A 57,671-nucleotide genomic window follows, 5' to 3' on the forward strand; every position below is an offset into this window, starting at 1 on the left:
CAGCTCGCGATAGAGCGACAGCAGTTCCTGCAGACGCGCGCCGAGTACTTCGCCATCGTCCACGGCGTCGACCATGGCATCGTCGACGGCCTGGCGGCAGAGTTGGTCCAACTCACCGATGGCTGCCCAGTCCTGGCGAGCCAGGGCATCGCGCAAGGCGCTGCCGGTTGCTTCAAGACGCTGGACTGATGCATTCATTGGAATTCTCCTGCCACCCCGGACGGCATCACTGGGCGATGCCATCCCATCCGGTTTTCACGTTACGCAGCAGCCCTGCCACTTCGTCCACCAGCGCAGCGTCGCTTTTCAGGTTCGCTTCGAGCAGGCGGGACACCATGTACTCGTAGAGTGCATCGAGGTTGGCCGCGATATCGCCGCCCTGCTCGAAGTTCAGGCCATCACGCAGGCCGCCAATGATAGCGATTGCCTTGCCGATCAGCTCGCCTTTCTGCGCGAGCTGACCGCGCTCGATGGCACCGCGAGCCTGGGCCAGGCGGGTAAGGCCGCCTTCCATGAGCATCTGGATCAGCCGATGGGGGCTGGCATCCACGGCCTGGGCCTGGGTGTTCACGGATTGGTACTGCTTGAGGGCCGCCATCGGATTCATGGTGCTTTGCCTTGATGTCTGACTGGATACATTAGGTATCGGCCAGCCAACTCAAAGCTTTAGCCAGGAACTGCATCTATCTCGCGATTTTCATCCGGCCCGATGGCATCCCAGGCGGACTTGATCTCGCAGAGCAGAGCCTCGACTTCATCCAGGCGCCGGGGGGTATTGTCGAGGGCCACACCAGCAAGCCGGCGCGTCATGTAGTCATACAACACGTCCAGGTTCTCAGCGATTTCCCCGCCCGACTCCTTATCCAGACCGGCCTGCAATGCACCAATGATGCTAAGCGTGCTGCCCACCGCCAAACCACGAATCTCGGCATTACCTTCTCGCTGCGCCAGTCGTGCAAGCGACACGCGCTCAAGAGCCCCGCCAAGCAACATTTGCACAACCTGATAAGGCGAGACGTCTGGAGAAGCCTTGATCTGCTTGTAGGTATCGATCGGAGTGTTCATTAACTTTTCACCAAACCAGGGAGGCTCTTGAATGCTTGTTCCAGACGACTGCTGGTCTGGTTGAGCTGACCAACCAGACTGTCCATGGCGTTGAACTGAGCCAGCAGACGGGATTGCAGTTGCTCGACCCGACGACTGAGCGCTTCGCGCTGGTCATCCACTGAATTGATGGTGCCGTTCAGACCACTCAGGCGCTGCTCAAGTATCCCGCCGGTCCGGGCGTAGGGATCGAGCTTGGCATTGACGCGGTTCATCAAACCAGTCTCACCAGTGAAGAAGGAGGCAACGGACTCGAAGTTCTCATTGAGCGCCTTACCCAGCTTCGTGTCGTCGATCTTCAGGGTGCCGTCTTTCTGGGTGGTGATACCCAGATCAGCGAGGATGCGAATTTCCCCATCACCCGAGGCGTTGGCCAGCTCATTGCGTGCTGCCGATAGCAACGTACGCACACTGGCATCCCCCACCAGTGCCCCAGTAACCGGCGCCTTGTCCTCGCCCACCGCGGACACCGCAGTCAGCGACGAGGTCGTGGTAATCAGCTTGTTGTAGGCATCGACGAACTTCTTGATGTTGCTGGTGATGCTGGACTTGTCCTGATCCACGGTCAGAGTGATCGGTTTGCCAGCCTCGGTGGGGCCGACCAGATTGATCGTCACACCCTCGATGTAATCCGCGACACTGTTGGTTGCGTTTTCCATGGCCAGGCCGTCGATGCTGAATTTGGCGTTGGCCGCGACGGAGAGATGAACATTCGCCACAGGCGGGGTACCACTGTCCGGGTCGTACTGGGCGATGTTCAGCGCAGCCAGATCACCGGTCCCTGTCATGCCCAGGTTGGCATCGCTCCCAGTCTTGGTGGAGGACAGCAGGAGGCGAGAGGTCGCCGGGACTGTGGAAGAATCGGTGACGATATTGGCACTGACGCCCTGATCCTTGAGCTGGGTATTGATGGCGTCGCGGATGTCTTTGAGCGAGGCATTCGCTGCGATGTTGACCGGTGCGAGTTCAGTGTCGCCCAGCTTGACGGTCAGGGTTCCGCCGCTGGCGAAGGTGGCGGAGGAACCGCCGCTGATGGTTGCCGTCGCCACCTTGCTGGAGGTGGCCAGGCGCTCGACATCGACCTTGTAGGTACCTGCCAGGGCATCCTTGGTCGCCGAAGCGGTGACCAGCTTGGTGTCGGACGAGGTTGCGGTGCGCTTCTGGAAAAGCTCCGCCTTGTTCATGTCCTTGAGGATGGTCTGCAGGTCGGCAATAGCACTCTTGAGCTGCCCGACTCCGGTGATCTTCGCCGTGGTGGCCTTTTCCAGACGATTGAGCTGCGCTTCCTTGGGCCCCTTCTCTGCGGCGACCAGGCTCTCCACGATCGACGGGATATTCAGCCCGGAGTTCAAGCCGCTGATGGTTGTCGATGCCATTTCCCTCTACCTCGTCAGTTCATTGGCGTTTCGCCGTCACGGGCACATTGCAGTCAAGATTCGTGCCGCCTTGCCTGGAACGAACTCAGGCTTCCGCCTTGAACAGCAGGCTGCGTGCCTCTTCAAGACTTTCAGCCAGGCGCAATGCCTCCTCGGAGGGAATCTGGCGAATAACTTCACCGGAAGCGGTATCGCTCACAGTGACGACGACCCGCCCGGTGGAGTCATCCAACTTGAAGCTCAGGTTGCGGCTGATGCTCTGGGTGAAAGCTTCGATGGTCGAAACCGCCTTCTCCACCAATCCCGAGGACGCCGATTCCTCCTTCATCTCGCTCGTCGGATTCCCCCCCTCCATGCCTCGCACGCCCACTTCGACGCTTTTTGCCGAGTCGCCGCCGACCAACCGGAGCCCGGAGCCCGCAGGCGATCCGCTCACACTGATTACATCCATTTCTTCACCTCTCATGGCAAGACGGGGAGAAGCGCAAGCGCTTCCCCCCGTTGTGAGGCACTAACCGGCTCAGCGTTTAGCGGAGCAGGCTCAGCACAGCCTGCGGCAGCTGGTTTGCCTGGGCCAGGATCGCGGTGCCGGCCTGTTGCAGCACCTGGTTCTTGGTCATGGTGGCCGTTTCAGCGGCAAAGTCGGCGTCCTGGATACGGCTACGGGCGGCCGAAACGTTTTCGCCGATGTTCTGCAGGTTGGAGATGGTGTTCTCGAAGCGGTTCTGCACGGCACCGAGGGACGCCCGGTTCTTATCGATCGATGCGATAGCAGCATCGATCACCGAAATGGCATTCTGAGCCCCCAGAGCGGAACTGATATCCACATCGGACACCTTGTCCAGCGTCGAAACGTAAGGAGTTGCGGCAGCAGCCACCAGAGTAGCCGATTCAGCTCCGGTACCTGTGACCTGGAAAGCCCCGCTGGATTGCAACTGCACATTCCCTTGAACGCGCGCAGTATCAGCTGCAGTTCCGCCAGTAATCGCTACTGCACCGGCGTAGGTCTTTCCGTCGAAACTGACCGACCGAAGGTCAATGGCTTTGTCCGCACCACTGTTGTTGAAGCTGGTAATGACGATATCGTCGCCGGCCTCACTGGAAAGTTCGAGCTTGGCATTGTTGGCGGTCAGAGTCGCCGTAATACCTGTCTTCGAGCTTTGAGCGTTGATTGCGTTAGCTACAGCCGAGATGTCGTTGGCGTCGGTGACAATGGCGCTGATAGTAGCGCTGTTACCAGCCCCAGTATTACCGGTGAGAGTGAAGGAAACGTTGCCGACGCCAACGCCCGACATTTCAACCTGCGTCCGCGCATCAGCAGTAACGCCAGTGTCTTCGGCAAGAAGGTTGATCGCGTCTGCAGCGCCCTTAGCAGAGCCCGCACCAATGTTCGCAGTAGTTTTGGCTTGACCGTTGGCACCGGTGATAGTCAGGGTTGCGGCCGCACCACCGATCGCGGCAGCCAACGGGGTACCGGCAGCAGTGGACGCCAGGACTTTACCCGTCCCAGTACCCGCCAGATTGAACTTGTCTGCACCAACCTTCGCGGCCCCGGAACCGTTTACCGTAACGCCAATAGTTTCGTTGGCATTCGAACCAACCTGGAACTTCTTCGTGCCAAAGCTGCCATCCAGCAGCTTCTGACCACCGAACGTGGTGGTGTCGGCAATACGATTCAACTCGTCTTTCAGTTGCTTGACTTCATCATTGAGAGCCTGGCGCTCACTGGTCGAGTTGGAACCGTTGGCGGATTGCAGCGACAGGTCACGCATGCGCTGCAGGATATTAGTGGACTGCTGCAGGGCGCCTTCAGCCGTCTGCGCCAAAGAGATACCGTCGTTGGCGTTGCGCACAGCCACACCCAGGCCATTGATCTGGCTGCTGAGACGATTCGAAATCTGCAGGCCGGCAGCGTCGTCCTTGGCACTATTGATACGCAGACCGGTGGACAGACGCTGCATGGAGTTACTCAGCGCGTTGGACGAATTGTTCAAGTTGCGCTGGGTATTGAGGGACGCAATGTTGGTATTGACGGTCAAAGCCATGGTGGTGTCCTCCGAGGACTGCGTGTTTGCCTGAGCGTGCGACCTTGGGTGGGCAGTGCCCAGGCACCCTTAAAGTTCGCATTCGTAATTCGTATCGGCGGTGTCGGAGGAAGCTTTAGGGGTCGCGCTAAAAAAATTCTTGACCCAGAGCCACTTTGCCAACATCCACCTCCTAACAAGGCTTTCGGCGCAGTGCTGGGAAACTTGAGCGTCGCTCTCCCCCTGCCGTCAAAAACAGCAAAGCCCCACACTGAGCGGAGCCTTGTCTGATGCGTCGGCAGGATGTTTCAGCGACCGAATCATGCGCTTGCTGACGGCGTGGTCGCCCTACCCCAGCTTGTTGAACAGACTGAGTCCTGCGATTTTCACGTAGCTCTGCTGCGAGGCTTCGAGAATGACCGACTGGAACGACAACCGCGACAGCGCCTCGGCGTAGTCCAGCTCCCGCAGGTCGGCCTGGATGGACTGGTTCACCAGGCTCACGTCTTCGTTGTCGGTCAGGGTGGATTCGACCACGTTCAGGCGAGCGCCGATGTCGCCACGCACCGAGTCGACCACGGTCATACCGTTGTCCAGGTTGGTCAGGGCTTCGGCAATAGAGTCGCGGACAACATTGTTGCCAGCCGGTGTATCGGGAGCATTCTCAAGCGCCATGCGCAGGTTGGCGATGGTGTCGAGGATGCCCTGCTTCTGCTGGTTCGGCTGGGCAGTCACCTCGACGGTCTCACCACCTACGGGAACGCCGTCGAACTTGATGCTGACGCCTCGGAACACCACCTTATCGTCGGTAGTGGCATCCGTGTCGATGGCGCCGCTACCAAGCACCGGCGTGGTGGTGCCCTGCTCGAAGATCTCGTAGCTGTTGGCGTCGGGGTTGCCGAAGACGATCTGGACGCCGGCATCGGGGAAAGGCGGGGTGCCGGTAAAAGCCACTTCGTCCTGCACCAACGGCGCCGAAGGGCTCAGCGTGGAGCCTGCTGGGCTGTTGGTCACGGCGCTGTCCAGCCGCCCGGCGTTGATGACATTCTCGAAAATGCGTTTGCCGTTGTCACTGATAGGAACCTGCAGGGAGCTGGCGATCTGCAGCTTGCGCTGGCCTTCGTCGCCCTCGTAGCTGTAGCTCCCATCAGCATTGCGCACGAAAGGCTGGGTCTTGCCCTGGAATCCCGAGAAAATGTACTCGCCGCGCGCGTTACGGGTGTTCATCAGGCCAAGCAGTTCGTCTTCGCGCTCACGCAGCTCGGCAGCGATGGACTTGCGGTCTTCCGCGCTGAGGGCGCCGTTGCCGGCCTCGCCCGCCAGCTCGCGCACGCGCTGCAGAACGGTGTTGACCGAGTTCAGCGTCACCTCTTCCTGGGTCAGGCTGTTCTTGGCCGCGGTCAGGTTGGAGTTGTACTGATCGAGTACGCCTTGTTGCTGATCGAGCTGCAGGAGTCGCACCGAGGCCACCGGATCGTCCGCCGGCGTGAGGATGCGGTTGCCGGTGCTGATCTGTTCCTGGGTGCGGGTGACGTTCGAATAGTTCCGTTGCAGGCCCGACACGCCATTGTTGTATTGCTGGATGGTGGAAATGCGCATGGCGGGCTCCGTTAGCGGAAGGTGCTCATCAAGGTATCGAACAGGCTTCGGGCAACTTGAATCACTTGCGACGAAGCGTTGTAGTACTGCTCGAACTTGATCAGGTTGGCCGCCTCTTCATCCAGGCTCACAGCCGAGAGGGAGTCACGGTTGTCCGTGGCCTGCTTGAGGATCGCCGTGCTGGCTTCGCTGTCCACCCGCGCCTGGGCGGTCAGGGTGCCTACCCGCTCCACCAGGTCACCGTAGCTGTCGGAGAAGCTGGAGCCGCTGCCACCCGCCAGGGCGTCCACGCCGACGGCAGCCTTGGTCTGCAAATCCACCAGCTTGAGGGCGTTACGGTTGTCAGACACACCGTTGGTGCTCATGGCGAGACTGAAGGTGTCGCCGGTTTCCGCGCGACCACTGAAGCTCTGGGTGATCTGGTATTCCTGCGTCGTGGCCGGAGTACCGGTGGTGACCGACACGGTGTAGCTCAGCTGATTGGTCTGCCCCGGGGTCACGCTCAGGGTTCCCGACGGCGGCTGGCTGATGGTCACGCCAGGCGGCAGGCCGGAGAAGCTCAGGCTTCCCGGCGTACCAGCCGTGTAGTTCATGGTGATGGATGAGATCGCCGCCAGGTGTGCCTGGCTCATGGGGTTCAGCGTATTGGTGATGTTGGGCTGGCCGATGGTGCCGGTGCCCTTGTTCTGCACGTTCGCTTCCGAATGCAGGGGCGCGGCGAAGGCCAACTGGTCCGCCTGGTCCAGCACGGCGGCGATGTCCTTGGCGCCGGTACGCGTGGGCTGCAGGATGAACTTGTCACCGGTGGTGGGCGGCGGCACGCCGAGGGCGATCTGGAAGCCCTGGTCGCGGCCCGCGCTGTCCGTGATAGTCAGCGTGCCCGACGGGGTGCTGTCGCTGACGACCATCTGCTGGTTGTCGCTCAGGCGGCGCACTGTATAAGGCGGCGTCGCCGTGGCGTCGTACTCTATCTGGTAGTCGCTGGTGTTGAGCAGGCTGGTATTGGTGATGTTCAGCGCGGGCTGGGCATTGCTGTTGCCGGCGAACGCCTTGACCCGCAGTGCCGCCAGGGCCGGGTCGTTGTAGTTGCCGAACAGCGCCGCGCCGACTTTCCCCTTCAGGTCCAGTCCCTGGCCGAGCTGGGTGTTGACCTGGTCGCTGATGGACATGGCCAGGCGCCCCAAGGTGTTCAGACTGGCGTCCAGGGTCTCGTTGCGGTAGCGGATCAGGCCACCCAGTTCGCCACCGCTGAGCAGCGTAGTGACGCCCTGGCGGGAATCGCCGCTGACGAACTCCAGCTCGAAACGACTGGGGTCGCCCTTGCCCGGTACCGCTTCCAGGCGGTTGGCGGTGCTCCCCACCACCAGCGGCTGGCCGGTACCGACGAAGATACTCTGGGTGCCGTCGCTCTGCGGCACCACGCTGACGCCCACGTAGGTGGAAAGCTGACGGATCGCTTCCTCGCGCGAGTCCAGCAGGTCGTTGGGCACCTGGCCATTGGAAGAGGCGACGGCGATGGCGTCATTGAGGCTGGCGATGGAGCCGGCCAGGCGGTTCACCTGGTCCGCTACCGACGACATCTGCTTGTTCAGCGAGTCGTTCTGCGCGCTCAGTCGGTCGTAGACGGTGTTGAAGCGACGCGCCAGCCCCTCGGCCTCGGACAGCACCAGCTGCCGCGCCGGCATATTGGCAGGGTCCTCGGCGGCAGTCTGCATGGCCGCGAAGAAGCTCTTCAGCGACGGCGTGATGCCGGTGGTGGTGCCGGACAACAGCGAGTCCAACTGGTCGATCTGGCTCTTGTAGGCATCCACATCGCTGCTTAGCGAGGTGGTGTTGCGCAGCTGCGCAGTCAGGAACTCGCTGTAGCTGCGGCGGATATCCGTCAGGGTCACCCCGCTGCCGATATATCCCGAGCCGGAGAACTGCGGCAGTGTCGTGGACTGCGTCGCGCTCTGCCGGGTGAAGCCGGGCGTATTGACGTTGGAGATGTTGTGGCCGGTGACGGTGAGCTGCGTCTGGCTCACGCGCAGTCCCGACAGGCCAATGTTCAGTAAGTCAGCCATGACTCAAGCCTCATATCCTGGTGGTCGTGCTGTCGACTGCAGCAACGGCCTGGTAAACCTGCATGCCGCGGGCAATCTGGGAAATCTTGCGGGCGTACTGCGGATCGGTGGCGTAGCCGGCCTTCTGCAGCTCGCGGACGAACTGCTCGGAGTTGTCGGCGGAATTCAGCGCCTTGTCGTAGCGGTCGTTGTTCTCCAGGAAGCTCACGAAGTCGTGGAAGCTCTGCTCGAAGGAGTTGTAGGAGCGGAACGATGCCGCCTCCTTCACCGCCTTGCCGCCCTTGTACTCGGTGGTCATCACCCGCGCGGAATCGCCGTCCCAGCTTTTGTGGGCCTTGATGCCGAACAGGTTGTGACTGCTGGTGCCATCGCCTTCGCGGATGATCGACTTGCCCCAGCCGGTTTCCAGCGCTGCCTGGGCCACCAGGTAACGGGGGTCGACGCCGATTCGCTCGGCGGCCTTCTCGGCCATCGGCAGCAAGGTGTCGATGAACTCGTTGCGCGAAGCGAAGACGCGCTTGCCGGCACCCTTGGCGCTTTCCGCCGCCTCGGCACCGACCAGCTCGCGCTCAGGCGCGGCGTAGGTCTGTGCCGGGGTCCAGTCACTGCCAGCGAGCGACGTACCGGCAAGCTGCTCGGGCGACGGCACGATGCCCGCCGCCTGGCGCTCGCTCAGCTTGCCGGGGAGTGCCAGGCGGCGCTGATTGAGCAGCTTGGAGTCGTCACGTTCCGCAAAGCCCGAGGTTTCGGCGTTCGCCACCTGCTTGCTGCCCTGCGCCGGCCAGTTGGCCTGAACGCCGGACTGCACCTGGGCGAAGGGATTGGGGCCCGTGGACTTGTTGGTCTTGGACAGCTGCCGGGTGAGCACATCGGCCAGGCCGACGCCGCCCTGCTTGGACAAGGTCACGGCCAGCTGCTGGTCGTGCATGTCCTGGTAGGTCTTGGTCTCGTTGCTGTTCAGGTAGTTGCCTTCGGCGAAGGCTTCACCTGCCTGGCGCATGGACTTCATCATTTCGTTGAGGAACAGCGACTCGAACTCCTGGGCGACCTTGCGGATGTTGCCCTCGCTGTCGCGATCCTTGCCGGCCTTGAACTGGCTGAGCCGGTTCAGGTCGGTGTAGGCGCCGCTGTCCACCTTGGAACCGGAGGCGAGCCCTGTGGAGAGTTTCGAGTTCATCGCCTTTCCCTTAAATCACAATCAGGTCGGCCTGCAGGGCACCGGCCTGCTTCAGCGCTTCCAGGATGGCCATCAGGTCGGACGGCGCAGCGCCGACCTGGTTAACTGCACGCACGATTTCGTCGAGGGTGGTGCCGGGGCCGAACTTGAACATCGGCTTGGCTTCCTCCTCGGCATTCACTCGGGAGCGCGGCACTACCGCGGTCTCGCCGCCGGAGAAGGCTTCCGGCTGGCTGACGATGGGGTCCTCGGTAATGGTCACGGTGAGGCTGCCGTGGGTCACGGCGGCTGGCTGCACCTTCACGTTCTGGCCGATGACGATGGTGCCGGTACGCGAGTTGATGATGACCTTGGCCACGGCCTGGCCCGCTTCGATCTCCAGGTTCTCGATCACCGACAGGTAGTCCACGCGCTGGCCCGGGTCCAGCGGCGCGCTGACCCGTACCGAGCCGCCATCCACGGCCTGGGCGACGCCCGGACCAAGGAGTTCGTTGAGCTTGTCGACGATGTTCTTCGCCGTGGTGAAATCCGGGCGGTTGAGGTTCAGGGTGAGGAAGTTGCCCTGCTCGAAGCCGCTCGGCACCGGGCGTTCCACAGTGGCGCCGGAGGGAATGCGCCCGGAGGACGGAACGTTGACGGTGATCTTGGAACCGTCGCTGCCCTCGGCGTCGAAGCCGCCCACCACCAGGTTGCCCTGGGCGATGGCGTAGACGTTGCCGTCGATACCTTTGAGCGGCGACATCAGCAGGCTGCCGCCGCGCAGGCTCTTGGCGTTGCCGATGGAGGAGACGGTCACATCGATGGTCTGGCCCGGCTTGGCGAAGGGCGGCAGGTCGGCGTGGATGGACACCGCCGCGACGTTCTTCAGCTGCACGTTACCGACGTTGGCCGGCACCTTGATGCCGAACTGCGCCAGCATGTTGTTGAAGGTCTGCAGGGTGAACGGCGTCTGGGTGGTCTGGTCACCCGAGCCGTTCAGGCCGACCACCAGGCCGTAGCCGATCAGTTGGTTGGTCCGTACGCCCTGGATGCTCGCCAGGTCCTTCAGGCGCTCAGCCTGGGCAAGGCCCGCAGCGAGCAGCAGGCAGAGGGCGGTGATCAGTCGCTTCATGGTCGGCCTCATCAGAACGGGAACAGCGGGCTCATGAAGAACCGGTCGAACCAGCCCGGCTGGCTGGCGTCGGCGAAGGCGCCGGTGCCGGAATAGGTGATGCGTGCATCGGCTACACGAGTGGACGGCACGGTGTTATCGGTGCCGATGTCATCGGCGCGGACCATACCGGCAATGCGCACCAGCTCATCGCCGGTGTTCAGGGTCAGCCACTTCTCGCCGCGGACGGCGAGGATGCCGTTGGGCAGCACTTCGGACACGGTGACGGTGACGGAACCGGACAGGCTGTTGCTCTGCCCCGCCTTGGAATCACCCTTGGTATCGCGGTTGGCGTTGTATTCCGCATCCAGGGACAGGCGCGCGGCATCCAGCGGATTGAGGCCGCCATTGGGGTTGTTCACCGAGACGCCACCGCCGAACAGCGAAGTCAGGCCGATGTTGGCGTTGCTGTCCTTCTGGATCTGCGAGTTGGCGTTCTTGCTGGCCTGGGTACGCTCGTTGAGGGTGATGGTGATGATGTCACCCACGCGATAGGCCTTGCGGTCGTCGTAGAGGTTGGTCTCGAAACCGGCCTGGTAGATCGCGCCGTTGCTCTGTGCGGCAGGCAGCGGAGTGCGCGGCAGCACGGGCGCGTAGTAGGGATCGTTCGGTCGCGGCGCAGGTTGCACACAGCCCTGGATCAGGGTGATGCCGAGCAGCGGGAGAAGAATGATCAGCCGGTTCATGACAACTACCTCAGGGCGTTACAGGTTCTGCGTGACGAAAGCGAGCATCTGGTCGGCGGTGGAGATGACCTTGGAGTTCATCTCGTAGGCACGCTGGGTGGTGATCATGTTCACCAGTTCCTCGACCACGCTGACGTTGGAGTTCTCCAGGGTGTTCTGCTGCACCACGCCCAAACCGGTCAGGCCCGGAGTGCCAACCTGCGGCGCGCCACTGGCGGCAGTCTCCAGATAGAGGTTGTTGCCGATGGATTGAAGGCCGCCGTAGTTGACGAAGTCGGCGGTCTGGATATTGCCGATGATCTGAGCAGCGGGGTTGCCGGTGGTGGTCACGGAGACGGTGCCGTCCTCGCCCACGGTGAAGGTCTGCACTTCGGCGGGCAGGACGATGGCCGGCTCCAGAGCGAAGCCCTGGGAGGTGACGATCTGGCCGTCGGAGTTCAGGTGGAAGCTGCCGTCACGGGTATAGGCGACGGTGCCATCGGGCATCAGCACCTGGAAGAAGCCGCGACCGTTGATGGCCATGTCCAGCGGCTGCTCGGTGGTTTGCAGGCTGCCCTGGGTGAAGATCTTCTGGGTGCCGGCGATGCGCACACCGGTACCCAGCTGCAGGCCGGTGGGCAGTTCGCTGTCCTGGCTGGTCTGGCCACCCGGTTGACGACGGATCTGGTACAGCAGGTCCTCGAACTCGGCGCGGTCGCGCTTGAAGCCCGTGGTCGAAACGTTCGCCAGGTTGTTGGAAATGGTGGTCAGGTTCATGTCCTGGGCGGACAGGCCGGTCTTGCTGACCCAGAGTGCCGGAAGCATTTTCTTCTCCTCGGGCGCCGGAAACATGGCGCCGCGTACTGGTGATTAGCTGAACTGCAAGACCCGCGCCATTGCCGAAGAATTGTCTTCGGCGGTACGCATCATCTTCACGGAAAGCTCGAACTGGCGGGACAGCGACAGGATCGCGGTCATCTCTTCCACGGCGTTGACGTTGCTCGCCTCGATGAAGCCGGAGGTCACGCGGACATTGGCGTCGGCCTGCACCGGCTGCAGCGGGTCCTTGACACGGATCAGGCCGTCGGCGCCCTTCTCCAGCTGCTTGGGATCGGGGTTGACCAGCTTGATGCGGTCCACCTCAGCCACCACGTTGGGCGCCTCGCCCAGGGCACGGATGCTGATGGTGCCGTCCTGGCCGATCTCGACTTTCTGCTCCGGCGGAATGGCAATGGGACCGGCATTGCCCATGACCGGCAAACCATTGCCGGTGCGGAGCTGGCCAAGGGCATCGATCTGCAGGCTGGCGGTACGCACATAGGCTTCGCTGCCGTCAGGCGCCTGCACCGCAACCCAACCCTCCCCTTCCACGGCGACATCCAGGTCACGGCCGGTTTCCTGGAGTGCGCCGGGGGTGAAATCGGTACCCGGCCGCTCGGTCATGGCATAGACCCGCGACGGGAAGCTGTCACCGAACACAGGCATGGATCGCGCCTGCTCGAAATCACGGCGGAAACCGGAAGTCGAAATGTTCGCCAGGTTGTTGGCATGAGCACGCTGAGCCAGGCTGTTCTGGCTGGCTCCGCTCATTGCGACATAAAGCATCTTGTCCATGAATCTCTCCGAGTGGGCGTTGCCGCCCTTGGCGCTTTGCATGCCATGCAGCAAGCGTCGTGCCAACGCAGAAGATTATTCGCAAGACATTGAAATAAAATGACTTTCCAGAAAAGAAAAAGGCCCTTTGCAGGGCCTTGTCAAAGCGCTGGCGGCGAGGGGATGCCGCCAGCGGCAAGGGGATTTGCCGCTCGGAGTCCGTAGGACTCCATGGCAAGGATGAGCGCGCGAGCTAGAGCCAGGCTAGGCGAAAGTGGCCTGAGGAAGCGGACTGGGCTCGCACTCGAGTTTACGGCTGTAAATGAGCATTCCTCGGGTCACTTTCAACAACGCATGGCCGACGCGCAGCCGCTCATCAACGGAGGTTGATGATGGTTTGGGTTACGGCATCCTCAGTCTGGATGGTCTTGGCGTTCGCCTGATAGTTGCGCTGGGCGACGATCAGGTTCACCAACTGGTCCGACAGCTCGACGTTGGAGTCTTCGAGGGCGCCAGCCTGGAGAGCACCCAGGGTGCCGGAACGTGGCGTACCGACGATGGGCTCACCGGACTCGAACGATTGCACCCAGCCGGTCTTGCCGACCGGGGTCAGACCCTGGACGTTGGCGAAGCTGGCGAGGATCACTTGGCCCTGCACTTTGGACTGGCCATTGGTGTAGCGCGCGAAGATCACACCGGTGTCGTCGATTTCCAGACCTGCCAGTTGGCCGGTGGTGTAGCCGTCCTGGCTGATGCTGTTCACCGCGAAGGCGCTGGAGTACTGGGTGGAGCCGCGGATATCGACGCGGATGCCGCCGGCGTCAGCGGTGGCGCCGTTGGCCGACCAGTTGGCGGGCGTGCCGCCATCGGATACGGCGGGTACCCAATCATCCAGGTTCATCAGCCCGGTGGCCGGGTCGTAATTCAGCTCGCCACCCGCCGCCATGCCAGCGGTGTTCAGGCTGCCGTCGGCATTGAACAACAGGTTGGTGGTGTGCGGGTCGGTGCTGGTCGGGTTGGACGGATTGCGGCCATCCACCAGCACAGCCATGGTCCAGTTGTTGGTCACCGGCGGTGTCGCGGCCGGGTCCGAGTTGTTGATGAAGTACTGGGTCATGACGTGGGCATTGCCCTGGGAGTCATAGATGTTGACCGAGGTGGACGAGGTGTAGGTCGTCGGATCGCTCGGGTCGAACGGGGTGTTGGTCGGCGCCTTGGTGGTGGAGTTCAGGTTGAACTTCTGGGCGACCTCGGTGGTGGCCCTGGGTGCCTGGTTGGACGTCTGGACCTGCAGGTCGCTGACCACGCCATTCTGCACATTGCCGTTACCGTCGATGCCGTAGCCCTGCAGGCGGTAACCGAAGTTGTTGACGATGTAGCCGCTGCGGTCGGTCCCGAAGTAGCCGGCGCGGGTGTAGCTGACCTCGCCGTTGTTACTGGTCTGGAAGAAACCGTTGCCGTTGATGGCCAGGTCCAGGGCGTTCTGCGTGTAGTTGATGTTGCCCTGGTTGAACAGCTGGGACACGTCGCCCAGCAGCACGCCGCTGCCCTGGGGGTTCTTGCCGGTACCCAGCACAGAAGCGGCATAGACGTCGGCGAACTCCGCCCGGGACTGCTTGAAGCCCGCGGTGCCGGCGTTGGCAATGTTGTTACCGGTGACGTTGAGGTCGCTGGTCGCTGCACGCAGGCCGCTGAGACCGATGTTGAACGCCATTTCTATCTCCTTTGCCGGTGCTTCCCGGCGCTCTGAACCGGGAAATTACTGACCGATGACCTGGACCTTGGAGAGCCCGACGCTACCGATGCCCGCGAGGTTGAGCATCAGTTCGCCGCCGTTCTGGCCGAGGGTGACGCTGTCGACGTTGGCCGGCAGCATGGTGTAGAGGGCCTTGGTCTCACCGCCGTACTGGGCCTGTGCTTCGAACTTGTAGGTGCCAGGCGGCATGACCTTGCCGCTCGAGTCCTTGCCGTCCCACATGAAGCTCACGCTGCCGGCAGGCTGCTCGCCAAGGGTGACGCGGTTAACCAGGGTGCCGGCGCTGTCGTAGACGTTGACCCAGACGTTGCTGCTGGAAATGGGCAGATTGGCGCTGGCCTTGAAGGTTTCACTGGTGTCCACCACGGCCTTCTCGCTCGGCACGATCACCTTGCGACCCACCAAGGACGAGGCTTGCAACGCCTGGGAGGACTGGTAGCCAGACAGCAGCGAACCCATGCTGGAGTTGAGCTTCTCGATGCCTTCCACTTGGCTGAACTGCGCCAGCTGGGCAATGAACTCGCCGTTCTCCTGGGGAGACAGCGGGTCCTGGTTGTTCAACTGGGCGACCAGCAGCTCCAGGAACTCGTTCTTGCCGAGGTCCTTGCTCTTGGCTTCGTTCTTGATGGCGTACTGGTCGAGAAAGGACTGGCCATCGGTGGACGCTACGTTGCTGACACTCATGCTGTTCCCTCGCGCGCTATCACTGACCCAGGGTCAGCACTTTCTGCATCATCTGTTTGGCGGTGTTCATCATTTCCACGTTGGTCTGGAAGGACCGGCTGGCGGAAATCATGTCGGCCATCTCTTCGACCACGTTCACATTGGGGTAGTAGACGTAGCCATCCGCGTTGGCCGCCGGGTGACTCGGCTCGTAGCGCGGGGTCAGGGTGCTCTGGTCCTCGATCACGCCTAGTACCTGCACGCCGGCACCGGACTGGTCCTGGTCGGCGAACAGCGAACCACGGTCGCCGTTGCCCAGGCTGTCCTGCATCACGGTGGCGAACACCGGGTGGCGGGCGCGGTAGGTCTGGTCGAGGCTGGAGGACACCGTTTCGGCGTTGGCGATGTTGCTGGAGATGGTGTTCAGCCGAGTGTTCTGGGCACTCATGCCGGTGCCGGCAATGTTGAAGATGCTGGACAGTGACATGGCTTGGCTCTCCATTATTCGCCGCGCAGGGCGTTAATCAGCCCTTTGAACTTGCTGTTGAGTAAGGTGAAGCTGGCCTGGAACTGCATGGCGTTCTCGGTGTAGTTCGACTGCTCCAGCTGGGCGTCGACGGTGTTCTGGTCTACGGCCGCCTGGAACGGAATGCGGTACTTCAGCGAGGCGTCAGCCATGTCGAAACCTTCGGCGACCATGTGGCGTTCGTTGGTTCGGGCGGCCTGGAAGCTGCCGTGGGCGGCCTTCTCCGACTGCTGGGCCAGCACGCTGGCGAAGTCCAGGTCACGAGCCTTGTAGTTCGGGGTATCGGCGTTGGCGATGTTGTTGGCCAGCACCTCGCCACGCTGGGCGCGGAAGCTGAGGGCTTGCTGATGGATGCCGAGGGCCTTTTCGAAGCTGATGCTCATGTCCGGAACCTTTGCCAGTGGCAATCTGGTTTTGCTTATCTGACATTCAGCAAAGGTCGTGCCAAAACTATTTTTCCTTTAATTTCAATAGTTTGACGAAATCTAGAGCGGCAAAAAGCGGCAACAGACAGGGGCCGGGCGGCAAAGCGGCAAGGGCTATTTGCCGCCGGTTGCCGCTTTGGCGGGGCATCCGGCGATAGACAGGTAGGAGCGAGCTTGCTCGCGAATGATCGCGCTCGGGACTTTCGCGAGCAGAGCTCGCTCCTACAAAAGGAGTTGATCGGAAAATAAGAAGGCCGCCCTTGGGCGGCCTTCCTGCACTCATCGAGCCAGTGGGTACAACCTGTCGTCGAACTGGTCCAGCCGTGGGAACTCCAGCGGCACATCCTGACTCAGCCCCTGCAACCGGTCCTGATAGGCACGCAGGAAATCCTGGCGGGCGTCATTGCTGATGTAGGGCACGTGCCACGCCACAAAGGGCGGCAGGACCTCCAGGCCGACATAGGCCAAAGTGCCACGCAGCAGTGGCCGCAGCATGTCCTCCAGCGGACCGTGGATGGCGCCGTCGCCAAACATATGCTCGCGACCACCCAGGGTCAGGGTCACCAGCGCCTTCTTGCCGGCCAGGCCGCCCTGGTCGTAGAAGCGCTTGCCGCCGTAGCAAATACCGGATACCAGCACGCGGTCGATCCAGCCCTTGAGCATGGCCGGCACCGAGAACCAGTAGAGCGGGAAATTGAGGATCAGCAGATCGGCCCAGAGCAGCTTGTCGAGCTCGCGCTGGATGTCCGGCGCAATCTTGCCGGCCTTCACGCCTTCACGCTGTTCCAGGGCGTAGACCAGGTAATCCGGGTTCTGCCGCTCGCTGAAATCGGCGGCGCTGGCGACCGGGTTCCACTCCAGTGCGTGGAGGTCGGACTGGCGGACTTCATGCCCCTGCCCTTGCAGGGTTTCCACTGCGAGATCGCGCAAGGCGCTGCAGAACGACTGCGACTCGGGGTGGGCATGGACGATCAGAATCTTCATGGGTGTTCCTTATGGCACTGTCCGTAGGTTGGTGCAGAGCGCAGCGAAGCCCAACGATGAGGGATTCGCCGCGCAACGCAAACCTTCATTCATGCGATTTCTAGTTGATCAATCAGTTCGGCTGCACAGCGGGCAATGCGGCGGCAGGCCTCTTGCAGCGGCTCACTGCCCAGCACCAGCCCCAGGCGGATATGGCCAGCCGCGCTGGGGCCGAACGCTTCGCCCGCCAATACCGACACGCCATGGTTGTCCAGCAGCCGGTCGGCGAAGTCCTGGGCGGACAACCCCGTCGGACGGATATCCACCATCACGAACATGCCGCCGTCCGGTTTCAGCGCACGCAAGCCGGGACAGTCTTCCAGGCTCGCGCAGACCAGGTCGCGCCGCTGCCGATAGGCCTCGCGCATGGCTTCCAGCTCAGGCAGGCGAGCATCCAGTGCGACGCAGGCGGCGTCCTGAACGAAGTCGGGCGAGCCGTAGAGCATGCACAGGGCGAGGTTCTCCAGGTGCCCGGACAACTCCTTCGAGCCTACGACCCAGCCCACCCGCCAACCGGTCATGGCGTGGGACTTGGACAGGCTGTTGATGGTGGCGGTGCGTTCTGCCATCCCCGGCAGGCTGGCCGGACTGATGTGCTCGCCTTCGAAGAGCAGTTCGCTGTAGACCTCGTCGGAGATCATCCAGAGATCATGGGCAATGCAGAGTTCAGCCAGCGCTTGCCAGGTGCTGCGCGGAAGGCTGGCACCGGATGGGTTGTGCGGGCTGTTCAAGGCCAGGGCACGGGTGCGCGGAGTGATCGCGGCAGCCACATCTTCCGCCTGGATGCGGAAACCGTTCTCCGAACGTACCGGCACCGGGATCACTTTCGCACCGCAGGCGCCGAACACGGCTTCGTAGGTGACGTACATGGGCTCGGCGACGATGACCTCGTCGCCCGGATTGAGCAGGCACTGCACAACGCAGAACAACGCGCACTGCGCACCGGCCAATACCACCACTTCGTCCGGGCCGACGCTCTGCCCACTGCGCTGGTTGTGCCAGGCGGCGATGCGCTGGCGCAGGGTGGCCTTGCCGCGCACGTCGGAGTAGTGCGTGTTGCCGTTGAGCAGGCTGTCGATGGCCGCCTGGATGATGGGCTGCGGCGTGTCGAAATCGGGGTCGCCTACCGACAGCAGGAGAATGTCGTCACCGCGGGCCTGGCGTTCCAGCGCACGGTAGTGAATGTTCCAGGCAGCCGCGCCGTCGCCGGCGATACGTTGGGTGAGGTCGGAAAAGCGCATGGATATCTCCTCGGCCTGCGCTCAATGAGCGCAGGCGTGTTTCAGTTCGATCAGGGTGACGCCGGGGTGGCCGAAGCCTGCGCGCAGGTCGCCTTCCAGTTCGTCGAGGCTGCGGGGCTGCTTCACGGCGCAATGGAAGGCGCGGGCCAGGCCGGCAAAGTCCGGGTTGCGCGGCAGCACACCCACCGGTTCGATATCCAGTGCCAGCATGTCGTCGCGGATCTGGCCCAGGGCGTCGTTGTTCCACAGCAGCACCACCAATGGGCTGTCGAGCTCCTCCGTGGCGGTCGCCAGTTCCTGCGCGGTGTAGAGGAAACCACCATCCCCCACCAGCACCAGGCCGGGCCGTTCCGGTGCGCCGAACTTGGCACCGATGCCGGCCGGCAGGCCGTAGCCGAGGGTGCCGTAGCCGGTGGGGTGCAACCAGCTGCGCGGTGCCCGGCTGGCGAATGCGTAGTTGCCGGTGTAGGCCAGCTGGGTCATGTCGGTGCTGATGAACGCATCGGCCGGCAGCGTGGCGGCAATGCGGTCGAGAATCGCCTGGTGAATGGTCTGCAGCGGCGCATGGCCATTGCGGATGTCCCCACGCAGCCGCGCAACGCGGGCGGCAGCCGCCTCCCCTGCCCTGCCCGTTTCCGGCAGGCGCTGAAGCAGCGCCTCCAGGGTCTGGCGGGCATCGCCCTTGAGCGCGACGGCACAGGGATAGAAATCGTTGAACTTGCGTGGATCGATATCGACACGGATCAGCTCGCCGGACAGCGGCAGACGTTCGCGCCAGAAATCGGTATCGGCCATCTCGGTGCCGACCGCCAGGACCAGATCGGCCTCGGCGATCATCTCCCAGCCCGGTGCAACGCAAAGGCTGGCACCAGCATTGAGCGGGGCCTCCGGCGGCAACAGTCCCTTGCCGGCCACGCTGGTAAATACCGGAGCGGCCAGGCGCTCGCTGAGTGCCTGCACGGCACTGGCCGCTTCCAGCGCACCACCACCGGCGATGATCATCGGCCGCTTGGCCGAGGCCAGACGCTGGACGGCTGCCTCCAGTGACCCGACATCCGGAAGACCACGACCGGGGCGGCGTACCACCTCGGCAGTCCAGTCCCGCGCGACTGGGGCGGCCAGCACGTCGAGCGGAACCGAGATATGCACCGGACGCGGACGCTCGCCATCGAACACGGCATAGGCGCGCGCCACCAGCTCGGGCAGGTCTTCCGGGGTCAGGGCTACAGCCGAGAAGGCCGTGATGGGCGCGGTGATGGCGCGCTGGTCCTGGGTCTCGTGCAGGCAGCCCCAGCCCTTGCCCAGGCTGGAGGTGTGGTTGACGCTGGAAATCACCAGCATCGGAATCGAATCAGCATAGGCCTGGCCAATAGGAGTGGCGGCGTTGGTTACGCCCGGGCCGGTGATGATGAAGGCCACACCCGGCTTGCCGCTGACTCGTGCATAGCCGTCAGCCATGAAACCTGCGCCTTGCTCGTGGCGGGTCAGCACATGCCGGATGCCACTGCCGGGGAGGCCGCGATACAACTCCAGGGTGTGCACGCCGGGGATGCCGAATACGGTGTCCACGCCGTAGTTGGCCAGAAGGCGAACCAGGGCCTGGCCGCCGGTAAGAGTGTTCTGTTGCATGAAGTGTCTCCTCGAATCGATGCCAAGCCCTGTAGGAGCGAGCTTGCTCGCGAATCGCCAGCAAGCTGGCTCCTACAGGAGAGATGTCATTCCGCGATACGAATCAGCGCATCCACCGCCACGGCACCGTCGGCACCGACCAGCAGTGGGTTCACGTCCAGCTCCAGCAAGCGCCCGGCGTTCTCGCAGGCATAGTCGGCCACCGCGCGAATGGCGGCGACCAGCGCGTCCAGGTCCGCCGCAGGGCGGCCACGGAAGCCGGTGAGCAACGGCGCGCTGCGCAGGCTCAGCAGGGCATCGCGAATCGCGACATCGTTGGTGGGCAGCAGCAGGCTGCGGCTGTCCTTCAGCAACTCGACGAGAATGCCGCCGGCGCCGATTACCAGGGCCAGGCCAAATCCTTCCTCTCGCTTTACCCCCACGATCAACTCCGCGAGTGGCGGTGTGGCCATGCGCTCCAGCAGTACCTGGTCGAACGCTACGCCGGGTGCGTAGCCGGCAATGCGTTGCCGCATTTCGCCCAGGGCGCGTTGCAGGGCGTCGGCATCACGCAGATTGAGAGCCACGGCGCCGGCTTCGGTCTTGTGTGGCAGGTCTGCGCTGACGGCTTTCAGCACCAGCGGGTAGCCAAGCTGGTCGGCATCCTCCACGGCCCGTTCCGGCGTACTGAGCAGCGCTTGCGGAACCGGCAGGCCAAAGGTTCGCAGGGCCTGTTTGGATTGCCATTCATCCAGCAACTCACCACCGGCCAGAGGCGATGGACTCAGGGGCACCAGGGCCGACTCGCCCCGGGCCAGCAGTGCTTCACGGCGTTGCTTGTAGGCGGCGATCCGGCCCCACGCGGCCAGGCCGTCCTCCACGCCTTGCAAGGCAGCGACGCCACGGGCGTGCAGGTACTCGCGGGCGGACTCCGGCAGCAGTTCCGGGAAGGCCGAGGCAATGAAACCGGTCTTGCCGTGACGCTCCAGGGCTTCGCAATACAGCTCCAGCAGCAGATCGCACTGGGGCCGCTCGCCGGTCTCCTCGCCTGGATAGTCCAGCACCAGCAACGCGGCATCAGCAGCACTGCTCATCGCACTGTCGAGCATGCGTGCCAGGGCTTCAGCATCGCCCCAGATGGCGGTGGTGAAATCCAGCGGGTTGGCGATATTGGCGTAACCCGGCAGGACCTGCGCCAGCTCGTGGCGTTGGCCGTCGTCAAGCTTCGGCAGTTGCAGGCCGTTGGCTTCGGCGTAGTCGGCGATCAGACCCGCATCGCCGCCGGAGCAGGCCAGGGCGATCAGGCCGGGGCCGGTTGGCAACTTGCCGCAGGCCGCTGCCTTGAGAGTCTCCATGAAACTCACCGGGCCACTGACGCGGATCACTCCGAGACGCTCGAAGAGGCTGTCGTACAGCGCATCGGAGCCAGCCAGGGAGCTGGTGTGGCTGAGGGCCAACTCGGCGCCGATCTGGGACACACCCGTCTTCAGCGCGATGATCGGGATGCCCTTCTCCAGCGCCTTGTGCGCCGCACGGGCGAAGCCAGGTACGTTCTTCAGACCTTCCAGGTGCAGGCCGATGGCGGTGACGCGGGGTTCGTCCAGCAGCACATCCATCAGTTCGGCCACGCCCAGTTGCGCCTGGTTGCCCACCGAGGCCATGTAGGCGATCGGCAGGGAGCGGTCGCTCATGGACAGGTTGTAGGCGAAGTTGCCGCTCTGGGTGAGCACGGCCACGCCCTTCTCAACCAGTTGGCCACCGTGGGCCACCGGCCAGAGGGCGGCGCCGTGGAGGTAGTCCAGTAGGCCGTAGCAGTTGGGTCCGAGCAGCGCCATGTCACCGGCCGCTGCCAGCAATTGCGCCTGCAGGGCCTGGCCTTCGGCTCCGGTTTCAGCGAAGCCGGAGGCGTAGCAAATGGCCCCGCCGGCCCCCTTGGTGGCCAGGGCTGCGACGCTGTCCAGCGTCTGTTCACGGTTGGTGGCAATGAACACCGCATCCGGCCCACACGGCAGGTCGGCGACGCCGGCCACGCAGGGCACGCCTTCCAGTTCAGCGTGCTGCGGATTGACCAGCCACATCTGACCGGCGAAGCCACCTTCGGCGCAGCGCTTGAGGGCGCGGGCCATGCTGCGGCCGCCGATGAAGGCCAGGTGCCGTGGCGCCAGCAGGCGCTTGAGGTTGTCTCGATTCATGTCGGATCTCGGAATAGGTTTTGCCAGGATTTCCCTCACGCCTAGCCCCTCTCCCCAAGGGAGAGGGGAACAAAGGCGTCAGCGCAGCAGCGGCCGCAGCAGTTCGCGGGAAATGATGTGGCGCTGGATTTCCGAAGTGCCTTCCCAGATGCGCTCGATCCGCGCGTTGCGCCAGATACGTTCCACCGGGCCTTCGTCCATCAACCCCATGCCGCCGAAGATCTGCACCGTCTCGTCGGCCACCTTGCCCAGCACTTCACTGGCGAAGAGTTTGGCCATGCCGGCTTCGCCGTCGGTCATGCTGCCCTGGTCCATCTTCCAGGCGGTGTGCAGGGTCATCAGCTCGGCCGCGCGAATCTGCGTGGCCATGTCAGCGAGCTTGAAAGAGATGCCCTGGTAGGTGCCGATGGGCTGGCCGAATTGCTTGCGATCGGCGGCCCATTGCAGCGACAGGTCGAGTGCACGCTGCGCCTGGCCGACGCAGTTGGCGGCGACCATCACACGGCCGGCGGTGAGCCAGGCGTTGGCCACTTCCCAGCCCTTGTCCACTTCCCCAAGGACCTTGGAGGCTGGCACGCGGCAGTCATCGAAGAAGATTTCGTAGGTGTGATAGCCCTTGTTGCTGACACAGCGGGGGCCACGGCGCACGGTCATGCCGGCGGTGCCCTTGTCGACCAGGAAGGCGGTGACGGCATTGCGCTTCTTGCCGTTGTGCTCGTAGGTGTCGGTGACGGCGAAGACGATGGCGAAGTCCGCATGGCCGGCATGGCTGATGAAGTGCTTGGCACCGTTCAGGACGAAATCATCGCCATCGCGCACCGCGCGGGTCTTGATGGAGTTGGCGTCGGAACCGGCACCCGGTTCGGTCAGGGCGAAACAGTCGATCTTCTCGCCCTGGATGCTGGGCAGCAGGTACTGCTCGATCTGCTCGCCCTTGCAGGCCATGAGGATTTTCGAGGGCCGCGCGACGAAAACGTGCAGCGCCCAGGACACCTTGGACAGCTCACGCTCGACCAACGCCTGGGACAGGTAGTCGAGGCCGCCGCCGCCGACTTCCTCGGGCATGTTGAAGGCGTAGAAGCCGGCCGCGATGGCCTTGCCGCGAATCTGCGCGGCCAGCTCCGGGGACACGGCGTCGGCGCGGTCCACTTCCTCCTCATAGGGCAGCAGTTCCTTCTCGACAAAGCTCTTCACCGCCTCGACGAGCATTTCCTGTTCCTGGGTCAGTTTGAAATCCATGGGAGTCACCTGCCCGCGCTTAGCGGCCTTTGAATTGAGGGGAACGTTTCTCGGCCACGGCGCGTAGCGCTTCGGCGGCGTCTTCGCTACGGCCACAGAGCAACCCGGCGGCCTGTTCGGCTTCCAGTTGCTGGGCGAGGCTGCGGCTGGCGCCATCGCGGATCAGCGCCTTGGCCTGGGCAAAGGCGAAGGTAGGACCAACAGCCAGGCGCGCAGCCAACTCACCTGCAACGGCCTGCAGTTGCTCATCCGCGCAGACTTCACCCACCAATCCAGTCGAGAGGGCCTGCTCGGCACCCCAGAGTTCATCGAGGAACAACAGGCGTTTGGCCTGCTCGCCACCGATCAGGCGCGGCAAGTGCCAACTGGCCCCTGCGTCCGGCGAATAGGCCATGCCGGTGTAGCCGGCCTTGAAACGCGCCGAGGCTCCGGCAATGCGGAAATCGCAGCACAGCGCCAGGTCCATTCCCGCGCCGACAGCCGTGCCATTGATGACGGCGATGGTGGGTTTGGCCAAGCCATGCAGCCGCGACATCAGGGCATGGGCCGCTTCGGTCCAGCCATAGGTTTCCAGGTCGCCCCGGGCTTCGGCTTCGGCCCATTCGGCGAGGTCCGCACCGGCGCAGAAGCTGCGACCTTCGCCGGTCAGCAGCACAACGCGCACGGCCGGATCGGCCTCATGGGCCGCTAGCAGTTCGAGCAGGGCGTTCAGGGTGGGAATATCCAGCGCATTGCGCTGTTGGGGGCGGTTCAGGGTGATCCGGGCGACACCGGCTTCGACCTGGCTGAGCAAGGTGGTCATCGCAACCCTCGTCTTGTTGTGATTGGTGATGAGGAATTAAGGGCGATCCTAAACGAGTGTTCAGGAAGGCGGCAATCCTGCCCAAATGGGGTATGTAACGCCTAATCCTGAGCGTAACTATTTGTTTTAAATCGAATTAATTTGAGTTCGCGCGGAGAGGGAGTGACGGCTGTTACATCTTTGAACAACTCGGAACCGACGATCCTTTTCAGCATGCTGGGCAGGAAGTTCGAGCGGAGAATTGGCCGCCCTCACCCCAACCCCGCTCTGCGCCCCGGCCAGATCGCTTCGCGATCTGGCGCTCATCGGCACCGAAAGCAGTGCTTTCGAAAGCGTGCCTCTTCGCCCCAGTGGGAGAGGGGGCTGTCCGTGCAGAGCGGGGGCTTTTTTGCTCTTCCTGTAGGGGCGAATTCATTCGCCAATCAGGCCGCAGGCCTGACCCAGACGTTCGCGCTGGTGTTACACCGCGGGAGCGACCATCACCTGGCGCTGACGCTTGAACTGCAGGAAGAAGTAGGCGGCGTAGCAGATACCGACGAAGCCGAAGCCCCAGTAGAGCGACGGGCGCTGCGTCGAGTCCAGTGCCAGGAAGACGAACAGCGAGCTGCACAGCAGGATGCAAGCCAGCGGCAGGAAGGGGTACAGCGGCGCTGCGTACTTGAGGTCCTGGACGGTACCGCCGGCCTTGTAGTGCTCACGACGGAAGCGGTACTGGGCCAGGGCGATGACGATCCAGGTCACGGTACCGGCCATGCCGCTGATGGCCATCAGCACCATGAACAGGGTATCGGCGGCCACCACGCTGGTCAGCAGCGACAGCAGCGCGAAGCACAGGGTGATACTCAGGGCACGCAGCGGTACACCGCGCTTGCTGAGTGTTGCCAGGCTGCGCGGTGCCATCCCGGTCTTGGACATGGCCCAGAGAATGCGAGTGGAAGCATAGAGACCCGAGTTGCCCACCGAGAGGATGGCGGTAAGGATGACGAAGTTCATCAGGTCGGCAGCGAAAGGAATGCCCACCATGTCAAACACCTGGACGAAGGGGCTTTCCATCAGGCCGGCTTGCTGCCACGGCACGATGGCCGACAGCACGACGATGGCCAGCACGTAGAAGATCAGCACGCGGAACACCACATTGCGCACCGCGCGCGGGATGCTCTTTTCCGGCTGATCGGTCTCACCGGCAGCCACGCCCATGATTTCGCAACCCTGGAAGGCATAGACCACCGCCATCATCACGGCGAACACCGCGGAAAGGCCGTTGGGGAACAGGCTGTCGCCGATCAGGTTGGAGAACATCGGGGCCGGTTCGCCGCTGGCCAGCGGCAGGCCGCCGAAGATTGCCAGGACGCCGACGATGATGAAGCCGAGGATGGCCGCCACCTTGATTCCGGAGAACCAGTACTCCGCCTCGCCGAAGGCGCGAGTGGCCAAGGCGTTGAGGGAGAACAGCACCACCACGAAGAGTGCCGACCAGTACCAGATGGGCACCTCGGGGAACCAGCGCGTCATCAGCATGCCGGCGGCAGTGAACTCCAGGCCAACCGTGGTAGCCCAGCTCATCCAGTACACCCAGCCGATCATGAAGCCGGTGCCCGGACCGATATAACGGGTGGCGTGGGCCTGGAAGGAGCCGGATACCGGCATCTGCACCGAGAGCTCGCCCAGGCAGACCATCACCAGGTACATCAGCACGCCGGCTACCAGATAGGCCAGCACGGCGCCGGCCGGGCCGCCCTGGTTGATGGTGACGCCCGAGCCCATGAACAGGCCGGTGCCGATCACGCCACCCAGGGACAGCATGAAGATATGGCGGCTTTTAAGCGCGCGAGTGAGCTGGATACGGTCTTCAGACATGACGCACCTCCGAATGGAGGTGGCGGGACAGGTGGGCTTTGCGGGTCATTATTCTTGTCTCCAATAGGCCACGAGGACCGCGTTGGACGCGGTTCGGACCGATTATTGGAAGGACTTGTAAGACCCCGTTGTACGTGGGGATCGAAGTTGTAAAAAGTCGTAAGGAATTTGTTCGATTCTTACGAAGCGCCTTGCAGCTGTGCGTCCAGCACCTCCGTCGAACGCACCAACAGCTCTTCCAGACTCGGCTTCAGCGCCTGTAGGGCGTTGGCATCACCGGCCAGCGCCAGGGTTTCCAGCTCTCGCAAACACACGGCCAGCGCCCGTAGGCCAAGGGATTCGCTGCTGCCCGCAAGGCGGTGGGAGAGGTGCCCGACTTCGGCGCAGTCCTGGGCGGCCAGGGCTTCCAGCAGGCCAGCGCGCTGCTCGTCGAGCATGCGCCGCAACATGACCAGCAGCCCCTGGACCTTCTGCTCGCCGAGCAGGCCACGATGGGTGTCCAGCAATTGCCGGTCCAGCAATTCCTCCGCGCCATCGCCATCCTGCGTCGCCCCCTGCCCGGCCAGCGCCCGGCGCAGGTCATCGAGTTTCAGCGGCTTGGCCAGCGCGCCTTGCATGCCGGCATCCAGACAACTGCGCACCAGTGCCGGCTGCAGGCTGGCGGTGAAGGCAAGGATGCGGCTACTGCGGTTGGCACCTTGCTCGTCGGCACGGATCAGCCGGCACAGGTCGGTGCCGGACATGCCGGGAAGGTGCAAGTCGAGCAGGATCAGGTCGAAGCGCCTCTGCCGGCACAACTGCAGCGCCGGTTCGGCGTCTTCGGCCAGGGTGACCTGGTGGCCGTCACGCTCCAGCAACCCGGATACCACTTCGCGATTGAGTGCGACGTCCTCCACCACCAGCACATCCAGTGGTTCCAGCTGCGGAACGACATTCTGGGCGATAGGCTGGTTTCGCGCGGCTGTCAGCTCCAGCTCGAACCAGAAGCAGCTACCCTCGCCTTCCACGCTCTCGACACCGATCCGCCCGCCCACCAGCTCCACCAGACGCTTGCTGATGGCCAGCCCCAGGCCGGTTCCGCCGTAGCGCTGGGCCACAGCTTCGCTGGCCTGGGTAAAGCGCTCGAAGATCTTCGCCTGCATCTCTGGGGCGATGCCGATCCCGTCGTCGGTAACGCTGATGCGCAGGCGTTGCCCCGTCTCCCGAGCCTCCAGCAATTGGACCTCGACGAGGATTTCCCCCTCTTCGGTGAACTTCACCGCGTTGGCCAGCAGATTGCTCAACACCTGACGCAGGAATTGCTCGGCACCGTGGCAACGGCTGTGCACCCCGGAGTCGATGTGTATACGCAGGATGGTGCCGTTGGCGCTGGCCCGCGGTTCCAGCAAGGTCAGCACCTGATCCAGCAGCGCCGGCAGGGAGAAGTCGACCAGTTCGGGCCGGCCCTCCCCTTCCTCCAGGCGGGCGAAATAGAGCACCTCGTTGAGGATCGCCAGCAATCCCTCAGCGGCCTTGTGCAGGGCATCCAGGCGCTTGCTGTCGCGCTCGTCCAGCGAAGCGCCGCGCAATAATTCCGCCATGCCGAGGATGCCATTGAGCGGCGTGCGGATTTCGTGACTCATGGTGGCGAGGAAACGCGACTTGGCCAGGTTGGCGGCCTCGGCGTCTTCCTTGGCTCGCTGCAGGCTGGCGGTGCGTCGCTCCACCATCCCTTGCAAAGCCGCGCGGTCTTCCTCGCGGCGCTGGATGTCGTCGACGAAAGCCCGACGCATGTCGTCGAGGGCCTGGGCCACGGTGTCGATCTCATCGGTGCCACGTCCGACACGGCGATCGAGATGCAGCGCCTCGTGCCAGTCACCGGCGCCGATGCGCCGGGCGAAGTCGGCCATCACCTGCAAATGGCGGGTGACCAGATGATGGAATAGCCACGACAGCGTCACCGCGAGACCGCACAGGAACACCCCCATCCACAGCAGGCTGGTGAGTCCCGTAGCGTAAAGACGCTGGTAGACGGCGCCCAGATCGATGGCGACTTCCAGCTCGCCAAGCTGACGCGGCTCGCCAGTGGGCGGCTGGTAGGACAGCGGAAAATGTTCGCGTCGCAGCGGGCCGGCGGGATCGTCGGCGCCTTCCTGCAACTCGAAATCGGTGCTGGTCAGGCGCACCAGGGCGATATCCGGAAAGTCCGCCAAGCCACGCATCTGCATCTTCAGCTGTTCCTGGTTGAGGTCCCAGAGGCTGCGTTCGAAGCTGGCCAGGTAGCCGACGCGGATCAGTTCCAGACGCGCCTCGATGTCGCGCATCTCGCGGCGGTATTCCAGGTGCAACTGCACGGCGCTGGCCACGAGGGTGAAGCACAGGCTGAACAAGAGGATGAACAACAGCAATCGGCGCAGCAGGCCGCTCGCGGGTTTCGGCGCGGTCATCGGCGCGTCTCCGGCTGAGTGATCATGTCGCGGTAGGTGGCTTCGCTCTCCGCCAGCCAGCGCTGGATCTCACCGCCATCGACCAGGCGTTGCAGTTCCAGGTCGATCTCTGCCATGCGTGCCGCGAGGGGTGAATGTCGTGACACCGCCAAGCGCAGGTGATCCACCGCCAGGGTCAACGGCAAGGCCCGAATATCGCTGCCACCGGGCAAGTGCTCGATGTAGAGCAACCCGGTGCGTCGCTCATAGGGGATGAAATCGATTCGGCCGCGAATCAGCTTGCCGAAGTTCTGCTGGCTATCGGAGACCCATTCGATATTGCCGGCTCGGGCGACGGTACGGTCGAAGGTTTCGCCGTAGCTTTCACCGAACAACAAGCCGCCGCGGTAGTTCGCGAGATCCTCCAGGCGGTCCACCTGGAGCGGGTGCTTGCGGTTGTAGAAGACCGCCACCTCTTCGCGCAGCACAGGCACCTCGGCGAACGCCAGGTCGGCCAGGCGCTCGGGCGTTCGATAGGCCAGCACCACGTCTACCCGCCCTTGCGCGGCATCCATCAGGCAGCGTTTCCAGTTGCCCAGCACCACCACGTCCACGTCCAGGCCAAGTCGGGCGAACACCGCCTTGACCACCCTAGGCGCCAGGCCACGTACCTGCTTGCCGTCGCTCCAGGAGATCGGCGGATAGACCGGATAGTCGCAGTAGCGCACCACGGGCTCGGCCTGGACGGTGCTGCACAAGAGGATCAGCGCCAGCAGAACGACACGTGCCATGGATTCAGGCGGCGCTGGCCGTGGCGGTGAACAGGTAACCCGCGCCGTGAATGGTGATGATCAGTTGAGGCTCGGCAGGATCATCGCGCAGCTTTCGCCGCAGCCGCCCTACCAGCACGTCGATGGAACGATCGTTGGGCAGCCATTCGCGGTTGCGGATCTGGTCCATCAACTGGTCGCGGCTGAGGGTATGCCCGGCATTGCGCAGGAAGACGCTGAGCAACTGGAACTCACCATGGGTGAGCAGGGTTTCGCTGCCGTCCTGGTCGATCAGGCGACGGCGGTCGTTGTCCAGCATCCAGCCGGCGAAACGCTTGAGCTGGGTGGACGGGGCGGCGGCGGCCGGCTGCTGGGCATGACGTACCCGACGCACCAGGTTCTTGGCGCGGGAAACCAGTTCGCGGGGGTTCAGCGGCTTGACCACATAGTCGTCGGCGCCGCATTCGAGGCCAACGATGCGATCAACTTCGTCGTTGCGGCCGGTGATGAGGATGATGCCGACCTCGGAGCGCACGCGCAGTTCGCGGGTCAGGGTCAGGCCGTCCTTACCCGGCAGGCGGATGTCGAGCATCACCAGGTCGACCGGGCTTTCCGCCAGCGAGGCTTCGGCCTGTTCGGCGGTGCTGGCGCATCGTACCTGGTAGCCCTCCTGGGCGAGGTAGGACTGGAGCAGTTCACGGATCAGCGGATCGTCGTCGACGATCAGCACACTGGGAGCCATTGCAAATGCCCTCCGCCGCCGCTGCTTGGCGGGGCGATCTTATTGTTGGAGTGGCTGGAGGTTATCGCCCGCTGAACGATCGATCAACAGGCGCCGACGGGACGCAGGAAGCGCTGCATGCCGCCAGCCTGGAGACCGTCCACCCAGGCCTCGCAGATCTGCGCACCTTGTGCCGGCGTGAAGGTCTGCGGGTTCAATCCGGACTCCAGCCAAAGCCCATCGAGCAAGGCGCTGAGGCTGATCGCCGCAAGCTCGGCATCGAAACCCTGCCAGCCTTCCTCGAGCGCCAGTTCGGTGAGCACCTTGGCCAGGATGGCCCGGTACTCGCCGTAGGACTGATCGTGCGCCAGGTTGATGGCCTGGGCGGTCTTCACCGCTCCCCAGAAGGCCAGCCAGGCTTCGAGCAGCTGGGGGTCCAGCAGTTCTGCGCTGAAGGACGCCTGGAAAAATGCCGACAGTCGCGGCCGTGGGCTGGCCGGGGCATCGTCGATGGCGTCGCGCAGGAGCTTCATCACCCGCCCGGTGACGGCCAAATAGGCCTCGGCGACCAGTTCGTCCTTGCTCGCGTAGTGATGGTTGATCAACCCCACCGACACGCCAGCCTCGGCGCAGATCTTGCGGATGGAGGCGCCCTGGAAACCATGGCGCTTGAGGCAGATGAGGGTCGCTTCGATCAGGTGCGCCTTGCGCAACTCGGGGTCCAGGCGGGAGTAGCGCACATCCTGGGTTGTCATGCCGAAAGCTCCTTTGATGGTCTGGCGATTCGTAGAGCCTGTTCATGCTCTCGCGATGCGCAGCAGATCATGGACAGGTTCTGAACGACTGTACAGGAGGACGCCGCCCCCACCTACCCGTTCGGGTTATGGCCGCTATCGCCCAAGGGGCACAAAGTAGGTAGCGAGGCGATTCGATAACAACAATAGAGGTGAACCGATATGCACAAGACCCTGGTCGCAGCACTCGGCACGACGCTCATCCTGTTGCCGGCCCTGAGCCCGGCGGACGACAGCAACACCCTGCGCCTGTACAACTGGTCGGACTACATGGGCGAGCACACCCTCGCCGAGTTCGAAAAGGCCACCGGGATCAAGGTGGTCTACGACACCTTCGACTCCTATGAGACCGTTCAGGGCAAGTTGCTGCCCGGCCGCTCCGGCTACGACCTGGTGGTGCTCAACGCCGCCCTGGTGCCGCCACTGCTCAAGGCGGGGGTTTTCCAGCCGCTGGACAAGAGCCGCCTGCCCAGCTGGGGCAACCTCGACCCGCAGGTCCTGGCCAGCCTGGAACACTTCGATCCGGGCGTGACCTATTCGGCGCCCTACACCTGGGGCAGCAACGGCATCACCTACAACGTCGACATGATCAAGGCGCGCATGCCTGATGCGCCGATCGGCTCCCTGGCGATGGTCTTCGACCCCGAAATCGTGTCGCGCTTCGCCGACTGCGGCGTGACCCTGATCGACTCCCCCACTGATGTGCTCCCGCTGGCTCTGGCGTACCTGGGGCGTGACCCGAACAGCGCGGAGCCCGAGGACCTCAAGGCCGCCCAGGACCTGCTGATGAAGGTGCGCCCCTACATCCGCAAATTCGACTCCATGAGCTACCTCAACGGTCTGGCCAACGGCGACCAGTGCATCGCCATGACCTGGTCCGGCGATTACGCCACCGCCCAGGCACGTGCCACGGAAGCTGGAGCCAAGGTGAAGCTGGACTACTTCATTCCCAAGGAAGGCTCGCTGATCTGGTTCGATGACTTCTACATCCCCAAGGACGCGCCCCATGTGGAGAACGCGCACAAGTTCATCGAATACATGCTGCAACCCAAGGTGATCGCCGAGGTCACCGACTACATCCGCTACGCCAACAGCAACAAGGCTGCCACGCCGCTGGTAGCGGACGAGGTGCGCAACGACCCGGCGATCTACCCCGACGACACGACGCGTGCCCGGCTCTTCACCCAGAAAACCCAGCCGCAGAAGGCCATGCGCCTGATCACCCGCACCTGGAATGCGGTCAAGACCGGCAAATGACTTGAACTGCCCTGTACGGAAAGGTAACGACCATGAACACCCCAAACACCGACTTCTTCGCCCAGTTCGACGATGAGCGCCTGGTGGCCGCCGACAAGGCGCATTACATGCACGGTTACCACGTCTTCGACGACCACCGGGAAAATGGCGCGTTGAACATCGCGGCCGGCAGTGGTGCCTATATCTACGACACCGCTGGCAATCGCTACCTGGACGCCGTGGGCGGCATGTGGTGCACCAACATCGGCCTCGGCCGCGAGGAAATGGCCGAGGCCATCGCCGACCAGGTCCGCCAACTGGCCTACTCCAACCCGTTCTGCGACATGGCCAACGTCAAGGCCATCGAGCTGTGCGAAAAGCTGGCGGAACTGGCACCGGGCGACCTGAACCACGTGTTCCTCACCACCGGTGGCTCCACCGCCGTGGATACCGCCTACCGCCTGGTGCAGTACTACCAGAACTGCCGCGGCAAGCCGGAGAAGAAACACGTCATCACCCGCATCAATGCCTACCACGGCTCCACCTTCCTCACCATGTCCCTGGGCGGCAAGGCGGCGGATCGTCCGGCGGAGTTCGACTTCCTCAAGGACCGCATCCACCACATCTCCTGCCCCAACCCCTACCGGGCGCCGGCGGGCATGGATGAGGCGCAGTTCCTGGAGTTCCTGGTCAACGAGTTCGAGGACAAGATCCTCACCCTGGGTGCGGACCGGGTGGGCGCATTCTTCGCCGAGCCGATCATGGGTTCGGGTGGCGTGATCATCCCGCCGGCCGGCTACCACAAGCGCATGTGGGAGGTCTGCCAGCGCCATGACGTGCTCTACATCTCCGACGAAGTGGTGACGTCCTTCGGCCGCCTGGGCGCCTTCTTCGCCTCGGAAGAGGTATTCGGCGTGGTACCGGACATCATCACCACTGCCAAGGGCCTGACGTCCGGCTACCTGCCGCTGGGCGCCTGCATCTTCTCCGACCGCATCTGGAACGTGATCGGTGAGCCGGGCAAGGGTCGCTGCTTCAGTCATGGCTTCACCTACAGCGGGCACCCAGTGAGCTGCGTCAGCGCGCTGAAGAACATCGAGATCATCCAGCGCGAGAACCTGCTGACCCACGTGGACGACGTAGGGGCTTACCTGGAGGAACGCTTGCATACGCTCGCGGACCTGCCACTGGTGGGAAGCGTGCGCTGCAAGAAGTTGATGGCCTGCGTCGAATTCGTCGCCGACAAGGCCAGCAAGACCCTGTTCCCCGATGAGCTGAACATCGGCGAACAGATTCACCTGAGGGCGCAGAAACGCGGTCTGCTGGTGCGCCCCATCGTGCACCTCAACGTGATGTCGCCGCCGCTGACCATTACCCGCGCCCAGGTGGACGAGATCGTCGGCACCTTGCGCGAGGCCATCCTGGAAACCGCTGCCGACCTCGCGCGAAGTGGCGACTATGCCGGCAGTTGAGGGAGTCTGGCCGCTACCTGGCGACGCCAGTAGACTGCCGGACATGACCGAGACCGCTTCTGACAAAACCACGCCCGCCACCCTGCATGCCTGGCATGCAGGGCTGGCTCGCGCCATGGCCAGCGTTGCGGAAGCTTCATTCTGCGAGCGCCTGATCGATGCGCTGCGAAGCCTGGTACCCATCGAATCGGTGCTGCTGGGCCTGGAGTGCAAAGGACTGGCGCCGCGACCGCTCTACCAGTGCGGCATCCCCACCGAATACCGCGAGGCGTTGATCGAGCGCTACTACGCTCGCGGCTACCTGCTGGACCCCTTCTGCCTGGCGATGGAAAACGGCTTGGCCGAAGGCTTCTACCACCTCTCGGAAATCGCCCCGGACGACTTTTTCAGCAGCGAGTACTACCGCACCAACTACCTCAAGTGCGGCTCGGTGGAAGACGCCCATTTCATCGTCGACCTGGGTGGCCAACGCAAGGTTTCCCTCTGCGTGTACCAGGGCCGCAGTGGGGCACGCTTCAGCCAGGAAGAACTTGCGCTGCTACGGACGGCGCACCCGCTGGTGCGCGAACTGATGCGCCAGTTCGACGAGCGCGGCGGGCTGGTGCGCTGCCTCGATGGCCATGGACCTGCCCCCATGCACACGGCACCGGCGGCGGCGCTGAACCAGCAGATACGCGAGGCCTTCATGAACTTCGGCAGCGACCGCCTGACCGAACGCGAACGGGAAATCGCCCACCTGCTGCTGCGCGGTCACTCGGCCAAGTCCAGCGCCAAGGTGCTGGAAATCTCCCCGGAGACCGTGCGCATGCACCGCAAGAATCTCTATACCAAGCTGGAAATCAGCTCCCAGGCCGAACTGTTCGCCCTGTTCATCGACTGGCTGACAGCCTGACGCGCGGCCTTTTCGGTCAAACGGCAGTGGGCAGGTCGCATCCTTTGACTAGGCTTGCTTGTCTCTTCCTCTAACCGGAGACGCGCCATGCCCATCGAGAAAGCCCTGTATACCGCCCATGCCGAAGCCTACGGTGGTCGTGAAGGCCGTGCCGTGTCCTCGGACGGCGTGCTGGATGTGAAGCTGACGACTCCCAAGGAATTGGGCGGCCCTGGCGGCGACGGCACCAACCCCGAGCAGCTTTTCGCGGCGGGTTATTCGGCGTGCTTCCTTGGCGCCATCAAGTTCGTCGCCGGCAAGGAAAAGATCACGCTGAGCGAGGACACCTCCATAGAAGGCTCCGTGGGTATCGGCACCCTGCCGACAGGTTTCGGCATCGAAGTCGAACTGAAGATTTCCCTGCCCGGGCTGGACAAGCAGGTTGCCAAGGAGCTGGTGGACAAGGCGCATATCGTCTGCCCTTACTCCAACGCCACGCGCGGCAATATCAACGTGAAACTGACCCTGGTGTAGGAGCGAGGGGGACGCCTCGTTCTTGCTCGCGAATTACGGTTCGCCAGCAAGCTGGCTCCTACATGAGTGACTGAAAAAGGGAGGCCATTGGCCTCCCTCTTTCATTTCACCTTGTAGATGATCCCCGGACTGCATTGGACCATCTGGTAGAGGTCAGGCAGGCCGTTCAGCGCCTCGGACGCGCCGAGGAACAGGTAGCCGCCCGGTTTCAGGGTGGCGTGGATGCGGGTGAGGATGTCCTTCTTCACTTCGGCGGAGAAGTAGATCAGCACGTTGCGGCAGAAAACGATGTCGAACTTGCCGAGCGCGGCATAACTGTCCAGCAGGTTCAGCGGGCGAAACTCCACGCGGCTGCGGATGGCCGGCTTGACCGCCCAGCGCCCCGGCCCTTTTGGGTCGAAATAACGTACCAGACGGTCCTGCGAGAGGCCTCGTCCCATGGCCAGGCTATCGTACTCGCCAGAGCGACAGGCCGTGAGCATCGAGCTGGACAGGTCCGTGGCGACGATGCGCGCGCCGGCCTTGAGCTGGCCGAGGTTGATCTTCTCGTACTCGTCGAGCGTCATGGAAATGGAGAAAGGCTCCTGTCCCGACGAGCTGGCCGCCGACCAGATGCGCAGCGGCAGGTTCGGGTTGGCCTTGATCAGCTCGGGCAGGACCCGGTTTTTCAGCACTTCGAAGGGATAGGTATCCCGAAACCACAGGGTTTCGTTGGTGGTCATGGCATCGATGACCTGCTCGCGCAGGCCACCACGGGAAAAACCCTGGATGCGCTGGGTGAGCTCACCCAGCGTCTTGATGCCGTTCTGCTCCATCAGCTTGTTCAGCCGACTGGAGACCAGATACTGCTTGTTGCTGCCCAGCAGGATGCCGCAGGTCTTTTCCAGGAACACCCGGAACTGCTCGAACTCCACATTGCCTGAAGACACTAAGGGCGCCTCACCGATCTGTTTCCGTGTCAGGGGGCCGAATCAGCCCCCGTCCGTTACCTTGATGCGTTCCACGACTCGCGCGGCCAGGTCATCCGGCTTGAACTTGGCGAGGAAGTCATCCGCCCCGACCTTCTTCACCATCGCCTGGTTGAACACACCCGAGAGCGAAGTATGCAGGAGGATATGCAACTTCTGCATGCGCGGATCGTTGCGGATCTCCGCCGTCAGGGTATAGCCGTCCATCTCCGGCATCTCGATGTCGGAAACGATCATCAGCAGTTCCTGTTCCGGCGCCTTGCCCTCCTCCACCAGCTCGCGCAGGTAGTTGTAGGCCTGGCGGCCGTCGTTCAACGCCTTGACCTCGACGCCGACGGTTTCCAGGCAGCGGATCACCTGTTTGCGCGCGACGGAGGAATCGTCGACGATCAGGACCCGCTTGCTGACGGCCTTGCTCTGGGTGTCGATGTCGATCACGCCTTCGGACACCACCTCGGAGGTAGGCGCCACTTCAGCGAGGATCTTCTCGACGTCGATGATCTCCACCAACTGCTTGTCGACCCGGGTGACCGCCGTCAGGTAATGGTCACGACCGGTGCCCTTGGGTGGCGGATGGATCTCCTCCCAGTTCATGTTGACGATGCGTTCCACCGAGCGCACCAGGAAACCCTGCACCTTGGTGTTGTATTCCGTGATGATGACGAAGCTGTTCTTCAGGTCATCCAGGCCTCTGCGCCCGGTCGCCATGGACAGGTCGAGAATCGGAATGGTACCCCCACGGATATTGGCGACCCCGCGTACGACCGGACTGGACTTGGGCATCAGGGTGAGACGGGGGCACTGCAGCACCTCCTTCACCTTGAACACGTTGATCCCGTACAGCTGCGGCCCGTCGAGACGGAACAGCAGCAGCTCCAGGCGGTTCTGCCCGACCAGTTGAGTACGCTGGTTAACCGAATCCAAAACACCGGCCATGACCAGACTCCTATTACAAGTCGATGCGCGCCCGCTTCAGCCTAGCAGGCGGCACGAGCCTTGCCTCTAAGTTTGCATGAACACCATGATGACGCTTTTCCGACGCCTGATGGCAAAACGCCGCAATATGCTTGCGGCTGTTTTACCCGCTTTGTGCTGCCTCGGCTACAGTCCGGCGTCGAGTGCGACTGTGACGTCGCCTGAGGTGCTTATCGGCACGGCCGAAGGCTTTCTTGAGTTCACCGTCGAAGAATATCTGCAGCGCGGCAGTATCCAGGGTCGCAGTGAAATCCAGGTCAACCGGCTCGATCCCCGCCTGCGACTGGCTGAATGCGACAGGGATTTGACGGCCAAGCTGGAAAGCCCTGCCCAGCCGCTGGGACGCGTCACGGTGCGAGTCAGTTGTGAAGGCAGCTCGCCCTGGACGGTGTTCGTTCCCGCCCAGGTGAAGCTCTATCGCGAAGTGGTGGTGGTTACGCGGGCATTGCGTCGTGGCGTTCCAATCACTCATCAGGATGTGGCCCTGGCCGAACGTGACGTCGGCACCTTGAACCAGGGTTTTCTGAGCGATCCGGGGCAGATCATCGGCCAGAAGACCACACGCTCGCTGGTTTCCGACCAGGTGCTGGCGCCCTTGCACCTGGAACAGGCCGAGGTGGTGAGCAAGGGCGACCAGGTCGTGATCAGCGCCGTGGGCTCGGCGATCAATGTACGCATGCCGGGCGAAGCCATGAGCAAGGGCGCGCCGGGTGAGCAGATACGGGTACGCAACCTGAGTTCCGGCCGCGTGATCAAGGCCCGTGTAAAGGGACCCGGCCAGGTTCAGGTGGATATGTAGGCATGATTGCGCTGGCGCCGGACGGGGCTGATTTCCTAAACTCAGCCGGTACGAAAGAATTTTCTAAAGTTATCCCGGACAGGGCCGATAAAACGGTAAGCGTCCAAATAGCGTCCGAGGTTCAGCATCATGGTTATCGACTTCAACCGGCTCAATAACGGCCCCACGCCCGCCAGCTCGGGGCGTACCGGCAGCACCCAGGCCGGCAAGAGCGAAACCGTCACCAGCGGCCAGACTGCTGCGACCCAGAACACCGGCGAGCAGGCTCCGGCTGCCAAAAGCGGCGAATCCGTGCAGCTGAGCAGCGAAGCTCAAGTGCTGCAGAAAGCCGGCGAACAACTGCGCGACCTGCCCGTTGTGGACAAGGAGCGCGTGGAAAAGCTCAAGCAGGCCATTGCCGACGGCTCTTATCAAGTCGACAGCAAGCGCGTGGCCAGCAAGCTGCTGAACTTCGAATCCCAGCGCTAGTCCACGGGCGGCGCTGGGGAACTTGGACGCTAAGGCCCCAGAGCGCGTATGCACGACACCAACCTGCTTCAGCTGTTCTCCGACGATATCGGCCACGCCAAGCGTTTGCTTGAGCTGATGGACGAAGAATTCCAGGTTCTGGGTGAGCGCGACCTCGTCCGCCTCGAGAAGCTCCTCGCCGACAAGCAGCCCCTCCTTGCCCAACTCGACCAGCATGGCCGCCAGCGCAGCCAGTTGCTGGCCAGCCTGCAACTGAGCGCCGATCGCGCCGGCTTGCAGCAACTCGCCGAGCGCTCCCCCATGGGCCAGGAACTGCTTGATCGCAGTGACGAACTGGCTGAGCTGCTGGAGCGCTGCAGGACGACCAACGAGCGTAATGGCCGACTGATCCGCGCCAACCGGGCGACGATCGGCAATATGCTCGGCATCCTCCGTGGCGGTGACACGCCCAGCCTCTATGACAGCCGCGGTGCGGCCGCTAGAATCGGCCAGCAGCGCCCGCTCAGCCAGGCCTGACAAGCCATTACAAGAAAGGCACAAAGACATAGAGGCACGATGCCACTATTCTTTGTGTAACCCGCGTTTGTGTTCGGAGAGACCTGGACCGTGTCCAACCCATTCCACGAAGTCAACGGCCCTCAACCCCCCAAGGTGCTCAAGGCACCCGTAGAGATCCTGGCCAACCTTCGTCTGTTGCAGCAGCATCACGATCCGCTGATCGTCACCTTCCACGACCGGAACCAGCGCTTCCAGAGCTACCTGATTGAAGTGGACCGCGACCGTGGCCTGATCGCCCTCGACGAATTGATCCCGAATGACGGCGAACGCTTTCTGAAGAATGGCGAAACCTTCCGTGTCGAAGGCTTCCACGACGGCGTGCGAATCGCCTGGGAGGCCCAGCAAGCAGCCACGATCGGCGAGTTCGAGGGAGGTCGCTGCTATTGGTGCCCGCTGCCTGACGAGGTGATCTACCACCAGCGCCGCAATGCCTTTCGTGCCCCCCTCAAGCAGAGCCAGTTAGTCCCCATCGAACTGGACGGTGACAAGCTGTCGTCGGCGATCAAGGGCGTGATGCTGGATATCTCGGCCACCGGCTGCAAGCTGCGCTTCGAAGGAGACCTCAGCGGTCGCCTGCAAGCCGGACAGGTCTATGAGCGCTTCAGCGCCAGGATGCCCATCGGCCCCATTACCACTCCCGTGGAACTGCGCCATCTGCATTTCGACGAGAAGCTCGGCATGAGCTTCGCCGGCATCCGCTTCCACAACATGAGCGGGCTGGTGCAGCGCAACGTCGAACGCTTCGTCTACCAACTGCAACGTGAAGCGCGTCGCTTCGAGAAGGACGAACTCTTCTAGCAGTCGATTCGGAACGCACAATCGCCGGTCGCTGTTTTCCACGTCCGGCCCTTTCTGCCTCAGACGACCCCGAGCTTGAATCCCAGCCGCCCCAGGCGCGGCAAATGCTCGGGACTGTCCATCACCCAGAGCGACGGCAGCAGCCCGTGCTGCCAATCCAGTTGTTGCAGTCGCTCACAGGTCAAGGCCAGCACCCGATCACTGCCCCAGGGCATGGCTTCGAAAAGGCGTGGATCGACACGTCGCAGACCGAGCAGGCCATAGCGGCCATCTTCCGTCGGCCCCAGAACCGCCTGATGCTCGTGCAGCGCCTCGCAGGCGGCGGACAGGTAATCGGCGTCCAGCATCGGACAATGCTGGCCGATGAGTACCACTGCATCGTTTTCGGAAAGTCCCAGGGCAGCGATACGCCGCATTCGCTCCCCCAAGTCTCCCACTGGCTGGCCGACGACCATCCAGTCGTTGTCCTCGGCCAGGGCTTCAAGGGCCTCGTCCGGCCCATCCTCGATCCAGAAGATCCGCTCACTGAAGCCCAGTGGAGGCAGGTTGAGTACGCGTGCCACCAATTGCCGATGCAACCGGCTGACCCCCTCCTCGCCCAACTCCGGAACCAGGCGGGGGTGGTGCTTGCCGGCCCGCGGAGCGCTGGCCAGCAGATGCAGGGATATGCTCAACGACATCACCAGATCCTCCTTGAAGTCCCAAGACAGGCTTGGGCTTGAAGCTCGGGTAGGCGCACTCGTCGATAATTGGGCAAAAGGGATGTGGCGTTGGGCCACTACTTATCGGGCTGCGGTTGCTCCGGCATTTCCTCGGGTGACGGCTCGGGCGGCGGAGCCTCGCCGTTCTGCATCTGGTCGTGCACCGCCTTTTCATCGACGCGTGGATCGAGGGCCGCCACCAGGGGAGAACTGGTCATGTTGTCTGGCGTCGGCACATGGTGCAGCGGCGCCTCGTCGACCCGGTGCAACCCCGTAACCGCATCCGGTCGAACCCGAAGGACCAACACCGTGGCGCAGAAGCACACGAACGCGTAGAGCATGTTCGGCCCCAACAGCTTCATCAGGGCGCCGGTCAACAGCGGACCGATGCTCGCCCCCACACCGAAGGTGATCAGCAGCATGGCGGTCAGCGACACCCTTCGCTCGGCTTCGATATGGTCATTGGAAAAAGCCACTGCGAGTGGGTAGAGGCTGAACTGCAGCAGGCAGACCAGGAAGCCGACCGGGAACAGCACCTCCAGCGGCGCGGCGGGCATGATCGCCAGGGGCAAGGCCGACACCGCGAGCAAGGCCGCCGTGCTGCGAATCAGCACCGCGCGATCATGGCGGTCCGACAGCCAGCCCAACGGCCACTGCACGAGGAGCCCAGCCAGGATGCAGCTCCCCATGAACAGGCCCACCTGGTTGATCGGCAGACCCTGGGCGGTGGCATAGAGCGGCGCCAGACCGTAGAAGGAACCGATCACCAGACCGGAAACCAGCACGGTGGTCATGGACTGCGGCACACGTTTGATGAAGAAACGCGGTTCCAGCGGTGCCGGATGCAAGGGCGCCGGGTGCAACTTGCGGGTCAGCGCGACCGGCACCAGGCACAGCGCAAAACACATGGCCACGAGCATCAACAGCTCCGGTCCGAGGCCCGGGTGCAGGACCAGCACCAGCTGACCAAGCACCAGGCCCAGGTAGGAGGCGACCATGTAACCGGCGAACACCTGTCCGCGCTGGCTGGCGTCGGCCTGCTCGGTGAGCCAGCTCTCGATCACCATGTACTGGCACATCATCCCGAGCCCCACCAGCATCCGCATGAACAGCCAGGCCGGCAGGAAGTCGATCAGGCCATGCCCGAGCACGGCCGCCGTCACCACGCCGGCACAGGCCACGTAGGCGCGGATATGCCCGACCCGGGCAATCAGCCGGTGCCCCAGCTTGCCACCAAGGATCAGGCCGAAATAGTTGGCCGCCATCAGGGCGCCGACCCAGAGCCCATCCACCTTGTCCGCAGCGAGGCGAAGGCCGAGGTAGGTACTGAGCAGGCCGGAGCCGATCAGCATGAGCAGGGTGGCGAAATACAGTGCGCGAAACGACTTCCAGATCCGATGCATCGACGCTCCAGGCGGCTTCTTGTACAGGGAGGGCCGCCCGAAAAGGCGGCCCTGGGGCGATCAGACCTGAGCAGCGAGGACGCGCCGTTCCCAAGGAGTGATCTCATCGAAGAAGCTGCAGAGCTCCATCGTCTTCGTAGCAATGTAGCCTTCGATGAACTCATTGCCGAACAGTTCACGTGCCAGATCGCTGCGTTTCAGACGTTCGATAGCGGCGTGCAGGGTACAGGGCAACAACAACTCGTCCGGAGCCTCGAATTCACCCTGGATGGGAGCGCTCGGTTGCAGCTGTCGTTCCATCCCGTAAAGGCCGGCCGCCAGGCTGGCGGCGATGGCCAGATAGGGATTCGCATCGGCGCCGGGCAGACGGTTCTCCACCCTCCTCGCCACAGGCGCGCTGGCCGGAATGCGCAGGCCCGCTGCCCGGTTGTCATGGGACCAGCAGGCGTTGTTGGGCGAGGCATAGGGGTGGCAGAGGCGCTGGTAGGAGTTCACGTTGGGCGCGAACAGCGCGGTGAAATCTCCCATGGCCGCCTGCTGCCCGCCGATGAAATGGGCAAAGGCCGGGGTCGCTTCTCCATTGGCGTCAGTGAAGATGTTCTGCTCGCCGTCGAGCGTCACCACGCTCTGATGGATATGCATCGAACTACCCGGCGTGTGCGGCAACGGCTTGGCCATGCACACCACCTGGATACCGTGCCTGAGCGCGACTTCCTTGAGCAGGTGCTTGAACAGGAAAGTCTGGTCTGCCAGGAGCAGCGGATCGCCATGCAGGAAATTGATTTCGAACTGGCTGACGCCCATTTCGTGCATGAAGGTGTCGCGAGGCATGCCGAAGGCTTCCATGCCGCGATACACCTCTTCGAAGAACGGCCGCAATCCGTTGTTGGACGACACACTGAAAGCCGAGCAGCCATCCTCGCGACGACCATCCAGGCCTATCGGCGGCAGGAAGGCCTGGGTCGGATCGGGGTTGGGAGCAAAGACGAAGAACTCCAGCTCGGTCGCCACCACGGGCTTCCAGCCGTAGGTCGCATAACGCTCCACCATCTTTCGCAGCAGACCCCGGGTCGACAGCCCGGACGGGCGGCCGTCCAATTCCTGGGCGTCGCAGATGGCCAGGGCGCGCGAACGCTCGCTCCAGGGCAGGCAATGCACCTGGCTCGGCTCGGCGACCAAGGCCAGGTCACCATCGTCGCTGCCATAGAAGCGGGCAGGCGGATAGCCACCCATGATGCATTGCAGCAACACGCCTCGCGCCAGTTGCAGACGCCGCCCCGAGAGGAAGCCCTCCCCCGTCATCACCTTGCCGCGCATCACGCCATTCAGGTCGGGAGTGACGCACTCGATTTCTTCAACCCCGGCCAGGCGCTCGGCGAGCGGGCTGCGGACTTTGGTAGTCATGATTGTTGTCCTTGTGCACTACGGCCGCTCTGGATGGCGGCTTGTACAAAATACGCACCGGCTGTTTGAAATATCAAGCGCCGCAACAATCACATTTAAGTCGTAAGACTCTGCAATTTTGATCGCATTACAGATTTGTATCAGAAGAGGAGGCACGAGCTACGCGTAGGAAAATTTCTTGCTGCTTATGCTCTCTTCCTTGAAAGGACAGAATACAACTTGGTACTCCGTCCTTTCCTCATGAGATCAGGGCTCGACTCGACGCTGCAGATGTATCCAGTCGACAATTTCCCCTTCCGGGCTATAACCGCTTACAGTCTCCCGTAGCAGTTGACGTACCCTAGCGTAATCATCCTGCTGAACGGCTTCGAGCACGGAAGCCAGCACAGTTTTGAGCGAATCCCAGCTTAAATGATCCTCGTTGGCCCTCATAATCATCGAATGATTGGTCGGACTAACGTTATCGCCTATCAGCAACTCCTCATACAGCTTCTCGCCAGGACGCAAGCCGCTGAACTCAATGCCGATATCACCATGGGGATTCTTCTCCGATCGCACACTTAAGCCCGAAAGGTGGATCATCTTCTCCGCCAGCTCAAGAATTTTCACCGGCTCGCCCATATCCAGCACGAACACGTCGCCCCCCTGCCCCATCGAACCAGCTTGAATCACTAACTGGGCGGCCTCGGGAATGGTCATGAAGTAACGGGTGATATTGGGATGAGTCACCGTGACTGGCCCACCACGACGAATTTGTGCATAGAACCTTGGAATCACTGAGCCAGAGGAGCCCAGCACGTTCCCAAAACGTACCATGGTGAATCGAGTCTTGTTCACATGATGGACTCCGTCCTTATCAGCGAACAAAACCGGTCCCGACTCTCGGCTCAATGCCTGCAAGATCATCTCCGCCAGTCGCTTCGTGCTGCCCATCACGTTGGTCGGTCGCACAGCCTTGTCAGTGGAGATCAACACGAAGTGCTCGACACCGGCCCTCACTGCAGCCTGGGCGGTGTACAAAGTACCCATCACATTATTCAGAACTCCCTCGGCAATATTGTGCTCCACCATCGGCACATGCTTGTAAGCAGCCGCATGGTAGACGGTGTCCACTTGCCAAGTGCGCATGATGTCAAGCAGCCGCTCGGGATTGCGGATAGAGCCGAGGATTGGCACCAGCCGTAGGGGCAACGACTCACGCTCGATCCTTTGCTCGAGTTCGGAATGAATGCTGTATAGATTGAACTCGCTGTGCTCGAACAGCAGTAGTGTCGTGGGCTCATTCGCCATGATCTGGCGGCACAACTCAGAACCGATCGAACCTCCAGCACCGGTCACCATGACGGTCTGACCACGAATGCAACGCTCGAACAACTCCTGTTGAGGCGGAACCGCATCACGGCCGAGCAAATCGGTGATATCTACTTCTTGGATATCATCGACCTTCACACGCCCACTGGCGAGGTCCATAAACCCCGGCACACTGCGCACATGCAGAGGGAACTGTTCAAGGAGTTCCAGTACCTCGCGCCGACGGCCACGAGATGCCGAGGGTATTGCGAGCAATATCTCCTGCGCCCCGGTTTCCTCAATCATCTGAGGAATATGCTTGGGCTTGAACACCCGCAGTCCTGCGATCACCCGATTGGCAATGCCACTGTCATCGTCTATGAATGCAACTGGACGCATCGCGCGCCCAATACGCAAGGCTCCAACCAACTGGTTACCAGCAGCCCCTGCGCCATAGATCGCCACCTTGGGCAATCCATCGTCACGATTCATAAACGGTATCGCGTGGCTGGCTGAGAACCAATCACCCATAAAGTACTGGCGCATCCCCAAGCGCAACCCACCGATTATCACCAAGCTCAGCCACCAGTAGTTGAACACCAGCGAGCGAGGTACAACGACTGCTGCATCGCGGTACCAATATACAGCCAGGGAGAGGAGCAGGGCCGACAGCGTGACAGCCTTGGCAATAGCTAGCAGCGCATCGTTACCAAAGTAACGCATTACCGCCCGGTACATACCGAACCGCACAAATAGTGGGATGGCAATCAGAGGGGCGGCCACGAAGAGCCACAGATACCCTCCCCATGGCTCAATCAGGTTGTCGGTACCCAAGCGCACGATGAATGCCAGCCAGAGCGCCAGCCACAGGAGCACTACGTCGACGAGAATTTGCAGCAACCGCTTGCGACGCCGCGGAAGCCCCAACAGGGCAGTACGTAAGCTACTCATTCACCAAATTCCAGTCATCGCAATGGTTCCCCTGTCGGCGTAGGCGCACGCTAAATCACTTCGTCGCAATAGCTACGACCGTATCGAGAATGATCTTCAGGTCTCCCAGTAAGGAATGGGAGCGGACGTAGTCAAGATAATACTGCTGCTTGATGGGCAGCACTTTTTCTACATAAGTGCGCTCCGGATCGGCCGAAGTCGCCAGCATCTCATTCTCGTTCCTGAATTCTATCGACGCGCGGTCGGTGATGCCCGGCCGAACCGATAGAACCTCCGCGCGCACCGCCTTGGGGTACTGATCCATGTATCGAGGCACCTCCGGCCGCGGCCCCACGAGACTCATGTCCCCCACAAAGACATCGAGCAGCTGCGCCAGTTCATCCAGTTTTGTCTTGCGCAGGAAAGCACCGGCCCCGGTCACCCTTCGATCGCTGCCGACGGTCAACTGAAGCCCCTTGGCTTCAGCATTAACCGCCATGGTGCGAAACTTGTGAATTCGAAAGATCTTGCCGTAACGTCCGACACGTTCCTGGCGGAAGAAGACTTCGCCTGGAGAATCAATCTTTATCCATATTGCGATCAGAAGGAATATAGGAAAAAGAAAAACCAGAGCAAGTGCACTCACCAGTAGATCAAATAAACGCTTAAGCATGACGTGTTATCACTTCAGGGACTCTTTCACAGCACAGACGACCCTGTCGATATCGGCATCGGTCATCCGGGTGTAGAGCGGCAGCGTGGCAGTACGTTCGTAGATCCTTTGGCTGACCGGGAACATCTCCGGAGTGAGGCCATAGGTGTCACGCCAGTAAGGCTGCTGATGCAGAGGAACGTAATGAACGCTCATCCCCACCCCCTGGGCGAACATTCGCTCGATGAACTCGGCCCGATCGACCGCTACATCATCGGCCAGCTGAACAACGTAGAGGTGCCAGGAATGCGTGTCATTGCCTGCAGCCTTTGGCGGTAGAATCAGCGGCAGCGACGCCAGGGCGTCATTGTAGCGGTCGGCTATGTATTGCCGCTTCTGCTGGAAAGCGTGGGCCTTCTTCAGCTGATGGATGCCGATGGAAGCGGCAATGTCGGTCAGGTTGTACTTGAAGCCCGGCGCGACAATCTCGTAATACCAACTAGGAACCTTGGCGGTAAACCGGTCGAAGGCATCCCTGTTAATACCATGCAGACGCATGATTCTGGCGCGCTTGGCGATTTCCGCATTGCGGGTTACCACCATGCCGCCTTCACCGGTGGTAATGGTCTTGTTGGCATAGAAGCTGAAGACCGTAACATCGCTTTCCAGGCTACCGATCAGCCTGCCATCGCAGGTGGTCGGGAGCGCATGGGCGGCATCCTCGACAATCTTCAGGCCATGCCGCTTGGCAATGTCGATGATCTTGTCCATATCCGCGCTGCGGCCAGCGAAATGCACCGGGATGATGGCCTTGGTGCGAGTCGTGATGACCTGCTCGATGGCATCTACGTCGATGCATAGCGTATCGGCGTCCACGTCGACGAAAACCGGATCGGCACCCAGGTAGCGAATGACTTCGGCCGTAGCGGTGAAGGTGTGGGTCGTGGTGATGACCTCATCGCCTGGGCCGATGCCCAATGCCTCTAGCGCCAGGTGCAGGCCGGCAGTTGCGGAGTTGACGGAAATGGCTTCCACGCCACCTCCGAGCCACTCTTCAAAATCGCGTTCGAACTGCTTGACCTTTGGGCCACTGGTCACCCAACCAGAACGAAGCGAAGAGACAACTTCTGCAATCTCTTCCTCGCCAATTTCGGGAAGAGCGAACGGCAGAAACGGAACACTCGAGCTGCTCATTATTCTTTACACACCTTGCTGTTAATCGATTAGGTGGAATTCAATCTTTAAGGCGACGCAAGTCGTAGGCGTAGTGGTTCATAAGCCGGCCGCCTGCTCGCTCTTCTGACATTGATAGAGTGAATCCAAGATCCCGATAAAATCCGTTGACCGCATCATTGCCGTTCGCATCGGTGCTGAGTTCGACTATGTCGGCCGACTTTTCCCTAGCGCTGCCAAGGAATGCGTTGACCAGAGCTTTTCCATTGCCTCGACGCCCCTGAGCAGGCGAAATTCCGATAGATGCCAGTTCAACCCGGAGCAAGTCATCTTGACTACTATCAGTGGATCGCTGCGAGACCAGTTTCATGTTTTCCAGTACACGCTTCCACAGCTTAGGGCGAATCGACAGATGCAGCGCCGCTGAAATCATCATGCGTTTCTTGCGCGAGCCCAAGAGGGCATAGAACTTGTCCGGCTGGGCGAAGCCTGCGACGAACCCTAAAGGTTTTCCTTCATCGTCCTCGGCCACTAGAAACAAGCTCTCCGCGTAATCAAATACCGTCTGGTAATACGCTTGAAGAAATGAAGGTCCCAGAAGGGTCATCAGGAAGTCTGGAAAGGCCACTTGATGAATCTTCGCCACTATAGGCAGATCCGAAAGCAACGCAGGGCGAACAGCAACGCTGTTGGAATCAGGCATGTCCAAATTTTTCCGTTACCAGGGTCAGGATACGAGAAACATGCTCGACACCATTCTTCTGGGACATATTTTCTCGATAGTAGCCTTCAGCCGCTGCGCCAAACACCGCCAGTTGTTCGGGCGTACTCCGAGCCATTTGCAACGCAGTCTCGGCAATGCTTGCCGGCGTGCAGGGCCTCGCAATCATTCCGGCGCCAGCTTTCTGAATGATTTCCGCCGACTCCCCTGCCACCGCCATTAGGATGGGCTTGCCCATCGCCATGTAGGCCTGGGTCTTGGACGGCACAGTAATTTCGAAAACCGGATCATCCGCCAGGTGCACCAGCAATGCGTCGGCTTTCGAAAGTTCGGCGCCGATGGCCTCGGGCGGAACACTGCCGCGAAACTCCACATTCTCCAAGCCCAGAGAGGCCGCCTGCTCCTTGAGGCGCTGGCCTTCAATGCCATCCCCGATGAATACGAAGCGGATACCTCGCTCGCCGTCCTGCTGAAGCAACTGAGCGGCCTGGATCACACTGCCCAATGCCTGGGCGGCTCCCAGATTGCCCGCATAGATGATATCGAAGCTGCTTGTGCTGCCGTGAGACGGATCGGAACGCTTTAACCTCGACTCATCGCACCAGTTGTAAATGCGATGAATCTTGCTCTCCGGAACTCCTTTCGCGACAAGCGTGCGCTTGTAGCCTTCGGACAGCACCACAATGGCCGACGCACGCTTGTAGACCCAGCCAACGCAGCGCTCGATCAAGCTAACTCCGCGAGGATTGCGGAGCATGCCCGTGGCAACCAGAGCCTCGGGCCAGAGGTCCTGGACGTCATAGATGAATGGCCGTCGATGGATACCACCGAGGATGGCGCAGGCGACTCCCCCAACCATCGGCGGAAAGTAGGAATAGATAACATCCGGCTTGCGGCCGACGAACAACGAATAGAAAAACGCCGATGCCGAAAAGGACGCATAACTCAGCAGCCGCTTGAGTGCCGAACGGCCGTGGGCCACATAGGAAGGCAGGCGAACCACACGCACCCCTTCGATGGTCTCCAACTGCATCAGGCGCATCCGATAGCCCGGGTAGATCTGGCCACCGGGGTAACTTGGGTAGGTGGTGACAACTTCGACTTCATACCCGCGTCTGGCGAGGTCCTGAACGAACGAAAGCCCCTTGATTGCATTCTCCGGGTCGAATAGCTGAGTAATAAGCTGAACTCGCACGAAAACCACGTCCTCCTCACGGCAACTTGCGTGGCGTAGCCAGAGCCACGCCTGGTAGGAGGTGTCACACCATCCGACCTTTCGATTCTGACTACCTGTTGCCAGATATCCTTTGCGAGAATGAGCTCACGATCCCTCGCGCGTTCCCACACCTTCCAGCTCCAGCTAAAAATTGCCGGAGATGCTATTTGCCGAACTCAATCAGCCGCTCAACTTCCAAGGTGCCCTGCCCTCTTCGGCGATCGAAAAGGTCGACGCCTTACCGTTTGGCGCATTTACCTCCCGGATTACCGGCCCCTCCCAGCCCACCTCCGCAATCCGGACCAGTTCTTCCTTAAGGAAGGTCGAGAGGATCTTCCGACCAAGCCAGATCGCTTGAATACGCCCATCACCCAGCGCAGGTTTCCTCTGCGATCAGAAACGCTTCGCGAAATCGCTGAGGCGACAGACGTCGGAGCATTAGCGCACGAAGAGCAACAAGAATCCAAGGCCGGCTGCCAGCCGGCGCTGAAGAATCTTTGAGCATAGCCGGCAACGAACACTGGACCGTCAAGCCGACTACTGTACCTTCCAGACATTGCGCATCACATAGTCGCGATAGCTGTGGATGATGCGGACGACCTTCTCTGCCACGTTTGGCATGCTGTAATCAGCGACTAGGCGCAGGCTGCGCTGTTCGTCGCGCCCCTGCTTTTCCAGCACGAACAGCCCCTGCATGACTCGCTCCAGATCAAGACCGACCATCATGGCGGCAGCCTCTTCCATGCCCTCTGGACGCTCATGCGCTTCGCGGATATTGAGCGCTGGGAAATTCAGGATGGAGGATTCCTCGTTGATGGTGCCGCTATCCGAAAGCACGGCCTTGGCAGTCAGCTGCAGCTTGTTGTAGTCCTTGAAGCCAAGCGGCTTCAACAGGCGCACGTTGGCATGGAACGCCACACCCAAAGCATCGACGCGTTTCTGCGTTCTGGGATGGGTCGAAATGATGACCGGATAGCCGTAATGTGCCGCCACGCCATTGAGCACATCGACTAGCTTGAGGAAGTTTCTGTCCGAGTCGACGTTCTCCTCACGGTGCGCACTGACTACGAAAAACTTCCCGGCCTCGAGCCCGAGGCGCTCCAGAACATCCGACCCGTCGATGCCTTCACGATAGTGATTCAGCACCTCGTACATGGGGCTGCCGGTCTTGACCACCATGTCCGGAGAGAGGCCCTCGCGCAGCAGATAGTCACGGGCAATCGTGCTGTAGGTCAGGTTGATGTCGGCAGTGTGGTCGACAATACGTCGATTAATTTCTTCCGGCACACGCATATCGAAGCAACGATTACCGGCTTCCATGTGAAAAGTTGGAATCTTGCGGCGCTTGGCGGGGATCACGGCCATACAGCTGTTGGTATCACCCAGCACCAGCAGGGCTTCCGGTTGCACCTCGGCCAGCACACGATCCACAGCGATGATGACATTGCCAATGGTTTCCGCACCACTGGCGCCTGCGGCATTGAGGAAGTGATCTGGTTTTCGGATTCCGAGATCCTGGAAGAAAATCTCGTTCAACTCGTAATCGTAGTTCTGGCCGGTATGAACGAGTATATGGTCACAATACTGATCCAACTTAGCCATTACCCGCGACAGACGAATGATTTCCGGGCGGGTACCTACAACAGTGACAACTTTCAGTTTTTTCATTGCAAGACTCTACTCAAAACTACAAAGACCGAGGGGGACAGCGCCCACTTACAAAGAAATCGCACGGGAGGGCACATCCTTGTCGCACCTTGCCACCGCTAACGGAGCAAGCACCGCTACCGAATCTCTACACCTCAGCCCCTATCGGCCTTGCATAGGTATCCGGCCGCTCGCGGTCGAAAATCTCGTTCGCCCAGAGCATCACGATCATTTCATCATCACCCACATTCGTGATGTCGTGGGTCCAGCCCGGAACGGTCTCGACGATCTCCGGCTGCTCGCCGGTGGTGAATAGTTCATAGAACTCACCGGACACGATATGCCGGAAACGGAAGCATGCCTTGCCCTTGATCACAAGGAACTTTTCGGTTTTCGTGTGATGATAATGCCCACCGCGAGTCACGCCAGGGTGTGCCGAGAAGTAAGAGAACTGCCCACTATCACCAGTCTTGAGCATTTCCACAAAAACCCCTCGCGGATCACCGTACTTGGGTACCTGATAGGTAAAACGCTCCGGCGGCAAGTAGCTGACATAAGTGGAGTACAGCGCACGCACCAAACCTTTCCCAACCGGCTCACTGATCAGGCTCGTGCGGCTATCGCGAAATGCCCGCAATTGCTCGGCCAAGGCTCCTACGCTGATAGTGTATTGCGGCTCTACACTCGCAAAAGGCTCGCCGGACAACTGGCCATCCATGACCGCAATGAAGTGAGCAATCACATCGTCGATATACACCAACTTGATGCATGCGTCCGGATCATTGATCTGAATTGGCAGATCATGGGCAATATTGTGGCAAAAGGTCGCTACCGCCGAGTTGTAGTTCGGACGAGCCCACTTGCCGAAGACATTGGGCAGACGGAACAGGTGCACCGAAGAGCCAGTCTTGCTTGCCAGTTTAAGCAACGCGTCCTCGGCGCCGCGCTTGCTGGCGCCGTAGGGGTTGTCCAGTTCAGCCTGGCTCGAAGAGGTGTAAAGCACAGGCACAGGCTTGCCATTCACCTCTATAGCATCGCAAAGTGCCTGGGTAAGGTCAGTATTACCGGCCTTGAACTCTTGTGGATTCTGCGGGCGATTCACCCCCGCCAAATGAAATACGAAATCCACTTCGGGCATTAATGCCTGTAACTGAGAAACATCATCCTCCCGAGTGAAGCACAGCAGTTCGACATCCGCGCGCTCCCCGAGATGAGCAACCAAGTTCTTGCCAACAAAACCATTGGCACCGGTGATCAGTACTTTCATCGATCACTCCTCTGGTACTGCGTGTTCGCCGCGTTTAATGGCACGCATGAAATCCAGCTTGAGCAACAGCTGCTGCATTCCCTGCACGTCCAGACGCTCGGTGTTGTGCGAGTTATAGTCTTCGAGGCGGGAGATCTTCTCCTCACCCTGCTCCACATACTTGGCGTAGTTTAGATCACGCAGATCCGGGGGAACTCGGAAATACGCGCCCATATCCTCAGCGCAGGCCATTTCCTCTCGGCTGAGCAACGCTTCGTAAAGCTTCTCACCATGGCGAGTGCCGATCACCTGAATAGGGTGGTCAGGTTTATCGAGCATTTGTGTCAACGCTTTTGCCAAAACTTCTACAGTGGCAGCCGGTGACTTTTGCACGAACAAATCACCGTTGTTGCCATGCTCGAAGGCATACAGCACCAGATCCACAGCGTCGGCCAGAGTCATCATGAAACGAGTCATGTTGGGGTCGGTCAGCGTCAGCGGTTTGCCGGCACGAATTTGTTCGATGAACAGCGGAATCACGGAGCCTCGCGAGGCCATGACGTTGCCGTAACGCGTTCCGCAGATGATGGTATTGTTATCATTACGTGATTTGGCAATCATCACCTTTTCCATCATCGCCTTGGATATACCCATTGCGTTGATTGGATAGACCGCCTTGTCGGTGCTTAAGCACACCACGCGCTGGACCTGATTCTGGATTGCGGCCTCTAGTACGTTCTCAGTGCCAAGCACATTGGTCTTGACCGCCTCCATCGGGTGAAACTCACATGATGGTACTTGCTTGAGCGCCGCAGCATGAAAAATATAATCCACACCACGAGTAGCGTTCAGTACGCTCTGATAATCCCGCACATCACCAATATAGAACTTTAACTTTTGGTTACCATAACGCTTACGCATGTCATCTTGTTTCTTCTCATCCCGGCTGAAAATCCGGATCTCAGCAATTTCCGTATCAAGAAAACGTTTGAGTACAGCGTTACCGAAAGAACCTGTGCCACCCGTGATAAGCAAAATTTTATTCTTCATGCAACACCCTCTTTAAAAAATCCTTTATTTTCGCGCCCTGGCTAGTACTTGATTTATTCTCGAGAATAAATCTCTTCGCCGAACTGCCAACTTCAATCAACTTATCTTCATCAAGACTCAGAACATGCCGCAAGCATTCCTTTAGCCCTTGCGTGTCGCCAGTCCGCGGAGCATAACAATGATCATAGTACTCCGCCGGGACTCCCGGCAGCCTATGCATGACGACTGGGCGCCCAGAGACCATGTACTCCATTATTTTCGACGGGAATGAGTAGCGCGTGTAAAGCCCCTCCGCAGATCGAGGGTTCACCAGCAGCGTGGCCTGATGTTGAATTTTGATAACCTGGTCTCTAGGCAACTGTCCCAGGTATTTAACCCGGGGGTCTTGAGAGGCAACCGACTCGATGTACTCCCTGGAATCACCATCACCACAAATCCACAGTTCGCAATCGGGGGCTGAGATTTCTCTAAATGCACTGACCAAGTCGCACACCCCATACCTACGGGCTAGAGTGCCTGAGTAAAACACTATCCTTCTATCAGACTCGACTTGGTCAGCATGAACTTCCGGCTCAACAGCCACACCCTCAACCACAACAAAACGCTGCTCTGTAACGCCTAACCTTTCCGCCATTGCAGATGTCAATAACACATAGCAATCAACCGAACCCAACAACTTATCAATCAAGAAGACATCAATTCTCTTAAACAACCTGTACAGTATATCTTTACTATCTGACATATGCTCAGGCAGATCAGGAACAATCAAACAGACCTTAGGGTAAGGTTTCCTGATTTTTTTCAAAAAATAAGCAGCTGCTAAAAACGGCAAATGAACAGAGTACATCATCAGCACATCATCAGATGAGAACCTGATCTTTCGAAGAGCATTCAACAAAGAAAAAAATCTAGAAAAATGCTTGATTATGGATATATTTAAAAAACCTATACCTTTCACCGATGTTTTCTTGAAGAGCTTATCAAAACACCCAGGAAAATATGCGTGAGTATAGCGAGCAGGATAAGACCCAACAAACGGAAGATTTAGAATTTCAATCCCATCATCAACAACAGCATCAAGCCCCTTCAGCAGTCCAAACTGAAAGGAGTCTGCCGCATTCTGGATGACCCCTTTAGAACGCTCTAGGATCTCCTTGCGCTGAACATCAGGGAACAAACCACCAACAAATACAATCCGCATACCTTTTACCGCCAATCCTCTAGTGGAGATTTTCTATACAAAGCGCCAAGTATATAAAAAACATAAACAACTAGAAAAAGATGCAAGCCAGGCTTGGGAGCGAAAAACAAGCCCTTAAAATGAGCCATTATAGCCATAAAAAGAATAGCAATTAACGAGACAAAGTCCCCACCAACACTTCTACCACGAACAAAACAGAGTGCGAAAAACACAAGCACCCCCGTCAAATACAAGATACCTCCAAAATGCAAAAGTATCACGTAACCGACATCACTACCGCCGACCGCGCGATAAAATACGTTCTCTCCGGTCCCAAATATGAGCCCCAACACTGATTCCGGCAAAAAGAACATTTCGCCGAACAAGATCGACAGCGTGCTAGTTCCAGTCCGCCCCATAATGTCATTATAAAAATATTCAAATTGATTAAAAACAAAATCAAATATTGCGATATCTCCTAAAAAGAAAATAACCGCCAAAAAAAACGACGCAGAGAAGATTACCAACAACCAACTCTTCAAACTCCAAACCCCGGGCAAAAACAGCAAGCCCAAAAACAGAACATATCCAATTCTTGCGTTAACGGAAATTGACAAAAAAACAAGAGCAGCCAGCGCAAGCGTGCTAACGCGAAGACCAAAGTACCCAACAACAATCAATAAAATGCAACCCTGAACCAATGAATATGAGAAAAGCAATTCATCACTCAGCCCGAACCCCCGATGCATCTGATACACCATAAGTTCAGCGTCATACTTCATGATTCCGAACTTCACATAATTCCCAAAATCCTGGTTAACCCACATGACCAACGAGAGGACTGAAGAAACTGCCGCAATAACTCCCAGCATCCTGACGAAATAAAAATAAGGGTCCATTCCCAGGCTAGAGGAAGCCCTCATAAAACAATAGAAAAGCCAGCAACAGACGGGAATATTAAGAAAAAGAATAATAAAAATACTGTAGTTGACTGCCTCCCCAGAAAATACGGACACAAAAACCGAGTATAGACACAAGAAAAATAGCAAAAGCATCTCACGCCTAAACACGTAAAACGCCTCGCCCAACTTCCCCATATACAGCAGATGAGAATAGGCAACCAAAGAAAGGAGTGCAGATATATTTATTGGCAAGCCTCTAAAAGGCGGCCCGTAAACAAACAAGAACAGTAAAACAAATAAAAGGAATCGGAACACTGATGAACTAGCCATTATTATTCATATTTGTCAAGATTCTTGAATACGCAATCTTCAAATTTGTAATAAGGATATCAATCCATATCAAATACCGCTTCATGTACGGAAACTCGCCACGCAACTTCTTAAACAGATCAATCCTAAGATGCAAATGCGCCCAAGGAACTTCTTTTTTTGCACTCAAACTTCCAATCGCATTTTTCCTATAGACTGATGATTTTTCGTTTTGATACCACAGGTCCCCCTCCAAGGAAAGGACAATTTCAAGAGCGAGATCTTGACTTCTAACCTGACCATACCATGCAGGTATCCTTCTATTTGCAATCTCTCTTCTGAAAAAAAGAGATGCTGTCGGGATGAACCACTTTCTCAGAACCAAGTCTCTAGTTGAATAATAGCCACTACTCAGTTTCGTATTGAAATCTTTAACCTCTCCAGTTCCCACATAATGCACGCTGGCATTGTGGCAACAAAACGCGGCGCCACTGTTATCTTCCATAAATCGATATTGCTTCGCCAACTTCCCATCATCTATCCAGAAGTCATCTCCTTCGCATATCGCTACATACTTTCCTCTGGCGTTCTTCATTCCTTCCCAGAAAGGCGCTCCTCCCTTGGAGAATATATTGACCGTCCTCAGTACAGGTATGATTATTTCAGGATACTCAAGGGCATACTTCTCAAGTATTTCTCTGGTTCCATCCGTTGAAGCATCATCATGCAAAATAATTTCAAAAGGGAAACTTGTTTTCTGCGATAACACACCAGCAAGAGCATCCTCTATATAGCTCTCCTGATTAAAGGAGACGAGCACTATACTGACGGCAATCTCCTCTGCCCCTCCCCAATCTTGCATGATCTGGGCCTCAGTTCGCAGCTGGCGATTTCTCGGCCTGCTCAACCCAGATGAAGCGAACTCATCATAGTTCATTCGCGAACCTTCTCAGGAATAAATAAGTCATCAATGAAACCCCCATAATTCCGAAAGAATAAGAAACCACTATTAAAGCGGCATCAATTCTTGTCACAAACCCCACATCCAGCATCGCCAAAAGTGCAGAGATGGAAAGTGCCGGCAAAACAATTAGAAGGACATTTCTATACAACCAAGAAAAATGTATACCGGGAATCAGCTTTCTATGGGTGTATGCAACCCACACCAATAAAAACAGCGCGTTCATGGAAACCCAAACCACACCGGCACCGACACCGCCGAACTTAATGGCTGCTATTACCTGTAAGGGGAGCAACAAGAAAGCCAGCCCCACGCTTCCAATCACATGGCAGCGGAGATTCCCTAATGAATATTGCAAATAGTACGGGAGGGCCGCCACGACCAGAAAACCGTTACCTGCGGCATATAACTGAATTATCGGGGTTATTTTAGTCGAGATCTCTGCATCACCAATCCACATCATCGTGAGTGGTTTCGCACACAGGCTTAATACGACCGCACCGCACCCACCGATCAAACTTACCAGCCTGGTTGCGTTATGATAAACCTTCATCATTTCTTGATCATTGCCCTCAGCCCGGAGCCTAGCCATAGTGGGCATCACCGCCATACCGATAGGTGACGCGGCAACAATCACGCCACTCGCAACCAGGACAGACAGGGTGAAATACCCATACTCTTCCAGCGATAGAATCCCCGACAACACCAACTTGTCGGCCTGAGTGACAAAAATCCAAACTGATGAAATGAAAGCAATAGTCAGCGAGAACCTAATGACAGAAGAAACTGGACGGAACGACCAACCTATATTTTCACCTGCATCAACACGAGGCAGTAATTTTTTAGCCTTGATGAAGACCAGTATCAACTCAACCAGGGCAACAACTAGTTGATACATGAAAAATACGAAAGGTGTAAATCCAAACAACCACATACTTAGGAATACACCAAGGAATCTCACCGTAGCGGCCAACGCATTGAAGCCACTTAGCCATACCAAACTCTCAAAGCCCGCAATAACACCGCGATAGAGGCCGCCCGTCCAGCGCAGTGCCACGCTGAATGCCATGATCTCCACGGCTAGAACTACATCGTCCAGCGGTAGTTCCGCCACATTGAGCCAGTGGGCTACGATGAAATCAGACAACAACCATAAACCACCACCGCCAATCACGGCAATGCCGGCAAAGATGATATTGAGGGCACGAAAGAACTGCCGGTAAGCCAGTGCTGACATTGCACCGCCGTTATACCGGGCGGTTTCTCGTCCGATAGTGGGCGTTAGCCCAACATCCAGCAGCGCAAACCAGGTTTGCAGCATGGTGAAGAAACCAACCAACCCATAGGCCTCTGCCCCCATATACTTTATATACAGGGGCAGAATTAAAATACCGACTGCAGTAACGTAAATCTGGCTGGCGTAGTTGGCTACTA

Annotated in this window: 53 protein-coding genes (2 of these 53 running past the window's edge); 8 read left to right on the top strand and 45 right to left on the bottom strand. The window is 60.2% G+C overall.

The annotated features are described in order from the left end of the window. The 28 genes from E8E95_RS19105 to E8E95_RS19240 all read right to left on the bottom strand — a co-directional run. A protein-coding gene (locus tag E8E95_RS19105; protein ID WP_179060617.1) for a flagellar protein FliT crosses the window boundary here: on the bottom strand, positions 1-198 show its 5' portion. The gene continues 99 nt to the left of window position 1, outside the view; the window shows 198 of its 297 coding nt (coding positions 1-198); its start codon is at positions 196-198; the stop codon falls past the left edge of the window. 28 nt (positions 199-226) lie between these two features. Further along, on the bottom strand, positions 227-607 hold the full coding sequence (fliS, locus tag E8E95_RS19110; protein WP_280352794.1) for a flagellar export chaperone FliS: 381 nt from the start codon (positions 605-607) through the stop codon (positions 227-229). 59 nt (positions 608-666) lie between these two features. Then, on the bottom strand, positions 667-1,065 hold the full coding sequence (fliS, locus tag E8E95_RS19115; RefSeq protein WP_280352795.1) for a flagellar export chaperone FliS: 399 nt from the start codon (positions 1,063-1,065) through the stop codon (positions 667-669). Further along, positions 1,065-2,480 carry a flagellar filament capping protein FliD gene (gene fliD, locus E8E95_RS19120; protein WP_280352796.1) on the bottom strand — a complete coding sequence of 472 codons (1,416 nt, stop codon included), beginning with the start codon at positions 2,478-2,480 and terminating at the stop codon, positions 1,065-1,067. The genes fliS (E8E95_RS19115) and fliD overlap by 1 nt, the downstream gene beginning before the upstream one ends. An 85-nt stretch (positions 2,481-2,565) precedes the next feature. Further along, positions 2,566-2,931, bottom strand: a complete 366-nt coding sequence (locus E8E95_RS19125; RefSeq protein ID WP_280352797.1) for a flagellar protein FlaG — start codon at positions 2,929-2,931, stop codon at positions 2,566-2,568. Between the two features lie 76 nt (positions 2,932-3,007). Next, positions 3,008-4,525: a flagellin gene (locus E8E95_RS19130; protein ID WP_280352798.1), complete on the bottom strand. Its 1,518-nt coding sequence runs from the start codon at positions 4,523-4,525 to the stop codon at positions 3,008-3,010. A 327-nt stretch (positions 4,526-4,852) separates the two neighbouring features. Next, the gene (gene flgL, locus E8E95_RS19135; RefSeq protein ID WP_280352799.1) at positions 4,853-6,103 is read right to left on the bottom strand and encodes a flagellar hook-associated protein FlgL; all 1,251 of its coding nucleotides are present in this window, start codon (positions 6,101-6,103) and stop codon (positions 4,853-4,855) included. An 11-nt stretch (positions 6,104-6,114) separates the two neighbouring features. Next, positions 6,115-8,166 carry a flagellar hook-associated protein FlgK gene (gene flgK / locus E8E95_RS19140; protein WP_280352800.1) on the bottom strand — a complete coding sequence of 684 codons (2,052 nt, stop codon included), beginning with the start codon at positions 8,164-8,166 and terminating at the stop codon, positions 6,115-6,117. 10 nt (positions 8,167-8,176) lie between these two features. Continuing rightward, positions 8,177-9,343 carry a flagellar assembly peptidoglycan hydrolase FlgJ gene (flgJ, locus tag E8E95_RS19145; protein ID WP_280352801.1) on the bottom strand — a complete coding sequence of 389 codons (1,167 nt, stop codon included), beginning with the start codon at positions 9,341-9,343 and terminating at the stop codon, positions 8,177-8,179. 10 nt (positions 9,344-9,353) lie between these two features. Further along, positions 9,354-10,454 (bottom strand): flagellar basal body P-ring protein FlgI, encoded by a 1,101-nt coding sequence (locus E8E95_RS19150; protein WP_280352802.1) that lies wholly within the window; start codon positions 10,452-10,454, stop codon positions 9,354-9,356. Positions 10,455-10,465: 11 nt separating this feature from the next. Further along, a complete protein-coding gene (gene flgH, locus E8E95_RS19155; RefSeq protein WP_280352803.1) occupies positions 10,466-11,179 on the bottom strand; it encodes a flagellar basal body L-ring protein FlgH in 714 nt (237 codons plus the stop codon). A gap of 18 nt (positions 11,180-11,197) precedes the next feature. Further along, positions 11,198-11,983 carry a flagellar basal-body rod protein FlgG gene (gene flgG / locus E8E95_RS19160; RefSeq protein ID WP_077521862.1) on the bottom strand — a complete coding sequence of 262 codons (786 nt, stop codon included), beginning with the start codon at positions 11,981-11,983 and terminating at the stop codon, positions 11,198-11,200. A gap of 45 nt (positions 11,984-12,028) precedes the next feature. Then, on the bottom strand, positions 12,029-12,772 hold the full coding sequence (gene flgF, locus E8E95_RS19165) for a flagellar basal-body rod protein FlgF (RefSeq protein WP_179060597.1): 744 nt from the start codon (positions 12,770-12,772) through the stop codon (positions 12,029-12,031). 355 nt (positions 12,773-13,127) lie between these two features. After that, entirely contained in the window at positions 13,128-14,465 is a 1,338-nt protein-coding gene (gene flgE, locus E8E95_RS19170) for a flagellar hook protein FlgE (protein WP_280352804.1), read from the bottom strand. 45 nt (positions 14,466-14,510) lie between these two features. Beyond that, positions 14,511-15,191 carry a flagellar hook assembly protein FlgD gene (flgD, locus tag E8E95_RS19175; RefSeq protein ID WP_280352807.1) on the bottom strand — a complete coding sequence of 227 codons (681 nt, stop codon included), beginning with the start codon at positions 15,189-15,191 and terminating at the stop codon, positions 14,511-14,513. Positions 15,192-15,210: 19 nt separating this feature from the next. Then, the gene (flgC, locus tag E8E95_RS19180; protein ID WP_280352809.1) at positions 15,211-15,657 is read right to left on the bottom strand and encodes a flagellar basal body rod protein FlgC; all 447 of its coding nucleotides are present in this window, start codon (positions 15,655-15,657) and stop codon (positions 15,211-15,213) included. Positions 15,658-15,671: 14 nt separating this feature from the next. After that, complete coding sequence (gene flgB / locus E8E95_RS19185) at positions 15,672-16,079, bottom strand: flagellar basal body rod protein FlgB (protein WP_280352811.1); 408 nt, start codon at positions 16,077-16,079, stop codon at positions 15,672-15,674. A gap of 321 nt (positions 16,080-16,400) precedes the next feature. Then, a complete protein-coding gene (locus tag E8E95_RS19190) occupies positions 16,401-17,105 on the bottom strand; it encodes an NAD(P)H-dependent oxidoreductase (RefSeq protein ID WP_280352813.1) in 705 nt (234 codons plus the stop codon). Between the two features lie 89 nt (positions 17,106-17,194). Next, positions 17,195-18,385, bottom strand: a complete 1,191-nt coding sequence (locus E8E95_RS19195) for a pyridoxal phosphate-dependent aminotransferase (RefSeq protein WP_280352815.1) — start codon at positions 18,383-18,385, stop codon at positions 17,195-17,197. Between the two features lie 21 nt (positions 18,386-18,406). Beyond that, positions 18,407-20,014, bottom strand: coding sequence for a 5-guanidino-2-oxopentanoate decarboxylase (locus E8E95_RS19200; protein ID WP_280352817.1), 1,608 nt, complete (start codon positions 20,012-20,014; stop codon positions 18,407-18,409). 86 nt (positions 20,015-20,100) lie between these two features. Then, complete coding sequence (locus E8E95_RS19205; RefSeq protein WP_280352819.1) at positions 20,101-22,185, bottom strand: acetate--CoA ligase family protein; 2,085 nt, start codon at positions 22,183-22,185, stop codon at positions 20,101-20,103. Positions 22,186-22,263: 78 nt separating this feature from the next. Then, the gene (locus E8E95_RS19210) at positions 22,264-23,424 is read right to left on the bottom strand and encodes an acyl-CoA dehydrogenase family protein (RefSeq protein WP_280352821.1); all 1,161 of its coding nucleotides are present in this window, start codon (positions 23,422-23,424) and stop codon (positions 22,264-22,266) included. A gap of 19 nt (positions 23,425-23,443) precedes the next feature. Next, entirely contained in the window at positions 23,444-24,226 is a 783-nt protein-coding gene (locus tag E8E95_RS19215) for an enoyl-CoA hydratase-related protein (RefSeq protein ID WP_280352823.1), read from the bottom strand. Between the two features lie 459 nt (positions 24,227-24,685). Further along, on the bottom strand, positions 24,686-26,083 hold the full coding sequence (locus E8E95_RS19220; RefSeq protein ID WP_280352825.1) for an amino acid permease: 1,398 nt from the start codon (positions 26,081-26,083) through the stop codon (positions 24,686-24,688). A gap of 179 nt (positions 26,084-26,262) precedes the next feature. Then, positions 26,263-28,509, bottom strand: coding sequence for an ATP-binding protein (locus E8E95_RS19225; RefSeq protein ID WP_280352827.1), 2,247 nt, complete (start codon positions 28,507-28,509; stop codon positions 26,263-26,265). Further along, positions 28,506-29,279 (bottom strand): transporter substrate-binding domain-containing protein, encoded by a 774-nt coding sequence (locus E8E95_RS19230; protein ID WP_280352829.1) that lies wholly within the window; start codon positions 29,277-29,279, stop codon positions 28,506-28,508. The genes E8E95_RS19225 and E8E95_RS19230 overlap by 4 nt, the downstream gene beginning before the upstream one ends. 4 nt (positions 29,280-29,283) lie before the next feature. Next, positions 29,284-30,000: a response regulator gene (locus tag E8E95_RS19235; RefSeq protein ID WP_280352831.1), complete on the bottom strand. Its 717-nt coding sequence runs from the start codon at positions 29,998-30,000 to the stop codon at positions 29,284-29,286. A gap of 83 nt (positions 30,001-30,083) precedes the next feature. Next, a complete protein-coding gene (locus E8E95_RS19240) occupies positions 30,084-30,734 on the bottom strand; it encodes a TetR family transcriptional regulator C-terminal domain-containing protein (RefSeq protein ID WP_280352833.1) in 651 nt (216 codons plus the stop codon). Between the two features lie 201 nt (positions 30,735-30,935). On the opposite strand from E8E95_RS19240, the gene E8E95_RS19245 reads away from it, so the two are divergent. The 4 genes from E8E95_RS19245 to E8E95_RS19260 all read left to right on the top strand — a co-directional run bounded on the left by E8E95_RS19245 (position 30,936) and on the right by E8E95_RS19260 (position 34,886). Next, positions 30,936-32,030 (top strand): polyamine ABC transporter substrate-binding protein, encoded by a 1,095-nt coding sequence (locus E8E95_RS19245; protein WP_280352835.1) that lies wholly within the window; start codon positions 30,936-30,938, stop codon positions 32,028-32,030. A gap of 32 nt (positions 32,031-32,062) precedes the next feature. Next, the gene (locus E8E95_RS19250) at positions 32,063-33,481 is read left to right on the top strand and encodes an aminotransferase (RefSeq protein WP_280352837.1); all 1,419 of its coding nucleotides are present in this window, start codon (positions 32,063-32,065) and stop codon (positions 33,479-33,481) included. Between the two features lie 43 nt (positions 33,482-33,524). Then, a complete protein-coding gene (locus E8E95_RS19255) occupies positions 33,525-34,373 on the top strand; it encodes a LuxR C-terminal-related transcriptional regulator (RefSeq protein ID WP_280352838.1) in 849 nt (282 codons plus the stop codon). An 87-nt stretch (positions 34,374-34,460) separates the two neighbouring features. After that, the gene (locus E8E95_RS19260) at positions 34,461-34,886 is read left to right on the top strand and encodes an organic hydroperoxide resistance protein (protein WP_280352840.1); all 426 of its coding nucleotides are present in this window, start codon (positions 34,461-34,463) and stop codon (positions 34,884-34,886) included. 101 nt (positions 34,887-34,987) lie between these two features. On the opposite strand, the gene cheR is transcribed toward E8E95_RS19260, so the two are convergent. After that, entirely contained in the window at positions 34,988-35,815 is an 828-nt protein-coding gene (gene cheR, locus E8E95_RS19265; RefSeq protein WP_280352842.1) for a protein-glutamate O-methyltransferase CheR, read from the bottom strand. Positions 35,816-35,857: 42 nt separating this feature from the next. Continuing rightward, entirely contained in the window at positions 35,858-36,790 is a 933-nt protein-coding gene (locus E8E95_RS19270) for a chemotaxis protein CheV (RefSeq protein WP_120649892.1), read from the bottom strand. A gap of 76 nt (positions 36,791-36,866) precedes the next feature. Here E8E95_RS19270 and flgA point away from each other — a divergent pair, with 76 nt between their 5' ends. From flgA to E8E95_RS19290, 4 genes are all read left to right on the top strand, one after another. Next, positions 36,867-37,628 carry a flagellar basal body P-ring formation chaperone FlgA gene (gene flgA, locus E8E95_RS19275; protein ID WP_280352844.1) on the top strand — a complete coding sequence of 254 codons (762 nt, stop codon included), beginning with the start codon at positions 36,867-36,869 and terminating at the stop codon, positions 37,626-37,628. A 129-nt stretch (positions 37,629-37,757) separates the two neighbouring features. Next, a complete protein-coding gene (flgM, locus tag E8E95_RS19280) occupies positions 37,758-38,096 on the top strand; it encodes a flagellar biosynthesis anti-sigma factor FlgM (protein ID WP_280352847.1) in 339 nt (112 codons plus the stop codon). A gap of 48 nt (positions 38,097-38,144) precedes the next feature. After that, positions 38,145-38,612, top strand: coding sequence for a flagellar protein FlgN (locus tag E8E95_RS19285; protein ID WP_280352849.1), 468 nt, complete (start codon positions 38,145-38,147; stop codon positions 38,610-38,612). Between the two features lie 90 nt (positions 38,613-38,702). Then, a complete protein-coding gene (locus tag E8E95_RS19290; protein ID WP_280352851.1) occupies positions 38,703-39,452 on the top strand; it encodes a flagellar brake protein in 750 nt (249 codons plus the stop codon). A 59-nt stretch (positions 39,453-39,511) separates the two neighbouring features. Here the strand turns inward: E8E95_RS19290 and E8E95_RS19295 are convergent, their stop codons facing one another. From E8E95_RS19295 to E8E95_RS19365, 15 genes are all read right to left on the bottom strand, one after another. Then, positions 39,512-40,132: a TIGR04282 family arsenosugar biosynthesis glycosyltransferase gene (locus E8E95_RS19295; RefSeq protein ID WP_280352853.1), complete on the bottom strand. Its 621-nt coding sequence runs from the start codon at positions 40,130-40,132 to the stop codon at positions 39,512-39,514. Between the two features lie 98 nt (positions 40,133-40,230). Continuing rightward, on the bottom strand, positions 40,231-41,556 hold the full coding sequence (locus E8E95_RS19300) for an MFS transporter (protein ID WP_280352854.1): 1,326 nt from the start codon (positions 41,554-41,556) through the stop codon (positions 40,231-40,233). A 60-nt stretch (positions 41,557-41,616) separates the two neighbouring features. Next, positions 41,617-42,858, bottom strand: coding sequence for a glutamine synthetase family protein (locus E8E95_RS19305; protein ID WP_280352895.1), 1,242 nt, complete (start codon positions 42,856-42,858; stop codon positions 41,617-41,619). A gap of 348 nt (positions 42,859-43,206) precedes the next feature. Beyond that, entirely contained in the window at positions 43,207-45,201 is a 1,995-nt protein-coding gene (locus E8E95_RS19310; RefSeq protein WP_280352856.1) for a nucleoside-diphosphate sugar epimerase/dehydratase, read from the bottom strand. Between the two features lie 55 nt (positions 45,202-45,256). After that, on the bottom strand, positions 45,257-45,853 hold the full coding sequence (locus tag E8E95_RS19315) for a sugar transferase (protein WP_280352858.1): 597 nt from the start codon (positions 45,851-45,853) through the stop codon (positions 45,257-45,259). Positions 45,854-45,862: 9 nt separating this feature from the next. Further along, entirely contained in the window at positions 45,863-47,026 is a 1,164-nt protein-coding gene (locus tag E8E95_RS19320; protein ID WP_280352860.1) for a DegT/DnrJ/EryC1/StrS family aminotransferase, read from the bottom strand. A 40-nt stretch (positions 47,027-47,066) separates the two neighbouring features. Further along, positions 47,067-47,708, bottom strand: a complete 642-nt coding sequence (locus E8E95_RS19325) for a GNAT family N-acetyltransferase (RefSeq protein WP_280352862.1) — start codon at positions 47,706-47,708, stop codon at positions 47,067-47,069. Next, positions 47,701-48,921, bottom strand: a complete 1,221-nt coding sequence (locus E8E95_RS19330; RefSeq protein ID WP_280352864.1) for a glycosyltransferase family 4 protein — start codon at positions 48,919-48,921, stop codon at positions 47,701-47,703. Before E8E95_RS19330 ends, E8E95_RS19325 begins: the two co-directional genes overlap by 8 nt. Positions 48,922-49,479: 558 nt before the next feature. Then, positions 49,480-50,610: a UDP-N-acetylglucosamine 2-epimerase (non-hydrolyzing) gene (wecB, locus tag E8E95_RS19335; protein WP_280352866.1), complete on the bottom strand. Its 1,131-nt coding sequence runs from the start codon at positions 50,608-50,610 to the stop codon at positions 49,480-49,482. Positions 50,611-50,737: 127 nt separating this feature from the next. Then, positions 50,738-51,856: a capsular polysaccharide biosynthesis protein CapF gene (locus E8E95_RS19340; protein WP_280352868.1), complete on the bottom strand. Its 1,119-nt coding sequence runs from the start codon at positions 51,854-51,856 to the stop codon at positions 50,738-50,740. Positions 51,857-51,859: 3 nt separating this feature from the next. Next, entirely contained in the window at positions 51,860-52,885 is a 1,026-nt protein-coding gene (locus E8E95_RS19345) for a polysaccharide biosynthesis protein (RefSeq protein WP_280352870.1), read from the bottom strand. Next, positions 52,875-54,086 carry a glycosyltransferase gene (locus tag E8E95_RS19350; RefSeq protein WP_280352872.1) on the bottom strand — a complete coding sequence of 404 codons (1,212 nt, stop codon included), beginning with the start codon at positions 54,084-54,086 and terminating at the stop codon, positions 52,875-52,877. The genes E8E95_RS19345 and E8E95_RS19350 overlap by 11 nt, the downstream gene beginning before the upstream one ends. Before the next feature lie 5 nt (positions 54,087-54,091). Continuing rightward, positions 54,092-55,297, bottom strand: a complete 1,206-nt coding sequence (locus E8E95_RS19355) for a hypothetical protein (protein WP_280352873.1) — start codon at positions 55,295-55,297, stop codon at positions 54,092-54,094. Then, positions 55,290-56,213 carry a glycosyltransferase gene (locus E8E95_RS19360; RefSeq protein ID WP_280352875.1) on the bottom strand — a complete coding sequence of 308 codons (924 nt, stop codon included), beginning with the start codon at positions 56,211-56,213 and terminating at the stop codon, positions 55,290-55,292. Before E8E95_RS19360 ends, E8E95_RS19355 begins: the two co-directional genes overlap by 8 nt. Next, positions 56,203-57,671, bottom strand: partial view of an oligosaccharide flippase family protein gene (locus tag E8E95_RS19365; protein ID WP_280352877.1) — the 3' portion only. The gene runs 25 nt beyond the window's last position; 1,469 of the gene's 1,494 nt are visible here — the last part of the coding sequence; the start codon falls outside the window, past its right edge — the gene reads right to left on this strand; its stop codon occupies positions 56,203-56,205. Before E8E95_RS19365 ends, E8E95_RS19360 begins: the two co-directional genes overlap by 11 nt.

The organism is Pseudomonas sp. BN414, from assembly GCF_029871275.1.
GTDB classification, from domain to species: domain Bacteria; phylum Pseudomonadota; class Gammaproteobacteria; order Pseudomonadales; family Pseudomonadaceae; genus Metapseudomonas; species Metapseudomonas resinovorans_C.

Coding starts and splice junctions, on each gene's coding strand:
- fliS (WP_280352794.1), bottom strand. CDS start 607: ATGAATCCGATGGCGGCCCTCAAGCAGTACCAATCCGTGAACACCCAG.
- fliS (WP_280352795.1), bottom strand. CDS start 1,065: ATGAACACTCCGATCGATACCTACAAGCAGATCAAGGCTTCTCCAGAC.
- fliD (WP_280352796.1), bottom strand. CDS start 2,480: ATGGCATCGACAACCATCAGCGGCTTGAACTCCGGGCTGAATATCCCG.
- E8E95_RS19125 (WP_280352797.1), bottom strand. CDS start 2,931: ATGGATGTAATCAGTGTGAGCGGATCGCCTGCGGGCTCCGGGCTCCGG.
- E8E95_RS19130 (WP_280352798.1), bottom strand. CDS start 4,525: ATGGCTTTGACCGTCAATACCAACATTGCGTCCCTCAATACCCAGCGC.
- flgL (WP_280352799.1), bottom strand. CDS start 6,103: ATGCGCATTTCCACCATCCAGCAATACAACAATGGCGTGTCGGGCCTG.
- flgK (WP_280352800.1), bottom strand. CDS start 8,166: ATGGCTGACTTACTGAACATTGGCCTGTCGGGACTGCGCGTGAGCCAG.
- flgJ (WP_280352801.1), bottom strand. CDS start 9,343: ATGAACTCGAAACTCTCCACAGGGCTCGCCTCCGGTTCCAAGGTGGAC.
- E8E95_RS19150 (WP_280352802.1), bottom strand. CDS start 10,454: ATGAAGCGACTGATCACCGCCCTCTGCCTGCTGCTCGCTGCGGGCCTT.
- flgH (WP_280352803.1), bottom strand. CDS start 11,179: ATGAACCGGCTGATCATTCTTCTCCCGCTGCTCGGCATCACCCTGATC.
- flgG (WP_077521862.1), bottom strand. CDS start 11,983: ATGCTTCCGGCACTCTGGGTCAGCAAGACCGGCCTGTCCGCCCAGGAC.
- flgF (WP_179060597.1), bottom strand. CDS start 12,772: ATGGACAAGATGCTTTATGTCGCAATGAGCGGAGCCAGCCAGAACAGC.
- flgE (WP_280352804.1), bottom strand. CDS start 14,465: ATGGCGTTCAACATCGGTCTCAGCGGCCTGCGTGCAGCGACCAGCGAC.
- flgD (WP_280352807.1), bottom strand. CDS start 15,191: ATGAGTGTCAGCAACGTAGCGTCCACCGATGGCCAGTCCTTTCTCGAC.
- flgC (WP_280352809.1), bottom strand. CDS start 15,657: ATGTCACTGTCCAGCATCTTCAACATTGCCGGCACCGGCATGAGTGCC.
- flgB (WP_280352811.1), bottom strand. CDS start 16,079: ATGAGCATCAGCTTCGAAAAGGCCCTCGGCATCCATCAGCAAGCCCTC.
- E8E95_RS19190 (WP_280352813.1), bottom strand. CDS start 17,105: ATGAAGATTCTGATCGTCCATGCCCACCCCGAGTCGCAGTCGTTCTGC.
- E8E95_RS19195 (WP_280352815.1), bottom strand. CDS start 18,385: ATGCGCTTTTCCGACCTCACCCAACGTATCGCCGGCGACGGCGCGGCT.
- E8E95_RS19200 (WP_280352817.1), bottom strand. CDS start 20,014: ATGCAACAGAACACTCTTACCGGCGGCCAGGCCCTGGTTCGCCTTCTG.
- E8E95_RS19205 (WP_280352819.1), bottom strand. CDS start 22,185: ATGAATCGAGACAACCTCAAGCGCCTGCTGGCGCCACGGCACCTGGCC.
- E8E95_RS19210 (WP_280352821.1), bottom strand. CDS start 23,424: ATGGATTTCAAACTGACCCAGGAACAGGAAATGCTCGTCGAGGCGGTG.
- E8E95_RS19215 (WP_280352823.1), bottom strand. CDS start 24,226: ATGACCACCTTGCTCAGCCAGGTCGAAGCCGGTGTCGCCCGGATCACC.
- E8E95_RS19220 (WP_280352825.1), bottom strand. CDS start 26,083: ATGTCTGAAGACCGTATCCAGCTCACTCGCGCGCTTAAAAGCCGCCAT.
- E8E95_RS19225 (WP_280352827.1), bottom strand. CDS start 28,509: ATGACCGCGCCGAAACCCGCGAGCGGCCTGCTGCGCCGATTGCTGTTG.
- E8E95_RS19230 (WP_280352829.1), bottom strand. CDS start 29,279: ATGGCACGTGTCGTTCTGCTGGCGCTGATCCTCTTGTGCAGCACCGTC.
- E8E95_RS19235 (WP_280352831.1), bottom strand. CDS start 30,000: ATGGCTCCCAGTGTGCTGATCGTCGACGACGATCCGCTGATCCGTGAA.
- E8E95_RS19240 (WP_280352833.1), bottom strand. CDS start 30,734: ATGACAACCCAGGATGTGCGCTACTCCCGCCTGGACCCCGAGTTGCGC.
- E8E95_RS19245 (WP_280352835.1), top strand. CDS start 30,936: ATGCACAAGACCCTGGTCGCAGCACTCGGCACGACGCTCATCCTGTTG.
- E8E95_RS19250 (WP_280352837.1), top strand. CDS start 32,063: ATGAACACCCCAAACACCGACTTCTTCGCCCAGTTCGACGATGAGCGC.
- E8E95_RS19255 (WP_280352838.1), top strand. CDS start 33,525: ATGACCGAGACCGCTTCTGACAAAACCACGCCCGCCACCCTGCATGCC.
- E8E95_RS19260 (WP_280352840.1), top strand. CDS start 34,461: ATGCCCATCGAGAAAGCCCTGTATACCGCCCATGCCGAAGCCTACGGT.
- E8E95_RS19270 (WP_120649892.1), bottom strand. CDS start 36,790: ATGGCCGGTGTTTTGGATTCGGTTAACCAGCGTACTCAACTGGTCGGG.
- flgA (WP_280352844.1), top strand. CDS start 36,867: ATGAACACCATGATGACGCTTTTCCGACGCCTGATGGCAAAACGCCGC.
- flgM (WP_280352847.1), top strand. CDS start 37,758: ATGGTTATCGACTTCAACCGGCTCAATAACGGCCCCACGCCCGCCAGC.
- E8E95_RS19285 (WP_280352849.1), top strand. CDS start 38,145: ATGCACGACACCAACCTGCTTCAGCTGTTCTCCGACGATATCGGCCAC.
- E8E95_RS19295 (WP_280352853.1), bottom strand. CDS start 40,132: ATGTCGTTGAGCATATCCCTGCATCTGCTGGCCAGCGCTCCGCGGGCC.
- E8E95_RS19300 (WP_280352854.1), bottom strand. CDS start 41,556: ATGCATCGGATCTGGAAGTCGTTTCGCGCACTGTATTTCGCCACCCTG.
- E8E95_RS19305 (WP_280352895.1), bottom strand. CDS start 42,858: ATGACGGGGGAGGGCTTCCTCTCGGGGCGGCGTCTGCAACTGGCGCGA.
- E8E95_RS19310 (WP_280352856.1), bottom strand. CDS start 45,201: ATGAGTAGCTTACGTACTGCCCTGTTGGGGCTTCCGCGGCGTCGCAAG.
- E8E95_RS19315 (WP_280352858.1), bottom strand. CDS start 45,853: ATGCTTAAGCGTTTATTTGATCTACTGGTGAGTGCACTTGCTCTGGTT.
- E8E95_RS19320 (WP_280352860.1), bottom strand. CDS start 47,026: ATGAGCAGCTCGAGTGTTCCGTTTCTGCCGTTCGCTCTTCCCGAAATT.
- E8E95_RS19325 (WP_280352862.1), bottom strand. CDS start 47,708: ATGCCTGATTCCAACAGCGTTGCTGTTCGCCCTGCGTTGCTTTCGGAT.
- wecB (WP_280352866.1), bottom strand. CDS start 50,610: ATGAAAAAACTGAAAGTTGTCACTGTTGTAGGTACCCGCCCGGAAATC.
- E8E95_RS19340 (WP_280352868.1), bottom strand. CDS start 51,856: ATGAAAGTACTGATCACCGGTGCCAATGGTTTTGTTGGCAAGAACTTG.
- E8E95_RS19345 (WP_280352870.1), bottom strand. CDS start 52,885: ATGAAGAATAAAATTTTGCTTATCACGGGTGGCACAGGTTCTTTCGGT.
- E8E95_RS19350 (WP_280352872.1), bottom strand. CDS start 54,086: ATGCGGATTGTATTTGTTGGTGGTTTGTTCCCTGATGTTCAGCGCAAG.
- E8E95_RS19355 (WP_280352873.1), bottom strand. CDS start 55,297: ATGGCTAGTTCATCAGTGTTCCGATTCCTTTTATTTGTTTTACTGTTC.
- E8E95_RS19360 (WP_280352875.1), bottom strand. CDS start 56,213: ATGAACTATGATGAGTTCGCTTCATCTGGGTTGAGCAGGCCGAGAAAT.